Here is a 57,671-nt window from a genome sequence, read left to right on the forward strand (position 1 = left end):
TCGTGCCGGCCTTGCGCAAGCCCTGAATGATGTTGCCCGGCAGCGCGCCGATATAGGTGCGACGATGGCCGCGGATCTCGGATTCGTCATGCACGCCGCCCAGGCTTACGCGCACGAACTTGCGGCCGGTCGCGTGCGCGATGCTCTGTCCGAGCGAGGTCTTGCCCACGCCCGGCGGTCCGGCGAAGCACAGGATCGGGCTCTTGCCCTGCGGATTGAGTTTGCGCACCGCGAGGTATTCGAGGATGCGACGCTTGATCTTTTCCAGGCCGTAATGCTCTTCATCGAGGATGCGGCGCGCATCAGCGATATCGATGCGCTCTTCCGTGGATGCCGACCAGGGCAGCTCGGTCAGCCATTCGAGATAAGTGACCAGCATCGAATAATCGGGCGCGGCCTCGGGCATGCGTTTCAGGCGCTTCAGTTCCTTCTGCGCATGCGCCTTCGCCTCTTCCGGCATGCCAGCCCTTTCCACCGCGCCCTCGATCTGGGCCACCTCGCTCGGCGCGTCTTCCTCGTCGCCGAGCTGCTGCTGTATCGTCTTCAGCTGCTCGCGCAACACTGCTTCGCGCTGGCGTTCGGCAAAGCGATTGCGGGTGCGCTCGTCGATGTCCTGGCTGATGCGCAGCACTTCGAGCCGGTGCGACACCAGCGCCAGCGCCCGGTCCATGCGCTGCTGCAGATCCAGGGTCTGCAGCACTTCCTGCTTTTCGGTCGGCTGCAAATCCATCAGGCCAACGACCCAGTCGGTCAGGGTTTCCGGCGAGGTGATGTTCTGCAGCGATGCGGTCAGCTCGGCCGGCGCCTGCGGCAGCAGCGCCAGGATCTCGGCGGTGCGGCCCTTGAGCTGCAGCATGCGCGCTTCAATATCGGCGCTGCTCTCATGCACCGGCGACAGCCTTTGCGCGCGTGCCACGTTGAACGCATAGCCCGACAGCATCTCGGTGACCATGAAGCGGCCCTCGCCCTGGCAGATGATGTGATGCGCGCCGTCCGGCGTGGTCATGTAGCGCAGGATATTGGCCGTGGTGCCGACCCGGTACAGATCGTCGGGACCGGGATTTTCGGCCGAGGCGTCACGCTGCAGCAGCACACCGACCTGGCGTCCGCTGCGCGCGGCCTGCTGCACTGCGGCCACTGTGCTTTCGCGGCCGACCGTGATAGGCAGCACCAGGCCGGGAAACAGCACCAGGTTGCGGGTGGGAATGATGATCAGCGCATCGTCCGGCAATGCCGGGATTGCCTTGGCGGTGTTAGTGTCGGCCGCGTCGGTTTCCTGGTTCGGGAGATCGTTCGCCATGTCGCTCCTTGCGTCATGCATGCTTTTTCAGGGTAAGGAAGAGACAGCCATCGCTGAGCTCGCGGCGCACGATTTCATACATGCCGGGCCGCAAGTCGATGCGTCGTTCGAATCGCCCGTACGGAATCTCGAGGCGGTGCACCGCTGCCGAGCCCGGCGCGGGAATGGCGCGCTGACCCTGTACCGAAATCGTTCCGCCATCGATGACGACCTTGACCGCATCGGCCGGCACGCCCGGCAACGCGATCACCAGCATCAGCTCGCGCGCGGTTTCATACACATCCACCGGTGGCTCCCATGTCGGTCCGCCAGTTCCCTGCCGCCTGAGCTCGAAGCATTGGCGTCGCATGCTTTCGGCCTGTTCCAGAAGGGCCAGACTTTCGGCCCACATCGATCGGGTCGGATCACGAGAACTCATGCTGCTTCCTTATTAGGTTCGTCGGCCATGCCGGCGCCCGGGCTGCGCCGGGCCAGCGCTTTCACGGCGGCAAGCCGCCGCATGCATGCGCGACGTGGTGCGCAGGATAGAGGCGCGCCGCGCAAAGGAAGTTCCATGTCCGCTGGCATGGCGAAGGAGCGCGCAGGCGCGGCCGCATCACGCGCGTCGGCTCAACCCTGCGTCGATACGCCGCTGCCACTGCGGCGCGTGCGACAGCAGAAGCGCATCGGCGTGGCGCGCGGCAATGAAGGAGAGCGCGACCGGCTTGCCGTCGACCGTGCCGGCTGGAAGCGTCAGCTGCGGCAGGCCTGCATGGCCTGCGATCGCGTTGATGGCCAGCGCCGCCTGATAGAAGGCGGCTCTCTCCTCGCCTGATGCGTTTCTTGGCAGCGCAGTGCGCGGCGTCGTCGGCACGAGTAGCACTGCGCCGGGCGGCAACAGCGCATCGAGTCCGGCGCGCAGCAGCGCGCGCACCGTGGCTTCGCGCTCGATATCGGCTTGCGCAATGTCATCGAGTCCGGCAAAGCGCGGCGCAATCGCGGGGCCGAAACGTGGATGCACGGCATGAATCCATGGCCCAAGCGATTGCCGGATCTCGCCGCCCTGGCATACCGCGTAGCAACGCAGCCAGCGTTCCAGGCCGCCATCGAAGATGTCGACAGGCGCCGCATCGAAATCGCCCGTCAGCCACGCCAGGTGCCGTCGCAGCGGCCCGTCCGCCAGCGCGAAGGCGTCGCGCGCCAGCAAGTAGCGCGGGATCGGCGCCGATGAAGCGGGCCGCGGCAGCAGCGCGGCGGCGACCCGGCCCAATACCGGGACCGACTGCGCGAAGATGCCGATCGTGTCATAACTCGGCGCGAAAGGGAGCACGCCGTCGAGAGAGATGGCGCCATGCGTCGGCCGCAGCGCGGGAACGCCGCAGAACGCGGCCGGCACGCGCACCGAGCCGCCGGTATCGGTGCCGAGCGCGAAGTCGGCCAGGCCGGCGGCGACCGCCACCGCCGAGCCGCTGGAAGATCCGCCCGGCAGGCAATCCGGACAGCGCGGATTGACCGGCGTGCCGTAATGCCAGTTCTCGCCTTCGAGACTGAAGGCCAGTTCATCGGTGATGGTTTTGCCGCACAGCGCGGCACCGGTATCGAGCAGCCGCGCCACCACGTGCGCATGGCGCGCGGCCGGCGCATGGGTGCGCGCCCAGTCGGGATTGCCGCCGCCGGTGACAGAGCCGGCGACATCGATCAGGTCCTTGACCGCAAAGCGCAGTCCGTCCAGCGTTCCGCTGCGCGTCGGCGCGAGATGCATGCGCGGCCCCGGCACGAAGGCACCCCCATCCATGCCGCCGGCATGCTGTGCGCCGCTCGTCATGCGCCGGCGCCATCGAGCGCGGCAAGCACGCGCGCCGAATCGGTAACGAAGCCGAAGCATTTCTTGACGTTCCAGATCGTCGCTTCGGTGCAAAAGGCTGGTGATGTGGTCGCGCAGCAGTCTTCCACGAGCAGGCAGCCGTAGCCGAGGAAATTCGCATCGGTGAGCGAGTGCAGCACGCACTGGTCGGTGTTGACGCCGGCGAACAGGATGGAGCGGATGCCGAGGTTGCGCAGGATGCTGTCGAGCGGCGTATCCCAGAAGCCGCTGATGCGATGCTTGTCCACCAGGATGTCCTGCGGATCGGGACGCAGCTCATCGACGATGGCCGCGGCCCAGGAATCCTTCTGCAGCACTGCGGCGCCGCTGCCTGCAAGCGGATCGCCGAGGCCGATGCCTTCGCCATGCGGCTTGTACAGGTGAATCTGGTTTGGCGGCATGTTGGCCAGGTCGGGACGATTGCCCCAGTTCACCCAGATCACCGGTACGCCCGCCGCACGCAGTGCCGGCAGCAAGCCCTGCAACGGTGCAATCGGCGCACGATCCGGGGTCGGATCGCCACCAATCTGGTGAACCCATCCATCGGTGGTGCAAAAATCGTTCTGCATATCGATGACGACGATGGCGGTCTGGCGCAGGTTCAGCCGCACCGCTTGCGGCTCGCACGCGATGGTGGCGATGCGCGGTGCGGGCGGCGGCACGCTCATGTCCACGGTGTCGCGGTCGGCGCGCCAGCGATTCGCGGGACTGGCGCCCAGCATGCCCTCGCGGCTTTTGAGCAGGGGCGGCGTCGGATAAGTCATGTCGGTTCCTTGTTGTTGTAGGCATGGGCGAAGCGCGGGGAAGGCGGGCGCCGGCCATGCGTGCCGCGGCTCATGATGTGGTCGCATGGCCGATGGCACCGAACTTGCATCGCATGCTGCCGCAACCCGTTTCACCCTCTTCCAATAATGCAAAAGGAGTGCCAGATGCTGAGAACATGGAACCGCCGCCGCGCGGTCAAATCGCTTGCCACCGCTACCGCCGCCTTGGCCACTTGCGCCTTCGCCGCGGCGCCGTTTGCGCATGCCGAAGACCCGCTGAAGGTCGGCATCCTGATCCCGGGATCCAAGTCGGACAAGGGTTGGATGGAATCCGGTTATGACGGCCTGGTCGCCGCCGAGAAGCAGCAGGGCGGCAAGATCAAGGTGCAGATGATCGAGAACATCAACTATGCGGACATGGAGCAGGCGCTGACCAACCTGGCATCGAAGAACAGCCTCGTCATCGGCGTGGGCGGGCAGACGCAGGCGGCGGTGTACAAGATCGCCAAGCGCTTCCCGAAGGTCAAGTTCTCCATCGTCGGCGGCAACCAGGGCGAATCGGCGCCGAACGTTGCGGGCTATGACGTCAAGCAGGCCGAGATCGCCTTTGTCGCCGGCGCGGCCGCGGCCATGCTGTCGAAGAATGGCGCGGTCAGCTATGTCGGCGGCATGGAGATTCCATCGATCGTCAATGCCGGCAAGGAGTTCGGCAACGGCGCGCGCTACATCAATCCCAACATCAAGTACGTCGAGAACTACACCGGCGATTTCGACAACGTCGCCAAGTCCAAGGAAGCCACGCTGGCCGCGATCGCGCAGGGCGCCGATGTGCATTACCACATCCTGAACCTTGGCCTGCGCGGCATGGAGCAGGCCGCCAAGGAAAAGGGCACGCACATCATCGGCAGCTACACCGACCGCTGCGGCAGCGATCCGCTGTACGTGGCCTACAGCATTACCGGCGTGGGCTATCAGGTGCGCTATGCCATTTCGCAGGCGGTGACCGGCGAATGGAAGCCAGGCTACAAGGCCTTCGGCCTGGCCATGGGACCGGAATCCTCGGACATGAAAATCTGCAACGCCACGCCGGACCAGGTGAAAAAGCTCGAGCAGATCAAGAAGGAAATCATGGAGCGCAAGATCAAGGTGCTCGAGGGCTGATGATGACAAGCGCCGCATCCGCCCCGATCGCCGAACCTGCACAGGCTGCGCAGCATGCGATCGGCGAACCCTGGCTCGCGCTGGCCGGCGTCGGCAAGCGCTTCGGCGCGATGCAGGCGCTTGCCAACGTCGACCTGACGATACGCGCCGGCGAAATCCAGTGCCTGCTCGGTGAGAACGGCGCCGGCAAATCCACGCTGTGCAATGTGATCTTCGGCGTGCATGCGCCCAGCGAAGGCCGGATGACGCTCGATGGCGCGCCGTACCGGCCACAGGGGCCAGCCGATGCGCTGGGCAGCGGCATCGCGATGGTGCACCAGCATTTCAGCCTGGTGCCGGACATGACGGCGCTGGACAACCTGCTGCTGGGCCAGGCGCGCGGCATGCTGCGCCGGCGCGAGCAAGCCGAACGCATCACGCAACTGTCGCAGCGCTATGGCTTGTCGGTCGACCTCCATGCGCGCATCGATGCGCTTTCGGTCGGCGAGCGGCAGCGCGTGGAAATCATCAAGTGCCTGATGCGCGCGCCGCGCCTCCTGGTGCTCGACGAGCCGACCGCGGTGCTCCTGCCCGACGAGATCGCGGCCTTGCTCGCGGTGTGCCGCGAGGTGGCGCGCCAGGGATGCAGCGTGCTGCTGGTGACGCACAAGCTGGCCGAGATCCGGCAGGTCGCCGATCGCGTCACGGTGCTGCGCGGCGGCATGGTGGTGGCGCAATCGCAGCAGCCCGCCAGCGACATGGAGCGCCTGGTGCGGGCGATGGTGTGGCGTGAAGGCGCCGATACAGCCGTAGTTGGGACAGCCGCGCCGGCAAAGGCGCCACCGCTGGCGCGACCGCGTCGCGCCAGCGAGGAAGTGCTGCAGATAGACGGGCTGTCCGTCATCGATGCGCAGGGCGTCACGCGCCTGGACAACTTCACGCATACGCTGTACCGCGGCGAGATCGTTGGCGTTGCCGGCGTCGAGGGCAATGGTCAAAGCGAGCTTGCCGCCGCGCTGTCCGGCATGACACGCCCGACGGCAGGCCGCTTCTTTGTGCGCGGCCAGGCAATGCAGGGGCGGCCGCCGCGCGAGATCACGCGCGCCGGCGTCGGCATCGTGCCCGAGGACCGGCATGCGCATGGCTGCATCAACGGCCTGTCGGTCGCGGAAAACCTGTTCCTGAATCGCTTCGAGCAATTCACCCGCTGGGGACGCGTCGACCGGCGCGCGATGGCTGCGCGTGCGCGCGAGCTGATGGCGCGCTACGACGTGCGCGCCGCCAGCGAGGCGGTCGCCTTCGGCGGCCTGTCCGGCGGCAACCAGCAGAAGGCGGTGATGGCGCGCGAGCTGACGCTGCCCGGCCTGGTGGCGCTGATTGCGGCGCAGCCTACGCGCGGCCTGGATGTCGGCGCGGTCGAAGCGGTGTATGGCCATATCCGGCGCGCGCGCGACGAAGGCGTCGGCGTGCTCTTGATCTCTTCCGAACTCGACGAATTGCTGAGCGTCGCCGATCGCATCCTGGTGCTGTACCGCGGGCGCATCGTCGGCGTATGCCCGTCCGGATTCGAACAACGCGAGCGCATCGGCGCACTGATGGCAGGACAACAGGCATGAATCTTCGCTTTTCCCCCAAACTCGTTTTGCCCGCGCCGCCGCTGGCCGCCGCGCCGATTCTGCTGCCCTGCGCGGCGGCCGCGATCGCGCTGGCGATTGGCATCGCGCTCATTGCCGCCACCGGCGCGAACGTGAGCGAAGCGCTGGCGGCCTTCGCTGACGGCGCCTGGGGCTCGCCGTATGCGATCGCCGCTTCGATCAACCGTGCGCTGGTGTTCGCGCTGATCGGGCTCGGCTTCGTGCTGGCCGACCGCGCCCGGCTGACCAATGTCGGCGGCGAAGGCCAGATCGCCGTCGGCGGCATCGTCGCCACCGCGGTCTGCCTGTATGGCCATGTCGCGGCCCTGCCCTTCGGCCTGTCTTTCCTGCTGCCGCTGGCCGCAGCCAGCGCCGCCGGCGCGCTGTGGGGCGCGCTGCCGGGCCTGCTGAAAGCCAGGGCCGGCACCAATGAAGTGATCAGCACGCTGATGCTGTCCTTCATCGGCATCTGGCTCCTGTACTGGAGCGTGCAGTCCGAGGCGCTGCTGCGCCAGCCGATGACCAATTCCGGCACCCTGCCCGAATCGCTGGAAATACCGGCGTCGACGAAGCTGCCCTTCTTCTTCGGCGACGATGCCATGCCGCTGCACATCGGCCTGCCGATAGGCATCGTGCTGGCGATCGCCATCGCCTGGCTGCTCTCGCGCAGCCTGTTCGGTATCCATCTGCGCTCGGTCGGCCTGAATCCGCAGGCCGCGGCCCAGGCCGGCATGCCGATCACGCGCAGCATCGTGCTGGCGATGACGCTGGCCGGCGCGCTCGGCGGCCTGGCCGGCGGCATCATGCTGCAGGGCGACCAGACCGTGCTCAAGGCCGGCTTTTCATCGGGCTACGGCTTCGATGGCCTGGTGGTAGGCCTGCTGGCGCGCGGCTCGGTGCCCGGCGTGCTCGCGGGCGCCCTGCTGTTCGGCTTCCTGCGCTCGGGCGGCATCAACATGGAGATGGTCGCATCGGTGCCTTCGGCGCTGGTGCTGGTGGTCCAGGGCATCATCATTCTCACGCTGGCCGGCATGCATCTCCGGTCACGCGGCACGACGGGAGCCAAGGCATGACAGCGGAAATGGTCGCAGTATTCATCGGTTCGTCGATCCGCTTTGCCGCGCCGCTTCTGCTCGGCGCCACCGGCGAACTGGTCAGCCAGCGCGCGGGCGTGTTGAACATGAGCCTGGAAGGCATGATGCTGACCGGCGCCTTCGCCGGCGCGGTCGGCTCGTGGGCCAGCGGCAATCCGCTTCTCGGGCTGCTGTGCGGCGTGCTCGCGGTGATTCCGCTCGCCTTGCTGCAGGCGTTTCTCAGCATCCGGCTGCGGGCGAACCAGATCGTCACCGGCATCGGCATCAATATCCTGGCGCTGGGCGCAACCACGCTGGCTTACCGTGAGCTCTTCGGCAGCCGCTCGGACGCGGCGATCCCGGGGCTGTCCAAGTGGGCGCCGCCGCTGCTGCGCGACATCCCGTTGGTGGGGACGATGGTGTTCGAGCAGGTCTGGCTGCTTTACGCGGGCCTGGCCGTTATCGGGCTCACCGCCTTCGTGCTGCAGCGCACCGCGCTCGGACTCGCCCTGCATGCGAGCGGCGCGCAGCCGCGCGCGGCAGACAGCTGCGGCCTGTCCGTCACCGCGCTGCGCTATGGCGCGGTCGTGTTCGCGGGTGTGATGGCCGCCGTCGCCGGCTGCTTCATCTCGATCGGCGACATCCACACCTTCACCGAAGGCATGACCAACGGCGCCGGCTACCTGGCGATCGCCGCCATCATCTTCGGCAACTGGAAGCTCGGCCGCATGCTCGGCGCCTGCCTGCTGTTCGGCGCGGCGACGGCGCTGCAGTTCTTCCTGCCCAGCGTCGGCGTGAACGTGCCGAGCGCACTCCTGATCATGCTGCCCTACGTGCTGGCGCTGCTCGCGGTGGCCGGGCTGATGGGCCGGCAAACCGCGCCGGCGGCGCTGGCCCAGCCTTACAGCCGGGCATGAGATCCCAATTTTTCAACAAGGAAGCGAGGCGAAACGATGACTTGGGAAGACCACGCCAGGGAGAGGGAGGCGTATGTCGGCGCGGCGCTGGCGCTGCACGGCTATGCCGCCGATGAAGCGCTGCGCCAGCGCGTGACGGCGCAGTTTGCGCGCATCGCGGACATCGCCGCCAGCTTTCTCGACGCCGATCTGCCGCTGGACGCGGAACCGGCCGCGCTGTTTCAGCCATGATGCGCGCCAGTGACATTGCGCGGGCCGTCGCCGACGGCAGCCTGTTGGCGGTCGATGCGCTGCGCGCGAGCATGGAGCGCATCGAGCGGCTCGATCCGGCGTTGAACTGCTTCACCTCCCTGACGGAGGAGCGCGCCTGGCGCGAAGCGGCCGAGATCGATGCGCGGCGCGCGCGCGGCGAAGCCTTGCCGCCTTTGGCCGGCGTGCCCTACGCGGTGAAGAATCTGTTCGACATCGAAGGGGAAGTCACGCTCGCCGGCGGCGCGGTCAACCGCGGCAATGCGCCGGCCGCGCGCGACGCGGTGCTCGTCGAGCGCATGCGCGCAGCCGGGGCGGTGCTGGTCGGCGCGCTGAACATGGATGAGCATGCCTACGGCTTCACCACCGAGAACAGCCATTTCGGTCCGACCCGCAATCCGCGCGATACCACGCGCAGCGCCGGCGGTTCTTCAGGCGGCTCGGCCGCGGCGGTGGCGGCCGGGATGGTGCCGATCAGCCTTGGGTCGGATACGAACGGCTCGATCCGCGTGCCCGCATCGCTGTGTGGCATCTTCGGCCTGAAACCCACCTTCGGCCGACTGCCGCGCGCCGGCAGCTTTCCCTTCGTGCACAGCCTCGATCACCTCGGACCCTTCGCTGCGAATGCGCAGGATCTGTCGCTCGCGTATGACGCACTGCTCGATGCGCCGCGCTCTTCCCGCATCGAACAGGGCATCGCGCACGGACTGCGCGTGGCTGTGCTCGGCGGCTGGTTCGAAGAGTGGGCATCGGGCGCTGCATGCGAGGCGGTCGCGCAAGTGAGTCACGCGCTCGGCGCCACACGCAAGCTCAGGCTCGCCGGCGCCGAGAAGGCGCGTGCCGCAGCCTTCGTCATCACCGGGGCGGAGGGCGGCGCGCTGCATCGTCGCCGGCTGATCGAGCGCTACGACGAATACGAGCCGCTGTCGCGCGACCGCCTGATTGCCGGCAGCCTGATCCCGGCCGGCTGGGTCGCCCAGGCGCAGCGGGTGCGGCGCATGGTCTACGAAGAAGCGCTGGATCTGTTCGAGGACATCGATCTCCTGATCGCGCCGGCCACGCCCGTGCCGGCCACGCCGCTGGGCAGCGAGGAGATGGAAATCAATGGCAGGCGTGTGCCGACGCGCGCCAGCATGGGTTTGCTCACGCAGCCGATTTCCTGCATCGGCCTGCCGGTGTGCGCAGTGCCGGTATGGCCCGCACAGGCGGGCGGCCTGCCGGTCGGCGTGCAATTGATCGCCCCGCCATGGCGCGAGGATGTCTGCCTGGCCGCTGCCCGCGTGCTGGAAGCGGCGGGCTTGTGCGCCGCGCCGCCACACCCCAACCCGCATCGCCAAACTGACGAACCCTTTCCACTTTCCCACCATGCCTGAGATCAACCGCCCTGATGTGCTGGCCGAGGTAAGGTCGGCCTTCGAGCGCTATGAAACCGCCCTTGTCTCCAACGATGTCGCGGTGCTGGACGAATTGTTCTGGAATTCGCCGCACACCCTGCGCTACGGCGCCACCGAGAACCTGTACGGCTATGACGCGATCCGCGCCTTCCGCGCGAACCGTCCCGCTGCCGGCCTCGAGCGCACGATACGGCGCGTGGTCATCACCAGCTATGGCGATGCGATGGCGACAGCGAACATGGAATTCGTGCGCGGTGGCAGCCAACGCATCGGGCGCCAGAGCCAGACCTGGATGAAGACGGACGCCGGCTGGCGCGTGGTTGCCGCGCATGTGAGCCTGCTCGATGCGGGCGCGAAATGAGCCGCTGAGGAAGGGAAAGCCGATGAAGAATCTCTTGCGCGTGCAGGCCCAGCCCTATGCGTATGCACTGCGGCCGGAAACGGCTGCGCTGGTGATGATCGACATGCAGCGCGACTTCATCGAGCCCGGCGGTTTCGGCGAAGCGCTGGGCAACGATGTATCGACGCTGGCGGCTATCGTGCCGGCCGCGGCGGCGCTGCTCGACATCGCGCGTGCCCTGGGCATGCTGATCGTGCACACCCGGGAATCGCATCTTCCCGACTTGTCCGACTGTCCGCCGTCCAAGCGCGCGCGCGGCAATCCAGGGCTGCGCATCGGTGATCCAGGGCCAATGGGCCGGATCCTGGTGCGCGGCGAATACGGCAACGCGATCATCCCGGCGCTTGCGCCGCTGCCTGGGGAAATCCTGATCGACAAGCCCGGCAAGGGCGCGTTCCATGCGACGCCGCTGCAGCAGGAGCTGCAACGGCGCGGAGTGACGCATTTGATTTTCGCTGGCGTGACCACCGAAGTCTGCGTGCAGACCTCGATGCGCGAGGCCAATGACAGGGGTTACGAATGCCTGCTGATCGAGGATGCAACGGCAAGCTACTTCCCCGAGTTCAAGGAGGCCACGCTGGCGATGATCCGCGCGCAGGGCGGCATTGTTGGATGGACTGCGACGCTGGAGGCGCTGCGCGAGGCGGCGGGATCGCGAGCAGTCTGACCGGGTCCACTCCGCCCGGCTCCGCGCCCTGCCCCGGCCAGGTCAGCGCATGGGGATCGGCTTCAAGCCTCATGTGCGCCGGTTTGCGGCTTGCCGCGCAGTTTTCCTCTTAGCCTGGTGATGCCCGCTCCAGTCTTTTCCACGCCCTTGCGTACCCCTTTTTCGGTAGCGGCGGCGGCGCGCTCGATGCCGCGACCGACATGACGAACGCCTCGTTCAACGCCTTCGCCCGTCTTTTCCGCGCCATGGCGTATGCCTTCGCCGGTCTTGCGGGCCAGTCGCCCCACCTTTCCTTCGGTATCGGCCGCCATGCCGGCCGGCGCGTGCACGACGAGCAGCAAGACGATGCCGGCTGCTAGCGCCTTCGCCGGCGCATTGCGATGTGACTTCATGGAGTGCGGGTTGGAGAGCAGTGGAAAGGCGCATTGTAGTCGAGCCTTGCAGAGGGAAACGGCACAGCGATACCTCGGGAATACCCCGAGCCGCGCACCCGCAGAGATAGCGGTTTCCTTGCGCATTGCCGTCATGGCGCGCACTGAAGGTCGATATCGTTTGCCCGGTGTGCGGCCTATCGAGGAGAAAGACTGTGAAAGCATGGAAGAAGACTTTACTCGGCAGCATTCTGCTGTGCGCCTCGCTGGCGGTGTGCGGCGGGGCCGCGGCGCAGACGGTCGCCGCGCCGCCGGCCGGCACGGCTAGCGCCACGCCGGACAATGCGGTGCTACTGACGGTGTTCCTGAAGCATGACCAGTCGCGCCCGCTGGGCGAGCTCAATGCGCAGTTGAAGCGCCAGGGCTTTTACCAGGCGTTTCCGCCGCAGGGCATGGAGGTCGTCAGCTGGTATGTGGCGATGGGCATTGGACAGGTCGTCACGCTACGTTTGCCGGCCACTCGCGTGCGCGAGGTCAATCGGGTGCTGGAAGATACGGCCTGGGGCGTATATCAGACCGAATTCTTCCTGAGCTATGACTACAAGACCGTCGGCCTGGCCGAACACGAGAAGGCGAAATGAAGCGCGGCTGAGCCGATTTCACGTCAGCGCACGAAGAACTCCTGTTTCAGGAAATCTTCGAGGCCGGCATTGTCTTCCCTGCGCGCCGACAGCATCACCACGCGGCCAAGACGATGTGAGTCCCAGCTGAAGTCGCCGGATTCATGCTTGCGAATGATCTCGATCATCTTGCGCACGATGGCCGTTTCCACGTCGCCGTTGGCTCCGGCGTCGACTTCGACCAGCTCGCGCGCGGCGGCGCGGCTGTCGTTGTCCCAGCCGCGGAACAGGAACTCGGCGTTGCGCACGCCCATGCGCGTGATATGAAAAATCCCGCCGTCGGATTTGCGGCCGCGCGCCTGGGCGACGCTGAAGGCAACGTTCGCGCGCGCCACGTCGTCTCCCTGCGGCTTGCTGTCCGTGGCGTTCGACGACGCACCCGGCGACGGTATGCCGGCGGCGCGGCGGCGCTCGCGCGCCGCAGCGACCATTTCCGACATGTCAGCGGGCGGGGCTGAACCTGGGGCCGCTGGCGCAGCGGGTGCACTCGGTGCCGCCATCGACGGCGCAGTCGATGGCGCACGGCGCGGCTCGGCGCGCCTGGCCAGGGGGACGCGCGGCGGCGCGGCGCGTTCCGGCGGCGTGGGCGTGCGCGGCGCGACGCGCTTCTTCGCGGCTGGCGGAGAGGGCCGTGCCTCAGGCTCACGCGTTGCAAGGGGCGGCACCGGGCTCGCTGCAGGCGGCGCAGTCTTTGGTCCCAGCGGCTGCCGGTTCAGCTGCACGACCAGCGGCCCATGACTCTCGGTGCCCGCACTTTGCGGTTGCGGCGTCATGTGCGATCGGAAGAATAGAAACAGCAGCACATGCAGCAGCAGCGACATGCCGATGCCGGCGGCAATGCGGATGCGAATACGGGTGCGATGTTGTTGGGAAGGACTGGACTGCTTCATCGAAAAAGGCGTTGGCGGGCTGCAAGCCATGAAAAGGCCGGTGCAGTATGACATGGTCGGCTTGCCCGCGTTCCGGCGGCGACGCAAGTGTAACGTCCGCCCTCCCATTGCAGCCATTTCCCTGCGCGCATGTCCTTGGGCTTGCGCCGTTTCGTGTACCTGCACAGCGCGGCCCGCTATGCTTTGCGCTCGCCGGCGCACCCGCAGCAAGCCACACGTCCAGCGAAAAGGAAGGGAGAAAGCAAGAGCAATGCATATCCATGTCGGCACCAGCGGCTACCTGTACCGCCACTGGAACAATGGCGTGTTTTATCCGCGCGGCGTGAAGGACAGGCTGGCCTATGCGATGCAGCGCATGAGCGCGATCGAAATCAATTCCAGCTTCTACCGCATTCCGCCGCCGGATACGGTCGCTGCCTGGACCGACAGCGTTCCGGCGGGGCACCGCATCGTGCTCAAGGCGCCGCAGTCGGTGTCGCACCGGCGCCGCCTGAAGCTGCACAGCGAAGGCGGCGTGCGGCAGGGAGCGGATCTGTTGAACTACTTCATCGAAGGCGTATTGCGCATCCCGGCCGACAAGCGCGGCCCGGTGCTGCTGCAACTGCCTGGCGCAATGAGCATCGACCTGGCGCGCCTGGAGCCAGTGCTGGCAATGTTCAACGCGCATGACGTACGGGTGGCGCTGGAAATCCGGCATCCTTCCTGGTTCGTCGCGGCCACGCTGTCGCTACTGGAGCGCCATGGCGCCGCGCTGGTGGCATCCGACTGGCCCGAGTTCAGCACGCCGCTGGTGGCGACCTGCGATTTCCTTTACCTGCGTCGCCACGGACCCGGCGCGCTGTATGCCAGCAACTACGACGATGAGGCGCTGCTGGCCGACCTCGCGCTGCTGCGTGGTCAGTCCGCTCGCGACGCCTATGTCTTCTTCAACAACGATATCCACGCTTATGCGCCGCGCAATGCGATGCGCATGATCGAACTGGCGACCAGTTCATGACAGGCCAGCTTCCGCAGGCGCGGCAGCACCATGCCTGCGCGCGAGACGTTTCGGAACACGGGCAAAAGTAAGCGTTTGCAACATTTCTCTTCGGCAACTAAATCACTCGCTACACTCCCCGGGCTTTTTACAGGACGTTCAACGGCACGCGTCACAGCGCGCATCGCCGAGCGCAACACAAACCAATTGCAAAAGGGAGACACCTCATGAAACCCACATATCTCGCAGCCTTGCTGGGCGCCATCGCGTCGGCTGCCCTGCTTGCGGCTTGCGGCGGCGGCGGTGGCGGGGATTCGACGGGCAGCACGAGCGGCAACGGTACGCTCGGTGTATCGCTGACGGACGCGCCTTCCTGCGGCTATGACGCCGTCAATGTCACGGTGACGAAGGTGCGCGTGCACCAGAGCGCAAGTGCCTCCGACACCGATGCCGGCTGGACCGATATCACCCTGAACCCGGCACGCAAGATCAACCTGCTGAGCCTGTCCAACGGCGTGTTGTCGGCGCTCGGCGAGACGCCGCTGGCGCCGGGCCACTACACGCAGTTGCGCCTGGTGCTGGGTGCAAATTCGAACAATGTCATGGCCAACAGCGTGATCAGGACCGGCAGCACGACCGAGATCGCGCTGGACACGCCTAGCGCAGTGCAAAGCGGCATCAAGCTGGGCCATGCCTTCGATGTGGTCGCCGGTCAGCGCGTGGACCTGGTGCTGGACTTCGATGCGTGCACATCGATCGTCGCGCGCGGCAACAAGACGCTGGCGCTGAAGCCCGTCGTCAAGGTCGTGCCGACCGCAGTGAACGGCATCGACGGTTTCGTCAATCCCGCCCTGGCCGGCAGCCATGTGGAAGTGTCGGCGCAACAGAACGGGCAGATCGTTGCCAGCACCGCGCCGGACGCGAGCACCGGCGAATTCTTCCTGTCGCGCCTGGCGCCGGGCAGCTATGACGTGGTGATCACGGCCGATGGCAAGGCAGCGACGGTGATCGCCTCGGTGCCTGTAGCGAGCACGACCGCCACCGTCGCAGTATCGACGAAGGCAGCGCCGATCGATCCCGCGAGCGCCGCGACGCCGGCGCGTGACATCGGCGGCACCGTGACGCTGTCGCCGGCGGGAGCATCGGACACCGCGTACGTGGCCGCGCAGCAGACGCTGGCTTCGGGCATGCCGGTCACGATCCGCTATCGCTCGACCGACCTGGCGCCCGCCACCTATGCATTGACGGGCTTGCCGACGGTGCCGCCGCAAGTGGCGCAATACAGCGCGACACTGCCGCTGTCCTTCGCCGCGCAGCCTACGGTGTCGCCCGGCGTTGGCAAATACGCGGTGCAGGCCTCGGCTTCCGGCTATACCGCGAAAAGCGTCGGGCCGGTGGATCTGACAAGCGCCAGCCAGTCCGGCGTGAACCTCACCCTCTTGCCCTGAGCATGCGCATCGCAGGCATCAGCGCATGAACGAAGGGCCGCTTTGCGGCCCTTTTCCATTACCCGGCGTTGCGACAGCGCCGCATCACATCCACGAGTACCGCGTTCCCACCCACACCGCGCGTGGCACGCCATAGCCGCGGAATTGCTCGGCCAGCGGATTGTCCGGATCGAAGCTTCTACCCGGACCGGTGAATACGTTCTGCCCCAGCACGCCGAAGTTCGCGTACTGCCGGTTGAACAGGTTCGACACGCGGGCGAATACGTCCCAGCCCTTCTTCACGGTGTAGCGGGTGTCGAGGTTGATCACCGCATAGCCCGGCAGCTTGCCGCGGCTGTCGGCATTGTTCTCATCGCCGCGCGCATGGATGCCCGACACGGCCACGATGTTGGCGCCGGCTTCCCATTGCGGCGTGATGTCGTAGTCCAGCCGCAGCTTGAAGCTGTGCTGCGGTATGCCTGGAATGCGGTTGCCGCTGTTGACCTGGATCTCGCCGTTCGTGTCAGCGCTGCTGTTGGACGGGCTGCTTTCGGCGAACGAGGTCTGGTAGGTCGCATCGATGAAGCTGTAGTGCGCAGTGATGCCGAGCGGACCGAACTTGCGGCCGGCCGACAGTTCCAGGCCCTGGCGGCGAGTCTTGCCGACATTCTGGAAGTAGCCGGCGTTGCTGCTGACGCCGCCGCTGCTGACGAAGGCGATGTCGTCATCGAGCTCGGTGCGGTAGATTGCGGCGCTCCATGCGAAGCCGTCATTGCCCTTGCCGCGCGCGCCAAGTTCGATCGTGCGCGCGATCACCTTGTTGAGCGGCGGATCGGACAGGAAGCTGTTGGGCAGCTTGCATGGCGCAGTCGGATCGGCGCAGGTGAGTTCGATGGCGGTCGGCGCGCGCATGCCTTCGTTGTAGGTGGCATAGGCGGTCAAGGCCTTGCTCGGGTTCCAGTTCACGCCGACGGCTGGCGAAAAGCGCGAGAAGCTATGGTCGCCATTGAGCTCGGGCGCTTCGCCGCTGCGGTCGCGGATATGGATCTTGGCGACGTTGTAGCGGCCGGACAGCGTCAGTGCCCATTGCGGTGTAAGCGACAAGGTGTTCGTGGCGAACAGTCCGTAATAGCGGCTGCCGGTTCTGGCGTTGGTGATGCTGGCGAAGTCGCCCAGCGCTTCGGTGCCGCGGTCGGCGGTGAACGCGGCCGGCTGGCTGTTCTGGGTGTAGCGGGCATTGCCGAGATCGGCGCTGCCGCCGATGACGAACTGATTCTTGCGGCCGGCAATGTCGCCCAGCAGCGTCAGTTGCAGGCCCAGGCCAGCGCTGTCCTGGTCGATCGACGAAGCGTCGTTGAAGGCTTGCGGGCCGCCGTCGTCGGCATGGTCATTGACGTTGCTGGCGAAGCTGTTGTTGCGGTAGTGGCGGTAGTAGACGTTCCCGCCTAGCAGCACCTGGTCGTTCAGGAAGTGGCTGCCCTTGGCCGACAGGAACATCAGCTTGTTGTCATTGCGGTCCGGGTAGGTATAGGCCTGGCGGATGTTGTCGGAGAACGATGCCGGCAGCGCCTGCGTGCCCTGCAGCCGGTTGTCCGCGGCGGTGAGGCTGACATCAAAGTCGGTGTCGGCGGTCTGGTAACCCACCTTGCCGAAGAACTGCTGGATGCGGCTCGGATTGTGATCCGCCCAGCCGTGGTCGTCGGCGAAATTCCCGGTGAGGAAGTAGTCGAGATTGCCGGACTTGCCGCCCTTTTCGAATTCGACTGCTTTACGGCCGAAGGAGCCGCCGGAGAGTTGCACCGAGCCGCCCGGATAGGCGCTGCCGCTCTTGGTATAGACCGCGAGCGCGCCACCCAGGGTATTGAGACCATACGCGGGATTCGATCCCGGGATCAATTGCATGCTGGCGATGGCGGACTGCGGCAGCAGGTCCCAGTTCACGGTGTCGCCGAAAGGCTCGTTGATGCGCACGCCATCCTGGAATACCGACAGGCCCTGTGGCACGCCCAGGAGCGGCGAGGCGGTGAAGCCACGGAAATTGACGTCCGGCTGATACGGATTTCCCTGCGCCGCATTGACCGTGACGCTGTTGGCGTTTGTCTCCAGATGCTCGGCCACGCTGTTGTGATGCTGGCGCTCGAGCTTGTCGCTGGTGATGATCTGCACGTTGGCCGGCACATCCTGTATCGGCGTACCCAGGCCGGGCAGCAGCGTGGTGCCGATGACTTCCACCGTTGGCAGCTCCAGCGCTTCGGCGGGATTGACGGTCTGGGCTTGCGCCGTGCCGAAGCAGGCAAATGCGCTGGCCAGTGCGGCTCGCAATGCATGGCGTCGATGCGCACGCGCGATCGGCTGACTCATGTGTCTCCTCTTTTCCTCGTCGGGATGTTTTCGGGAAAGCGCATCTTACCGCAGCGCCATCGTTCTAAAAGTTGGTATTTTCCTACAGGAAACCAGGCTTATGAAAAAATATAACGATCGGATGGAATAATGGCTCGCGCTGCGCGTTTACCGTGTGCGCTTCCCGCGTGCAGTACCCACCACCATGAAAGGAAAGACCATGCGTATCGCCGCCCTCTCCACCCTCGCTTCCTTCGCCCTTGCCGCCGCCCTCGCCGGTTGCGCTGCGTCATCGGGCATGATGTCGTCGGCGCCGGCCAGGATGGAAAACAATGCTCTCGTCGGTCCGAAAGGCATGACGCTCTACACCTTCGACAAGGATGCCAACGGCAAGAGCATGTGCAATGGCAAGTGCGCCGAGAACTGGCCGCCGCTCATGGCGACCGGCCCGGTTTCTGGCGATTACAGCGTCATCACCCGCGATGACGGCGGCAAGCAGGTCGCCTACAAGGGCAAGCCGCTCTACTACTGGGCCAAGGACCAGAAGCCGGGCGACATGACCGGCGACGGCTTCAACAATGTCTGGCGCGTGGCGCGGTAAGCGCGTCGAGCAGCGATGAGCCCGCGCGCCGCCTTGTCCGGCTGCCTTCGATGAACGAGATCCTCGAGCATCTGCCGCGGCTGCGGCGCTATGCCCGCGCGCTGACCGGCGATCGCGCCGCGGCCGACGACCTGGTGCAGGACACCGTCGAGCGGGCGTTGTCGCGCTGGATGCTGTTTCGGCGCGGCTCGCATCTCGATGCCTGGCTGATGACAGTGATGCACAACCTGTACATGAGCCAGATGCGCCGGGCAGCGGCGCGCGGCGCCATGCCGCTGCAGGACCTCGACTTCGAGCCGGCCGCGCCGGCCAGCGGCGAATCCGCGCTCGATCTGCGCGACCTGGAACGCGCGCTCGCGCTGCTGCCGCTGGAGCAGCGTGAAACTCTGCTCCTGGTCAGCCTCGAAGAGTTTTCCTATGAACAGACCGCGGCGATTCTCGGCGTGCCGGTGGGCACCGTGATGTCGCGGCTCGCCCGCGCGCGAGCGCGGCTGCGCGCATTGCTGCGTGGCGAGCCTGCGCAGGGGCCTGCGCTGAAGGTGGTGAAATGACGCGTCCGCTCGAATCCGAACTGCACGCCCTGATCGATAACCAGTTGACTGACGCGCGCGCAACGCAGGTGCGTGCATGGCTGGATGCGCATCCGGAAGAGGCGCAGCGCTTGCGCGACTGGCAGGCCCAGCGCGAAGCCTTGCATGCCCTGTTCGATGCGACATTGGAAGAGACGCCGCCGATACGGTTGCAGCGCAGCGCCATGGCAAAACCATGGTGGCGGCAGCGGCTGCCGCGCATTGCGGCGGCCGTGCTCTGGCTGGCTCTGGGCGGGGTCGCCGGTTTCATGGCGCGCGGCCCGCTTTCCGCGGCGAGCGCGCCCGATGTCGCCGCGACGCTGCCGCGCCAGGCCGCGATCGCGCATGTGGTCTATGCGCCGGAAGTGCGCCATCCGGTGGAAGTCGGCGCGGATCAGGAAGCGCATCTGGTGCAATGGTTGTCCAAGCGGCTCGGCGCCAAGCTGGCGATACCGGACTTGAGCCGCGAAGGTTTTGCCCTCGTGGGCGGGCGGCTTCTGGCGGCGGATGATGGTCCGGCGGCGCAATTCATGTACCAGGATGCGCAAGGCAACCGGCTCACGCTGTATGTGCGCCACGATGGCGCGGATGCCGGCACCGCATTCCGCTATGCCGTGGAAGATGGCGTCGGCGTGTTTTACTGGGTCGACGGCGCCTTCGGCTATGCGCTGTCGGGCAAGATCCCGCGCGAGCGCATGCTGGCGGCGGCGCAGGCGTCGTATCGGCAGCTTGCCGGGCATTGAAGTCATGCTCCGCATGTCCGGTCCGTTCTACAGCAGGTCTTCGATCGGCAGCACCGACAGCAGGCGGATCCAGGTGCGCCGCAGCCAGCCCGTCTCCGGCTCGTTATGCCAGATGCGTTCGCCGTCGCCGCTGCGCTCGATCCACTCCAGGCCGCCGTCGCTTGCCAGACGCACTTCATAGGCATCGTCGGGCACGCGCTCATCGAAGATGCCCGACAGTCTGGCGGCGAGCACAGGGCTTTCCAGCACCACGCCCATCTCGGTGTTGAGCCGGGCCGAGCGCGGGTCGAAGTTGAAGGAGCCGACAAAGACGCGCAGGCGATCCAGCGCGAACGTCTTCGCATGCAACGAGGAGGCCGAGCTGCCGCCGGATCCGTAAGGGTGCCCTTCTCCCCTCTCCTCTTTCTCCGCCCTTTCCTGCCTTCGCGCCGGCTTGGTCAGGACCGGCTTTAACTCGTACAGCGTCACGCCGCCGGCAAGCAGGGCCTTGCGATATTTGCGATACCCCGCATGCACCGCGGCCACATCGGTTGCGGCCAGCGCATTCGTCAGGATCCTCACGCGCACGCCGGCGGCCGACAGCGCCGTCAGCGAGCGCGTGCCCTCTTCGCCCGGCACGAAATACGGCGACACCAGGTCGAGCTCGTGCCGCGGCTTGCCCATTGCCTCCAGCAATTGCGGCAGCAAATGGCCATCGGCGCGGTCTTCCCGCGCCACGACCTTGGACGGATCGTCGTAGAAGATGCGCGCCGTGGTCCATTCCAGCGGCAGGCTGTGCGACAAGAGTTGCCGCATCAGTGTCGTCTCACGCACTTCGCGCAGATACTGCTGCGCCGGCGCTTCGTGCGCGAGCGCAGCCCAGGCCTGCAGCATCTGCGCGGCTTGCGTCGCATCGGCCGGCGCAATGAAGCGCTCGGCCGGATAGGCTGACTCGCAGTTCCAGTACAGGTCGAATTCGCCCGAGGTCTGGCGCACGGCGGGACCGGCGAGCGCAACGTCGAGGTCGACGAATTCGGTGCCCGGGCCGGCACTGAAATATTCGTTGCCGATGTTGCGACCGCCGACGATGGCGACCTGGTTGTCGGCGATGAAGGCCTTGTTGTGCATGCGCCGGTTGATGCGGGTGAAATCGCCGGCAATGTCGGCAATGCGCAGGCCACGGTTCGCATACGGATTGAACAGCCTGACCTGGATGTTCGGATGCGATTGAAGCGCGGCCAGTGCGGCGTCAAGCCCGCCCGTCACATTGTCGTCGAGCAGCAGCCGCACCCGCACGCCGCGCTCGGCGGCTTTCCACAGCGCTTCAAACATCAGTTGGCCGGCAGTGTCCGGTCGCCAGATGTAGTACTGCAAGTCCAGGCTTTTCTGCGCGGCCTCGATCAAGGCCATGCGCAGCGCGAAGGCTTCGCGTCCGTCCGAGAGCGCATAAACGCCATCCTGCCCCGGATGGGCTTCGGCACGCTGGGCGATGGCTTGCCCGAGCCGGGTCGCCGCGGTGTCTTCGAGCGCGTGCGACGGCGTGCGCGCGTTATTGGGCGGCAGGCCCGCACAGCCTGCGAGCAGCGCAAACAGGGCGATGCCGGCAAAAAGCCGTCTCGCTGCGTTGACCATGCCTGCCGGCATGGGCCATGAAGCTTCCTGGTGCATGTGGGCGCCTGGATCAATGGATTGCCGAGAGTATTCCAGACACGGCTGCAGCATGCATGGTGAATATCGAATCGGCGCAGACGCTTCCCTTGATCCGGCTCAGTCGCCATCCATTGCCGGCGCATGGCACGCGGCCTAGGCTGGAAGCGTCATTCGGTTGCGATTTCGATTCGGAGGATGCAATGGCTTACAAGACTATCCTGGTCCATGCCGACGTGCCGCATGCGGCGCAGCGTCTGCGCATTGCGGCCGAACTGGCAGCGCGGCACGAAGCCCATCTGATCGGCGTCGCAGTCACCGGCCTGCCGCGGCATGTACATGGCGGTGATATCGCCAGTCTGGAAGACATGGTGCTGATGAATCAGCTTGACGAGATGCGCGCCGATGCCCAGGCCGCCATCGTCGCCTTCGAGGAAGCGGCGCAGCACGCAGGCGTGGTTTCCCGGGAAGCGCTGCTCATCGACGATGATGCGGCCGGGGGCATTGGCGTCCTGGCGCCGTATGCGGATCTGGTGGTGCTGGGTCAGCCGGATCCGGATGCGCAACGCGGCGATCTGCAGCGCGGACTGCCCGAACATCTGCTTCTCGGTACCGGGCGCGCGGTGATGTTCATTCCGTATGCCGCCGAGGCGGCCACGGTTGGTCGCCAGCCTCTGATTGCGTGGGATGGAAGCGCTGGCGCCAGTCGCGCCGTTACCGGAGCGCTACCGATGCTACGGCAGGCTGGCGCGGCCAGGATCGTGCGTTTCAATGCACCGCGGCATGGCGACAGCGACAGCCAGAATGCTTTGGCACAGCTTGCGCGCTATCTGTCGCGCCACGGGGTGCGCTGCGAAATCCTTGTGGAAAGCACCGAACTGGACATGGGCAGCGCGCTGCTGGCACTGGCTTCGGATGTCTTCGCTGATCTGCTGGTCATGGGCGCGTACGGCCATACGCGGCTGCACGATATGTTCATGGGTAGCGCATCGCACACGGTGCTGCGCGATATGACGCTGCCGGTGGTGATGGCGCATTGACTGGCTGGTGCGGCCTGTTCGCCCCGACTTGCTACACGATGCCCGAACTGGCATGCCCGACACGAAAGCATCAAGCTTCCGTTCGCCGGGAATCATATTGCGCACCGCTTTTGCTTTGTTTCAGCGCATAGCTTCTCTGATTGCGGTAACACCTTCCGTTTCACAGTCATCGCATGGAAGAGGAAGCCGCATGGAGATGTTGTTGCATCGTGTGAATAAAGCGGGACCGGGCCGGTCCTTCGGCAGGTTGACTGGGGCGTGCCTGGCCTTGGCGCTTGCGGCATGCGGCGGTGGAGGCGGTGGTGGAGAGAGCGCCGCGGGCGGCGGCAATGGCTCTTCGGTGTCCACCTCGCCCCCATCCACGGCAAGCGGGACGGCGTCCCCGGCGCCGGTGGCGGCGCAATTGCTTTTCCATGCGGCATGGACCGCCTCCCCCGTCGACGCGCTGTCCAGCACTTCGGGATTTTCACCGCCGCAGGCATTGACCCTTTCGAATCAGACACTGCGTCAGACAGTACGGGTAGCCATAGGCGGCACCAGTTTCCGGCTGCGCCTGTCGAACCTGTACGGCACTGTGCCGCTCGTCATTTCCAACGTGCATATCGCGCGTAGTACCGGGGATACGGCCGTCGATGTCGCTACCGACAGCGTGGTGGGCTTCAGTGGCCAGGCGGCGGTTACCATCGCCCCGGGAAGCGAAGTGCTCAGCGATCCAGTAAGCGTTTTCGCCCCGGCACTGTCGCAGCTCGCGGTCAGCATGGCGTTTGCTGCGCCGGTGTCGATCACCACCGCGCACGGCTTTGCGCGCGATAAGGTCTATGTCGCCAGCGGCGACCAAAGCAGCGCGCAAGTCTTGCCCGCCGGCGCACAAGCCCTGACCGCAAATTATGTATTGAATGCGGTGGAGGCCGTCGATACGCAAGCCAAGCGCGTTGTCGTCGCCTTCGGCGACTCAATTACCGAAGGCGTTCATGCCACGTCGAACGGCGCCAGGAGCTATCCCGACCAGTTGAACGACAGGCTTCAGGCGGCCGGTTTGGCGTACGTCGGCGTGATCAATGCCGGTATCGCTGGCAACCGCTGGCTTGCCGATGGTATTGGCCCGAGCGGGACGAAGCGTTTCCAGCGCGATGCATTGAATGCGGCCGGCGCAAGCCATGTCATTCTGCTTCTCGGCATCAACGACATCCTGTTTTCAGGCGCATCGGGCACGCCCGAAGAGGTAAGCGTCGCTCGGCTCATCGCAGCGATAAGCGAGGCGGCGAACGAAGCACGCACTCGCGGGTTGAAGGTAATCGGCGGCACGCTTGCGCCTTGCGCGCTGCCGGGCACGTCCGAGGCGAAGCGGCAGGCGCTCAATGCCTGGGTACGTTCAAGCGGCGCTTTTGACGGCGTTGTCGACTTTGATGCTGCGCTGCGCGCGCCAGGCAATCCCGGCCTGCTGAATCCACTCTATGACAGCGGCGACGGCCTGCATCCGAATGACGCCGGCTACGGCGCAATGGCGACGGCGGTGAACCTGGCGCTTTTCCAATAGGATGATTTGCCGTTCGAGATTACAGTGCGAATGCCCCGCCTAGGCCTGGCTGCGAACTTCTCGCATTCGGGGTCGCACAGCATAGGCAGTTGCGTTTTGTTGCCTTGTACGATAAACGATGTCAGTCGGCCATCGGTACGATGCGTCGTTTAACTCTGTAACTCATTGGTCGCCACATGGGCTACTTTGCTTTGTCTTTGTAGATTCGGTTTGCAGGTCGTGATAGCATCGCGATTATTTCTTCTACGCAATATTTTCGCGGATTTCCATCCGCGCGATCGCGCCCTGCCATGCTTAGCACCAAAGAAATTTTCCTCATCGCCTCATTGCTGTGCTTCGTGTCCTACCTGATCCTTTTTTCGTTCCGAGAAGACGGGGTCAAGGGGATACGGCAATTGCTTCTGGCCAGCGTGCTCGGAATGGCCGGCAATATCCTGTATGCCTATGGGCGCGAACTGTCGCCACTGTTCGCGTTTGAAATTGCAAACACTGTCTACGCTTCGGCTCCGCTTGCGGTCTTTGTCGGCTATCGCCACCTATTCGGCCGCCGCACCCCCTCCCGCCCCTTGTTTTTGCTGCTGGCGCTGTTCTGTGCCGGAATTTCCTTTTTTCATTACGTTGTCGATTCATTCTCAGCACGCACCATGCTCGCGTCTATGTTTCAGGCAGGGGTCGCGCTTGCGATTGGGCATACGGTGTTATCGCGTCGCGCTGCATGGCACAAGCCGCTTTATCCCAAGGTCTTCATTCTGAGCATGTGTGCTCTTGTGGCAGGTGGACATCTGTTTCGTGCGCTCTGGCAGTTGTATGGTACGCGGCAGCCTGTTTCGTTGCTGGAGCCGTCGGGCTGGAATGTGATCTTGCTGGCGGCCGGCGGGTTCGCTCTGCCTGTGCTGATTTTTGGCGCGCTGCTGATTGCCCATCGGCGCATCGTGCTGATGGCGGAATATGCGGCAAACCACGATTTCCTTACCGGTGTGTGGTCCCGCCGCGCCTTCTTTGAAATGGGTGAACATGAGTTAGCCCGGGCGGGAAGGACAGGTCTTCCGATGTCCCTGCTTCTTGTCGATCTGGACAACTTCAAAGCGGTTAATGACACGCAGGGTCATGACAGGGGAGACCAGGTACTCATGGAATTCGTCAGTCATGTGCGTCATGAGTTGCGGGTCGTCGATTCGCTTTGCCGCCTTGGTGGAGATGAGTTCGCGGTGCTGATGCCGGACACAGACCTTCCTGGCGCGGCAGCGCTTGCTGCCCGGCTGCGCGCCAAGGTCGATATGGCGCGTGAACGCATGGCAGGCGTGACACTAAGCATCGGGGTCGCGACACTGCGCGATCGGGATATCGATCTCAAGGCGCTGATCAAGCGCGCCGACATTGCCCTTTACGCCGCAAAAGAACGCGGTCGCAACCGTGTGTTTCTTGAACAGGAAGGCACATTGCCTCTTGTCGTCAAGCATGCGGCTTGAGTTGCTGCTCAAAGTAAAGACTCTTAAGGGATGCTGCACGAGTCACTGCGGACCTGATAAGACGACAAACAAATCGGTTCACTGCTGTCGGCATTCATGGGGCTAGGCGCTGGCAAGCATCGGTCTTGATAGCGCTGCATTAAGGCAAGCAATCAGAATTGGCAGGGCGAGCTTTGGGACGGCACCCGCATGTGCTTAAGGCCGCGTCAGACTCGCCTGCCTAAACGTCCACCAACCGTGCGGGTGCTCACCCTGTTTTCTGGGTCAGCAGGCGTTTAGCATTCAGATGAAGCTATCGTCATCGGACCCCGGGTCAGAAGAGAAGTCGCTGCTGCCGTCGGAGACCACATTGTTTTGATCGGACGAATAGCTGTCCCGATCATCTCGGCTATTGGCCATACTGTTGTCGTCGAGGTAGTAGTTGTTGACCGTTGTGTTCTCGATCGGCTCGTTAAACGAGCCTGCACCGGCTGGATTCATGAAGCCTGAGCCGCCATGATGTCCGAGCATATTCTCAATTCCCTGGAACAGGAATGCGCCGCCAGCCACACCCGCAGCGGTTGCTGCCGCGCTGCCAAGAAAGCTTCCCGCCCGCCCCCCAAAAAATCCCTGCGACGCTGGCGGCGCCGGCTGCGTGTATTGCTGGGGTGGGGGATATGCACCAGGTGCTTGATATTGCCCAGCGGTGGGGTAGGCAGGTGCGGGAACGGAAGACGGGCGTGATGTCGACGGTGCAGGATGATTGCCCCAGGAGTTCGCCGAATCCAGGAAACCTCGATTGGGCGGCTGCGAGGACTGCAATTGATTTTGCAGGGTGGAGATTTGAGCCTTCGCAGCATCGAGGGCCTGTTCCATCAGCATCGCTCTTTGCACCAACAGATATGCAGCGTCCGGCTGGCGACTGATGGCATTGGAGATCATTGCATTTGCTTCCGGATCCTTCTGCACATTGGTGGCTTGCACCAGCTGATTGAGGAACGTTTGCAGCATCTGCGCTTCTTGAGGACTCATACGGTTCTCCTGGTTTGAAAGGTTGATACCCTTGCAAAATAGGATTGCCTAGCGGTTTTACAAGTGCCCTGTGCAGGCGTATGGAAATTTCGCAAGTACACTCTTCGAAGCAGGAGCCGAATAGAGTCTACTGGGCAAGCAGACCGGTCTTGATCATCTGCGGGCGAACCAGCGAGGTGTCATAGAACGTCGTCATTTTCCTGATATGTCGCTTGTCCGGGGTGAATTCGAAGACTGACATGCCGCCGAAATGGATGAGTTGGTCGTCATGCATCAGCCATTCGTAGTCGGATTGCACGGCAATCGAAATATCACCATTCAGTGCCTGGAATACATTCTTCACCTTTACCGTTGACTTCTTCACGGTTTTGAACAGCCAGAGGTGGTAGGACTTCACATCGCATGTACCCTTTAACGGTGTGATGATTTCGGCGTCCGGCGTAAAGATCGCAAGCACCTTATCGAAATCACGATCGCGCACAGCGATACGGTATTGCAGGCTTAAGTCGAAAGCGTACATGGCTGTGAAATGCTTGGGAAAGGTGTAGCAGTCTACGTTTTGGCTACGCTACTGTCTATGAATGCGTTTCGTGAAGAGATTGGAAATTGGGTGGGCACGATCGCTGGTTTCAAATGGGGGTAGTTTTGTCCGAGCTTCCCAGGGGCATTAGGACGGCTATCCCTGGGCAGGATAGGACGGCGATTATTACTGCCTCCGTTTCACCCAAAGGCCTCGGGTTTTTCAGCGGCCGTTATGTATGGTCGCCTCTGCTTCGGCGTTTGAGGCTTGCCCTTTGCCGCAATCAAGCTCCGCTAAGTGTTTGAATTTATGCACATACGAAGTTCGTACGATGCAATATTTGCTGGTCGGCTCACCTTCTTAATCTGGACTTAAAATCGCCAATGCTATCGCGCCTGATGCTGACCCACCATAACCTATTGTTTTTAAAGGAAACCGAAGTTCGTACATCTCTTCTATCAGCAAATTGATATTCGCCGTTGCAAAGGATGTCTGTGCTGAGCAGCAAGGACGGCACATGACAGATAGGTAAAAGTCTTAGTTGTTCAAATATGGCCGTGTGTCTTCACTTAGAGCTGCGAGCATGTCCGAACACCAAATCTGGAAGCAATAAGCCTTATCCGCTCGCCGGTAACACAACCTACTCCCACAAGCTATAACGATCCCTGGTAACGATCGCCTCAACCCGAATAAACAACGCAGATATCTACGGCCGAAAAAAGCGGCTGAATCTCGTCACAATCTGATCGCAACACGCTGCGTCTCCGCTTCTACCCGGAAGGATTCATCCCATCGACATTCTTGCCATCTCATCAGCCGACCTGAAAGCGATATCCCCTTGAAGCAAGGCATTAGCAAACGAGAGGTTCACTGGCAGACTGCCACGCCGCCCGACCACTGCATGGGTGCCCGCATCCGACGCTTCGAATATCCCACAGACCGTGCCGTCCCGGGCAAGTACCTCGAGACCATGGTGACGTCGCCCAAGACTCGCGAGCATTTCGCTGGCACGTCGAAGTGCTCCATGGCGGGTCGCTTTCTCGTGGCGTTGCTGCGCAATCCAGGCAAAGTCCAACGGCTTCGCCATCACCGCACGCAAATATGCCACCACGCTACGTCCTCGCAGAGTACTGATGCGATGCCAAACGGCCGCAACCACATCCCCAAGCCGCTTGCCTGCCAGCTTGGCATGAAGCATCAGCCAGCAAATCGTTCCCTTGCTAATGTCAAGCGTACGCAATCGCAGAAGCTCGATTGGCAACCCAGTGGAAGGATCGATGTCATTGACTTCCCCAGCGTGTTCTGGCTTTGGAACTGCCGACCGAACAGATGGCTGGGCTGTATTCTGAAAAGACTGTTCGTCTTTGGTATGTTCTTTCTTTATATATCCGTCTCTCACTTTGAGAGACCGCTCCCTGTGAATAACCTGATTTAATCCGAGCATGGTCAGTGCCTTCGTAGTGAGCGAGATGGGCGATAGATGAAATTCACCGAAGCTCCTGCGAGTCTGTTCACGAGTAATGTATCCCTTATCGACGAGTTGCTTTAACCCCCGATACAGGGTCGCTTCAGAGTTGAGCAGAGCCTCTGCACGCAGCAGATCGCGCCTTGGAAAAATCGCTTTTCTGGCGTTCCGGAGATTGAGGAAGGTAAGTATGCCGAACAGTACGCGCCTGGATGTCGCATTGAGATCCAGGCAGAGAAGAGGATTGAATACAGCCGCACGCGCTTCAATAAGGGAAGAGGGGAGGGGGCGTGCAACCGCCACCGCCCGATCTGCCGCTGGAGGAAGATAGGTCATGACACTCCTTTTTGTCTGGAAAAAGGAGCCCCATAGGCTTGACACGACCTTGAAGTGCGATAGAATCGGGACTGTCTGAGTAGGTCCACGAGCCGACGCCAATCGGTTCCATCGCAAATTCAAGCGGTCTTCCTACTATTCAACAGCCCGAGCGCCAACTCGGGCTGTTGTCTATGTGGGACTCGCTAAAAAGCGTTTTCAGGCTTACATAGCATTTCTCTCTTTAAAGAATTGATAGGGTAGGACGCTATGATTAGCCGCCCTTAATCTTTCCCCGCACGTACTGTTCGAATTCTTTTGCCCAATCTGCGGCCTCCTCTTCACCAACGCTCGATGCGAAGTCGATAACAACACGGTTTCCGCGGGTTTGAATCTTGCAAAAGGTCTGCTTGCCGGTTTTTACGATGCGCGGCTGCAAGCGTGAAACCGTCGACTGTGCTTTCGAGCGGGACGCATGGGCGACTGCCTGCGCTTGCGTGTATCTACTGTCCTTTGCAAGCATCTGCACTGCTTCGATGACAAGCTCTCCATTGCCGCTTTCCGCCGCCTGTGCCAGCTTGGTCGCTGCCTTGCTTCCGAGAATATGTGGTTTTGCTTCGAGATGGGCCAAGGCTTCCGCCGGAAGCCGGTCGAAACTGAACAGATCCGACACGGTGGTCGCTGGTACACCCGCCTCAGATGCCAAGTCCGCCTGAGATTTTCCCGTTTGAAGCTGTCTTCGTTTAAAACCCAAGTATTTCTCATAGTCAGGCAAGGAGGGCTGGAGCAGGTTAGCGTAAAAGGCGCTTAGTTCAACCAGATCATCGTTCGTCTCAAGCCCCACTGCCGTAATGGTAGATCGGCCGAGAATACGGTAAGCCTCAACCCGATTGTGGCCAGAGATGATTTCAAACCCGCCTTCGACACGCGGCCGAACGGTAATCGCTTGCACTAGAGGATTGTTGCGCAGGTTTTCCACCAGTTCAGAAAACTGTTCCTCGCTCAGCTTGCGCCGACGACCAGGCACCGTATGCAATTCCTCAAGGGGGATCTCAAGGCTGCGACCCTGCGCCAACAGGGTTTCAAGCTCCTTGATCCTATCTTTCGCCGTTGCGTACTTTCCCTGCAGATCCATGAGCTGCCCAGGCGCAGTGCGTGGCACACGTACCTGCACTGGCCCCGTTCCTTGATCATCATCGAGGGTAATGGACCTGGCCTTCTCAGCCTGGCGCGACGTTAATGACATGATTATTCATTCCTCAAATTAGCGACGGTTGCTTTTCCGTTTCCCAAAGCGCACAAGTCTTGTTATCGATGAGGTCGACCAATCGATCAAAAGGCTCGGCAATTCTCCGGTACGCATCCGTGCTGCCGTCATAAGACGGCATGTCATATACAGTGGAGAACTCGGCAGATGTGTTCATCGCCAGCGGTGTCTCCGGAATCTCTACCGGGAGCACGTGATCGCGGTAAGTCTTGATAATCCAGTCCTTCACCAGCTCGGCGGTGGGCTTCTTTGGAATGCGGGTGATCAGAATGTCGATGTAATCGAAAACCTTGGAATCCTCAGTGTGCTTATTCGATTGCAACCCGCCGATCAGGTCTGAAAACAGTGACCAGAATTGCACCATCGATGCAAAGGACAAGGCATCCGGAACGACCGGGACAATGATCGAATCACCGGCGAACAGAGCATTGATCGTCAAATAGGAAAGGGTAGGGGCCGTATCGATGATGATGTAATCGTATTCATCGAGCAATGGCTCCAATCCCCGGCGAAGCACTTTCCAGAACTGAAAGGTTTCATCGCCCTGGTGCACCTTGGCCGGCAACATGAACTCGGCATTGAAGAGATCGGTCGAACTCGGAATCAGATCGAGGTTGTCCCAATAGGTCTTCATCGGAGCATGGCGAAGATCTTCTACACTGCCATCGACCAGCGGTAATATGGTCTGCTCGGCATCGATCTCCGCATGGGGATTAATGCCGAAAAATGTGGTCGTGGAGCCTTGCGGATCGAGATCGAGGATCAAGACTTTACGACACCGACGTAGCGTCAGACCCTGTGCCAGCATCATTGAAGTCGTGGTCTTGGTCACACCACCCTTGAAATTGCCGACCGTGATGATTTTCCCTTTTTGCCCCGGTGCCCGTTCTGGAATATCAACGGTTTTCTTCACCCACTGCATCGTCTCGGCGAGAGTGAAATAGCGCATTCTTCCCGGCGCTTCCTGCTTACCGGTTGGCAGTTCGCCGCGCTTGAGCAGGTAATTCATCTTTGTTTTATCAATGCTACAAAGGGCTTGCACCTTGTTGCTCGGATAAATAGGAGCCTGTTTGCGCGGGAAAGGCTGCAGCATCGAATCCCGAATTTTCTGCAGCATCTTGCCGGACCGATCCGACAAGGCAAGCAGCTCATCGGCGTCGACGCCACGTGGGACGGGTGCCAGATCCAACTTCATTCAGTAACTCCAGGATAAAAAATGCGCGGCAAAATGCGCAACACGGCTTCGGAATATCCTTATCGCATCCGTGTTGTCTACGTTTCCAGAATAATACAACCGAATTCACGGTTTTGGCTAGAATCGGTATGAATCTTCGCTGCGGTATGAATTGCCGCAAAGGGTGTGGTGTCGCGTCCGACGCGGCGTCGGCGTGAAAAAATCGCGATTTCCGTATGCCGGGCATTGATTCACAACGGATTGAATAGGCGTCTTGCGTGGCATTATCGTGCGGCTGTAAGACTGGAACGAATTTGGAAGCCGGATGCAAGACGATGGACACGCGTCCTGAATAACACAATATTTCCAATAAGAAATGTCGCGGATGCATCGACTCCCGGATCGACTACCACAGTTCCGAATCCGGGGTGCGAATACTCCGACGCAATTCACAGCTTAATAAAGCAGGAGAAGAAAACGCGCGCAAATCAAAACGCGGCCAAGTCTCCGAATTTTTCCACCTCGCGGCTGCGTTTATCCTTCTCGGTAGTCACATAAACCGAGGTCGTGCTGAGCGAGCTATGCCCAAGCAGATCGCGTATGGTTTCCAGGGCAATACCATTATGAATGCCATGCGTGGCAAATGTATGCCGCAGCCAGTGGGTGGACGCCTTGCGCAGCTTTGTCGCCATGTCCAGATCGCCGGCAAGCAATGAGTTGGCGACCTCTTCGAAAAAGGATTTGAGTACCCTGTACAAGCGCACCGCCGAGAGCGGCTCTTCGGGTGCAAGCGCCGCATTCGCCGCCGGGATCGCAGCAATCAACGGCACGTCTTCCACCACCTCCCTCAGGCTCGCGTAACCGCGATGCTGAAAATACATCCGGATTTCATTCACCACATTTGGATTCAGTTGCACAGTTCTGAATTTCCCACCCTTTCCGCGCACTCCGATTTCCCACTGCAATTCCTCCTCGCCCCGGCGAGTGAAGGACTTCAGATCGCGACGCCGCAGCGCAACGAGTTCGGAAAGCCGACAACCGCTGCTATAGGCAATCGCGAGGATGAACCGCAGACGGTGATAGCGCGCGTCACGGGGCATGCACGCAAGATACTCCTTGACGATTTTCCACTCGGCAATCGTCAGCGAGCGCGACACTTCAATGCCGACCGTCACCGGTTTGGCCAAGTGGGGAAGGGCGCGCAGAGGGTTGTGCAACAGATAACGCTGGTCGACAAGCCACTGCATCAGATTCTGCACAATGCCTAGCGCATGCTTCTGCGAACGTTCCGACAGCGGCCCTTCAAAGGGGCGCCATAGCGACGACAGTCTCTCGATGCCGCGCGGCCCCATCCAGCGTTTTTGCGGAATACGGTAATACTGCGCCCACACCTCATCGCTCTGGCGCCCGAGATACCAAAGGAAATTTCTGTAGGAAATGCAATCTTCCACGGTGAGTGAGCTCAGCGCCTTGCCGGCCTCAAGTATGGACCAGAGAAGAAAGCGCTCGGCTTCCTTCCGATATGCGCGCTGCGTATGTCCGCCCTTCGGATAGCGTGCAAGCCACGCATGTATCGCTTCGAGATCGTTGCGGGCGGAAATGCCGGCGCGGTCGCCGCGATTCGTTCCATAGGCGCCGTTGAGCTCATGGGGAACCAGAAAGCTTTCCAAAGGCGCGATGTCCGTACGAGCCGGTGGCGGGGCCAGCATGGTCGTGGTCCATTCCCTGCGCGGCTTGATCCCGCGCGCCGACAGTTTCATCCCCAGCGATGCCTCGGTTTCGGGCAGCATCAGCCAGTCCATGATCTGCCGGGCTGCCTTTTCACCGACACGCGGCACCTTGGTGTACCAGCGGTAGCCGCGTGAATTGATTGCATTCACAAGCTGCTCGATCGTATGCAGGCCGGCAGCGGTAAGACGCTTCGCGATGACGGGGTCGATCCATCCCCCCACGCCGTCGGATGGGCGCGGGTCCGCGCCCGTCAATTCCTCGACCTGCCGCAACACGGCCAGTTGCCTGCTGCGCAGACGGTTGTTCCGCACGCTGCGGCGATCCAATCCAGGCGTCGCGCCGCCATATTCTTCCTGGAACAGCTCGATCAGTTCCTGCTCGGTATAGGTTTCATACGGGTCGCGCTCTTCCCGAAACTCGTCGAGCGTGGGCACATGCGCGCCGTATTTCACCCGCAAGGCTTCCGGCTCCAGGCGTATCAGTCGGCTGCCAGAACCATTCCCGGTGCGGCGGGCGGCCACCATCAACTGTTCCCGCACCCACTTCAACATGGACTTCGCGACACGCAGGTCCATATCCGTTCCTTCCGAATCTGGGTCTTCGACGGTTTCCAGGTAGCGCCGAGCCAGCGTGCGCAAATCCAGTCCGTCCAGGTAGCCACGGTAGAAGGCGAAATGATGACGTCCCAGTTGAATCAGGACCGTGCCACGTGCAGTCCAGGCAGAGGGCATAGGAGCGAAAGAGTGGAATGAGTGGTTAAGGCTGCGGTCGGGACATTACCCGCGAGATTCCGCAGGGGAACAATGAAACGCGCGCAGCGATTTTAGCAGCAAACATTTCCTAAATGGATAATGGGACTTATCAATGCATAAGTTATGGCGAGAATGAACCTGGACATTGCCGGGCTGGAATTTTCGTCTGACGCTAGACGTGTCGCCTGGATTATCGGAGTTCCTTTCAGGGCAGACGGCACAGGAAGCAGGGACGCATGCCAGATACCAGCGCCATGCCCTGGCGCGGTGCCTCAACGTTCGGTGCGCCGCAAATGAAGCTGTAAGAAGAATGAGCATTGCAGTGGAGGCGAAGCGGCAAGGTCAGCGATTTCTACTGTATCGCGCAGGCAAATGGACTTACCAAGCGCGCCGCCTTTACGCGTGCGCAATTTCCGATGAGTTACATCTGTTGCGCTCTTCAATGTAACGATCGTGACATTCTTCCCTCCTAGTATCACGCCCGCAGCACGAGTCGAACCCGTTGCTCGTGGCTGCACACTGGCGCCCTCTCATAGAGAGCCGGGCGCGCAGTCACTTTCCTATTGATGCAAGAGGATACGCATGAAGCACAAGCGCATTTCCAAAGTCGTTCTATCGTATGTGATCGGTACGACCGTCCTGTCCAGCACTGTTCCGCTCACCGTGCATGCGGCCCCAGCCACTTCACCGGTTTCAGCAGCAACACCAATTGAGCATGTGATCGTCATCATCGGCGAGAACCATACGTTCGATAACTTGTTCGCGACCTACCAAGCCAAGCATGGACAGCAAATCTCCAATCTGCTGTCCAAGGGCATCATCAAGCCCGATGGCACACCAGGCCCGATGTTCGGCAAATCCGCGCAACAGCAAGCCGACAACCGACAGATTTACAAGATCGACCCAACGCACACTGACCCCTATGCGACGCTGCCGCAACCGCAGACCACGTATGCCACTGGCTTGCCGCCGGGCGTGCCCGATGCGCGCTTTCCGGCTAACCTGCCGAACGGGCCGTTCCAGATCACACGCTATGTCCGCTATGACGCGCACACCGGCGATCCGCAGCATCGTTTCTTCCAGATGTGGCAGCAATACGATGAAGGCCGCCTCGACCTGTTCCCCTGGGTCGCGACAACCATCGGCACAGGCGGCCAGAATGCCGCGCCCGCACCGACTCCGGCCAACACCTTCCAGGGTTCGGAAGCCATGGGCTTCTACAACATGCAAAGCGGGGACGCGCCGATTTTCCGAGAGCTTGCGGACCACTACGCAATCAGTGACAACTACCATCAGCCCATCATGGGCGGCACCGGCGCGAACTTCCTGGCGATCGTGACCGGAGATTTGGCCTACCACAATCAGAATGGCCAGCCCGATACGCCGCCGGCGAACCAGATTGAGAATCCGGATCCGCAGGGCGGCACCAACAACTTTTATCAGCAGGACGGCTATGCGGGCGGCTCCTACGTCAACTGCGCGGACCAGAACCAGCCCGGCGTGCCAGCCATTTCCCGCTACCTGTCCAGCCTGCCGTACCAGAGCCATAACAATGGCAATTGCGCCGCCAATACCTACTACCTGGTCAACAACTATGGTCTCGGCTACAAGGCCGACGGTACGCCGCAGCCGCTGGGGCCGACGCATTTCACGTTGCCGCCACAGCACATCCCGACGATCGCCGATGCGCTCAGCACCAAAGGCGTGTCCTGGAAGTGGTATAGCGGCGGTCGTAATGCGGATGGCACCACGAGCAGCGAGTATTGCGGCATCTGCGATCCGCTGACCGGCTTCACATCGATCATGACTTCCTCGCTGAAGAACAACCTGGTCGGCATGGATGCGCTGGACCATGACATGGCCGATGAGAAGCGTATGCCCGCAGTTGCCTTCGTGCGTCCGCCGGAAAGCCAGGCAGGCCATCCGGCGAATGCGACCGTACCGGACTATGAGAAGTTCGTTGCGTCGTTGATTGCCAAGGTGAAGAACAACCGGGAGCTGTGGAAGAAGACGGCAATTCTGGTAACGACGGATGAGGGCGGTGGATACTACGACTCCGGCTATATTCAGCCGGTCGACTTCTTCGGCGATGGCACCCGCATCCCGCTGATGGTGGTCTCTCCGTATGCCAGGAAGGGCTATGTTGACCACACCTATTACGATCATGTGTCGATCCTCAAATTCATCGAGGCGAACTGGGGACTGCAGCCCTTGTCTGCGCGCAGCCGTGACAACCTGCCCAATCCAATCATCGATACGCGTAATGACCCGTATGTGCCGATGAACCGTCCAGCCATCGGCGACCTGATGAACATGTTCGACTTTCAGCATCACCGCAACGACAGGGACCAGGACGACAGGCGCGACAACCTGCGGTAAAGCTGACTGTTTATGGGCCTGAACATCGGCAGAGGGGCGAACCGCCATCGCAGCGATGCGGTTCGCCCCATTTTGTTTTGCATGAGCGCTGCGCGAAGCTCAATCGTCAAGCGATCGGACAGCACCTATGGCGTGTCATCAAGTGGACCTGCGGAGGATTGCCCGGTCATTGGCGCGTTAATGGTAATGAGCGCGGCGCGTGACGCTGAGATTGCCACCCGTTACGACAAGACCGTCCAAAACTTCCTCGGCGCAATCCATCTCGCTACCACTGTTATCCAGCGCAATTGATGAAGCGCCCAAGTTGTCAGATGGTTGTCAGACGGAAATATTAGGATGGTGTCGTCTTGCGTTGGCGAGACCTCCAGAAAACCTTCCCCGCGATCGTCACGGTCGCGGGTTTTTTCAACGACGCCGCAGGTACGCAACTGTGGTGTCATCACGAAGGAGTGCACGACCGTCTGATGCCGAGCTGAACACAAGAATCACCGGGATGTCGCATCCGGTCGTGCCAGGTCCAACGGCGTCTGGAGGACCTGTCGAGAAAGTATGCGCATTCTGCAAAGGGCAAACCTCGCGAAAGCGGGGGACGCAAAGTCACCGGTCTACCGGATCAGCAAGCAGTTGATCCCATGACGGCAGGACTGCCAGAAAGCGCATGCCAGCAGCAGCCATTTCTTTTCTGTAGCAGGCGCGCGTTTCTGCAGTTCTGTTTAAGCCAATTAAACAGAACAGAAATGAACAACACCAACCAGCAAAAAGACCACTTCGTGGCGCGACGCGCCATTCCCCGCAAGCTCACGCTTGCCTTGCTTCTCAGTCTGCTCGGCTGTGGCGCCGTCATCAGCGCCAGCGCCGCCCCTGCTGCTTCGGAACAGTGGGCAAAGGGCCGCATCCTCGTGATGCCGCGCGCCGGCCTGCCGGAACAGGCGCTTGCCGCCATCGCCGGCACTGTTGGCGGCCATGCCCGCAAGGTCGGCCAAAGCGACCTGCATATCGTGGACCTGCCCGCCGGCGCGTCCGAGACGGCCGCGGTGCAGCACCTCTCGCAAAACCCGCACATCCAGTTCGCCGAACTGGACCGCAAGGTGTCGGCCAAGTTCACGCCGAACGATCCGTACTTCGGCAGCGAATGGCACCTGGCCAAGGTCAACGCGCCGAGCGCTTGGGACACCACCCAGGGCGCTGGCGTAACGATCGCCATTCTCGACTCCGGCGTTGACGGCTCCCACCCGGACCTCGTTCCGAACCTGGTGGCGGGCTACAACTTCTACGACAACAACACGAATACCGCGGATGCATGCGGCCACGGCACCGCGGTGGCCGGCACCGCAGCAGCAGTCAGCAACAATGGCGCGGGCGTGGCTGGCGTTGCAGGCCAGGCCAGGATCATGCCGATCCGTGTGGCCTATTTCGACACCACCTACAACGAGTGCTATGCCTACTACAGCACCATTTCCAATGGCCTGACATGGGCCGCTGATCACGGTGCAAAGATCGCCAATGTAAGCTATGGCGGCGTCGCCGCGAGTTCGTCCATCATCAGCGCCGCGCAGTACATGCAGAGCAAGGGCGGCCTGGTATTCGTCTCGGCAGGCAACAACGGCACACAGGACAACACCACGCCGACGTCTTCGATGATCGTGGTCTCCGCGACGGATCAGAATGACAACCTGTTCAGCTGGTCGACCTACGGCAGCTTCGTGACCCTGTCCGCGCCGGGCGACGTGTGGACCACGTCGAACGGCAGCGGCTACCAGGAATGGATGGGCACCTCCTTCTCCAGCCCGTTGACCGCCGCGGTCGGCGCGCTGGTCATGGCGGCCAATCCGAGCCTGACCGGAGCATCGGTGCAGAACATCCTGCAGTCCACCGCAGTGGACCTCGGCGCGGCAGGCAAGGACATCTACTACGGCTATGGCAGGGTGAACGCCGCCGCGGCGGTGCAGGCCGCGCTCACGAGCCCTGTAGCCGATACCACGGCGCCGACGGCTTCCATCACGTCACCCGGAGCGGGCAGCAGCGTCTCGGGCGTCGTGCCTGTCAGCGTCTCGGCAGCCGACAACGTCGGCGTGACCAGCGTGCAGCTCAGCGTCAACGGCACGGCCGTTGCTACCTCGACGAGCGCACCGTTCTCGTTCAGCTGGGATTCGACCGGCGTGGCAAACGGCTCCGCGACCCTCGTTGCATATGCCTATGACGCCGCCGGCAACAAGGGCGCTTCCTCGATCGTGACGGTCAACGTGGCGAATGCCACCACGATGGTCGCCAAGGATACGACGCCGCCTGTTGTCTCCATCGTCAACCCGGTCCCCGGCATGGTCTCCGGCACGGTGTCGGTCAACACGAACGCCAGCGACAACAATGGCTCCGCAGGTATCAGCCAGTGGATCTATGTCGACGGCGCGCTCAAGGCCCAGGGCACCGGTGCCACCCTTAGCTATAGCTGGAACACGCGTAAACTCGCCTCCGGCACGCACACCATCCAGGTAGTGGCCAAGGATGCGGCAGGCAATCAGTCGTCGACCTCGGTTCAGGTCACCCACTAACACTGCTTCTCCGGCCGGCGACTGCGCCGGCCGCGCGGGACTATCCCGATAGGGCAATTCAGGGAGATACACATCATGAAACAACGCAACACAATCGGACTTCTGAGCGCACTTGTCTCGGCCGCCTTGCTTGCTGCATGCGGCGGCAGTGGTGGCAGCGACACCAGCACCGCATCGGCCGGCTCGAACGGTTCGACCGGCACTAACACGACTAGCACGACCACCACAACGCTGGCCAGCAGCGGCACAGTTGGCGTGTCGCTGACCGACGCGCCGTCCTGCGGCTACGATGCGGTCAACGTCACCGTGACCAGGGTCCGACTCAATCAAAGCGCCACCGCATCCGACACCGACGCCGGCTGGACCGACATCACGCTCAACCCGGCGCGCAAGATCAACCTGCTCGACCTGTCCAATGGCGTGCTGACCGCGCTGGGCGACAGCCAACTGGCCCCAGGCCATTACACCCAGATCCGTCTCCTGCTCGATCCGAATACCGGCAACACGCTGGCGAATTCGGTGATCAGGTCAGGTACCACGACTGAGGTTTCGCTGTCGACGCCGAGCGCGATTCAGACCGGCATCAAGCTCGTGACTGACTTCGATGTGACGGCGGGACAGCGTACCGACCTGGTTCTCGACTTTGACGCTTGCAATTCCATAGTCACGCGCGGCAATGGCACGGTGATGCTCAAGCCGGTCGTGAAAGTCCTGCCCACAGCGCTGAACGGCATCGACGGCTTCGTCGGCGCCGGCCTGGCCGCGAACCATGTCGAAGTGTCGGCGCAGCAGAACGGCCAGATCGTCGCCAGCACCGCGCCGGATGCCGTCACCGGCGAATTCAAAATGCCGCGCCTGGCCGCGGGCAATTACGACGTCGTCATTACCGGCGACGGCCGCGCCGTCACCGTCATCACCGGCGTTCCCGTGACGAGCACGAGCGGCGAGGTAGTGGTGTCCACCAGCGCCGCACCGATCGTGCCGGCAGTTGCCTCGAGCGCCGCGCAGAGCATCAGCGGCACCATCACGCTGAATCCGGTAAGCACCTCAGTCGGCGCCTATGTGGCGGCACAGCAGACTCTGGCGTCGGGCACGCCTGTGACGATCCGCTATCGCGCGGCCAACCTGGACACGGGCGACTACACGCTGGCGAGCCTGCCGACGGTGGCTCCTTCGGTCGCGCAGTACAGCGCAAGCTTGCCGTTGACTTTTGCGACGCAAGCCACGATTACCCCCGGCATTGGCCAGTATGCGGTGCAGGCTTCGGCAACGGGCTACACAGCGCAATCGGTCAGCCCCATCACCATTACTGGCGCAGACCAGACAGGCGTGAATCTGACGCTGAGGCCGTAACAGCGGCTTTGCTGCAATCATTTGCCGTCGACGCGTAGCGAAACCCCCGAAGCCGGTCGTTGCATTGCAGTGGCCGGCTTTTTTAGCAGTTCGTCACGGCAGAGCCGCATTCAGAGTTAAACGTCAAGATTCAAGATCCGTTTGTCTGTGGTGACGCACGTCTGCTTCGTCCTGCGTTCCGGATATTTTGCTCAGCGCATCGAACCAGCTCTTTCCCCGATAACACCAGAAGACCATACTGAGTCCGATACATTTCCTGCAAATCGGCGAAGAACAAAAAAGCCGCCTGTACAGGCGGCTTGAGAAGCGGGGTCGCGGACTCGTAATCAGTAGTTGACCAGCGCCGGGACCAGGCTGCCAGCGTTCGGCGATCCCAGTCCAGTGACATAGTCATAGCTGCCAGCGGCTTGGCAGACCGCGCCGCAAGATCCATTGCTGCCGGAAGTCACGTCCCTGTAATTGGCATAGCTGCTTTTGCCAACTGTGTAGAGAGCGTTGTAGGCAGATGCCAGGCGAGCTTTGCCGGCAGCGGTACGCTGCGCGTTGACGATAGCGAATAGCGCGGCCCACTGCGGTGCTGCGGCGCTGGTGCCACCCATTTGAAACCACCCGGTCTGGCCGTTGTAGGGCACGCTTGTATAGACCGGCACGCCGCTGGCCGGATCGGCATTGTAAGAAACGTCCGGCACGCCGCGATGGCTGGCGTAAGGCAGTGGCCAATAAGTCTGCCCGGAAGGTTCGGAGGAATAGGAAGAGACGCCGCCGCCGGAACCATTCCATGCGGCTTCGCTGATGTAATTGCCGTAGGCGTCAGCATTCAGCGTGGTACCGCCAGCGGAAACCGTCATGCGCGAGGCCGCCGGATAATCGACGCCATGGCCCGAGTCTCCCGAAGCGGCGACGAAGGTAACGCCGGTCGCGCTGAAATGGGAATCGTAGTAGGACTGGCCGGAAAACTCGGGACCGCCAAAGCTCATCGATACTACCGATGCGCCATTTTTGACGGCGACATCGACGGCTGCCATGAGGTCCGTCATCGACGAGGACTTTGCCTCCACCAGCAGGATGCGTGCTTGCGGTGCGATTGCATGCGCCCATTGCACATCAAGCGCGATTTCCAGCGACCAGCCGCCGTCCACTGCCGGCTGTGAGCCGGCCGCATAGAGCTTCGTGAAGCAGCCGGTCGAGGAGACACAAGAGGGCAGACCATAAGCCTGAGAAAAGCTGTTCAGGTCGGACTCGATGTTCGGATCGTCGTAGGCGTCCACAATCGCGATCGTCTGACCCGCGCCCTGATTGGCGATTTTGTCAAAGCCATACGTGTGGCGCACGTTCGCCGGCGTGCGGCTTGTATTGGGCGCTGTCACCGCTTGCGGTGTCGCAGAGATCGGGGCGATAGGGCCGTTGCCGTGGATGCGAAACGGCGGGCGAGCATGTCCTGGAGGCGCTGTCATGCCTTCACGGGCATGGCCCACCGGATCGTTGGCTTGCTCATCTGCGGCCTGCTGTGCGACCGAGGAGGCCTGCTGAGGCAACGCGTAAGCCGAATTGAGTGAAATGATGCTGGCTGTAAGAGCGAAGGCAACTGTCGAAGATTGCAGAAAGCGCATGCGTGATGTTCCGTTTTGATCGGGGGAGAAACGCGGAAAGTACGTGTTTCGAGAGGGCGCAGGGGAATGCCTGCCGGAGAGAGACTGAAACGAAACAGCGTTATAGCGGCAAGCTGTCTTCGGCGCAAGCTGTCAAACCGGCAACGACAGCAGTTGTCACTCGCGCGGCTGGCCCAAACAGATATTGAAATGACTAAAACGCTTATCGGCAGTCTCACGAAAATGTAGTGCCGGAGCTGTATGTACGGCTGACATCCCGGTAACACTCGTCAAGTGGCAGCAATGGTGCGTTCTGCGGCATTGCCAGAAAGTGTCAATGTCGGGTACGCCAGCGGAAAGGCCTTGCTTGCCTTCTCTTGGCGCACACCAGGCAGCAATAGGGAAGGTGAGATTCGACGGGTAAATCGGCGATGTCGGTCTAATTTTCCATCGCACTCGATATGGCGAAAGCGACCGCCGGCCGGCGTGGATTCAGAATCTCAGGTTGGGTGAGTAGCGCCGCGTACCTGGTTGCGCCCGCTTTCCTTGGCGACATAGAGCGCCTTGTCGGTCGCCTGGATCAACGATTCCGCAGATGAAGAGTCGAGACCTGGAACGCATGCGGAGGCGCCGACGCTTACGGTCACTATCCCGACCGGACTGCCTGCGTGAAGTAACTCCAGCGAATGTATGGCAATTCGGAACCGTTCACCCATTGCGATCGCGCCAGCCTCATCCGTTTCAGGAAGCAGCACGGCGAGTTCTTCACCGCCATAACGGACTGCCACATCCCCTGGCCGGCTGCCCGTTCGCATCAATGTCTCGCCGATCTGGCGCAGGCAAACATCCCCGGCCAGATGGCCATAGTGGTCGTTGTAGCGTTTGAAGTAGTCGACGTCGATCAGCAGCAGCGCCAGCGGCGTACCGCCGCGCACGGCACGCGCAAATTCTTCGGCCAGTGCCGTATCGAACAGGCGTCGGTTGCCAAGGCCGGTCAGGCTGTCCTGCAGCGAGAGGCGTTCCAGCGATTTGTTCATCACCTCGAGCGCACCCTTGGCTTGTCTCAGTTCTTCCTGTGCTTGTTCGCGCTCATCGATGAGTCGGATAAGCCGATAGCCCACCACACACAGCACCGCAAGCACGACCGCCTCGATCGCAGTGGTGCGCTGCTTATCTTCTCGCCAGTGCGCCAGGACATCGTCAACGGCCAGGGCACTGGAAACGATGACTGGATAGTCCGGTAGCCGCTGGTAGCTGTACATCCGCTTTTTTCCGTCCACCACACCGGTAAGCACGGCGCTTCCCCGTTCGCCATTACCGAGGAAAGCACGGTACACCACCCCCTTGCTGAGGTCCGCTCCGATCAGCGCCGGGTCGTAAGGACGACGCACGATGACCGTGCCGTTATCCATCATCAGGAGGATGGCGCCGTTCCAGCCAATGTCGAAGCTGTTCTGGTACTGCGCGAAATAGTCGACGTCAATCGTCGCTACCGCGATACCGGCGAAGGAGCCATCAGGGCGGTTAATGCGGCGAGACACCGGCAAAATCCACTTCCCCGAAGTCACGCTGCGCACAGGCGCGCCGACGTGGGCGGTCGTTTCCCTATGGGTGACGTGATAGCGGAAATACTCCCGGTCAGGTATCGCGAATCTGCCAGTGATGACTGTGCGCGATGTCGCTATGCCTTGCCCCTGGCTGTCATAGATCGACACACTATTCAATGCCGGAAAGCGTATGGCGGTGCGCTGCAGCAGTATCTTGAAGTTCGGCTTGGCGGCGGCATCCATGCCGTCGTTTTCGAGTACATCAACCACGCCTACCAGAGCGATATCGGCGGCCTGGATGGTGTCGTTGGCTTGCTGGACCAAGGCGCGCGTCATATTCATCGTGGTAAGACGGGCATTGTCCAGTCGGTCTTCGCGCGCCTGCCATACGCTCCAGCCTTCTGCACCGACGAAAGAGAGGATGACTAAGCCAACGAAAGCAAATGCGAAAGCCCGGATGGTCCTGGGACGGAGTTGATAGCTGCGGCGGAACACCTTTCGCAGGCGAGGCAAATGACCATGCATGTTGGAAAGAACTGTTGGGGCAGGCACAACATAATGCAAACTCGTTGCCGATCACGGCTGCTTCACATTGGCAATTGCGCGAAATCAGACTTCGCGATCGAATGCCGCGAAAGGTGAGACTTCTGCCAGGTACGTGAGAACCACGTGAAGAAGATGATGAGATTTTTCCTGCGCCGCACAAAACGGCTGCGTATTTTAAAACAGCATCGGTTCCGTCGTCTCGGCCGTATCGCTGGAAGGAATGCCGACTTGTCCCTGGCGAATCGCTTCGGCGCGCTGCGCTATGGCATCGCGTTCAGCAGGGCTTAGCCGTGCCACGTTTTTCACTTGTAACGCGGTGCGCGCGTTCGTGCTCAGCAGCTTTTCGTGGCGCATCAGGAAATCCCAGTACAGCGTGGTGTACGGACAGGCGCGATCGCCGGTACGCCGCGCCGGATCGTAGCGGCAACTGGAGCACGGGCCGCCCATACGCTCTATGTATTTGCCGGTGGCGATATACGGTTTGCTGGCCATCAGGCCGCCATCGCCGTACTGGCTCATGCCCAGCGTATTGGGCAGCTCGACCCATTCGACAGCGTCGACATACACCGCCAGATACCACGCATGCACCTGCTGCGGTCGCACGCCCATCAGCAGCGTGAACAATCCGGTGACCATCAGACGCTGGATATGGTGAGCATAGCCGTGCTGCAGCGTCTGCGAGAGCGCCTCGCGCAGGCAGGCCATGTCGGTATCGCCGGTCCAGTACCAGGCGGGCAGATCGAAAACCGCATCGAGGGCGTTGCGGTCGGCATAGCCGGGCATCTGCGTCCAGTAGATGCCACGCACATATTCGCGCCAACCCAGGATTTGCCGGATGAAACCTTCAGCGCTTGGCAAGGGCACGCGTCCGGCGTGATAGGCAAGCTCGGCCGCATGCACGACCTCGCGCGCGCTCAGCAGTTTCAGGTTCAGCGCCGCGGACAGATGCGAGTGGTACAGCCACGGCTCGCCGGGCCACATTGCGTCTTCATAGCGGCCGAACAGCGGAAGTCTCTCTTCGACAAAGCGTTCCAGTGCCTCCAATGCCTGCTCGCGCGTGACGGGCCAGGCGAAGCTGGCAAGCGTGCCGGGGTGCCGGGCGAAGCGGCTTTCGACCAGCGCAATGACCTCGCGCGTGATCGCATCGGGCGGGAAGGCAGCGCGCGCCGGCACGGTGCCCGGTCCTTCGGGACCAAAGGTCTCGCGGTTGTCGGCGTCGAAGTTCCACCGGCCGCCGATCGGCGCGCCATCCTGCATCAACACCTTGTGGCGCTGGCGCAGTTCTCGGTAGAAGTACTCCAGCCGCAGCGACTTGCGGCCTTTTGCGTGGGCGGCAAACTCGCGCACGGTGGTGAAGAAGTGACGGTCTTCGCGTACTTCCAGCGTCAGCCCGGCGTTTTCCACCACCGCCTTCAACGATTGCCACACGCGCCAGTCTCCCGGCGCCGTCATCACCACCCGCTGTGGCGTGAGCGTCGACAGGTACGCCCGCAGCTCGGCAGCCAGCGTGCCGCGGTTGCCAGCGTCGTCCAGCCGCGTGTAAGTCAGCGGCATGCCCGCGTCGCGCAACGTCTGCGCAAAGTGGCGCATTGCCGCCAGAAAGATCGCAATGCGCTGCTTGCTTGACCAGACGTGGGTCGATTCCTCCGCGGCTTCGGCCATCCATACGGCATCCTGAGCGCGGTCGAAGCCGTCGAAAGCGGTCGCTTCCATGTCGAGCTGGTCGCCCAGCACGAGGACGAGGGTGCGCACGTGCGTGAGCGTCGAGTGCCTAGCCATTTAGCGCCTGCCTCGCCAGAGCGGCCGGATCCGGAGGAAGGCTCGGTAGATGCCTTCCAGCAGCCACAGTCCTGGCCGTGTATCCATCAGTCGACCGAGCCAGGCCCAGCGCGGTAGCGATTGCCACAACAGCGTGAACGCGGCGGCACCGCTGACTAAAGTGCCGTCGGGCCGGCGCAGGTGCAGCCGCGCCATCGCAGACTCGCGGCTCAGATCCGCGCCGAGCTCGGTCGTGTCGCAGCGTGCGATGTCGATCCAGTGCACGCCTTCCGCTCCGGCTTGCCTGCGGTACATCGCGATCTCGCGCGAACACACCGGGCAGGCACCGTCGAAGTACAGCGTGGGTTTGGACTGGTCCATGTTTGGCCTCCGGAATAAGACGGGCCATTATAAGAAAAATGAACTCATACTGAACTCATACACTTTAAAATGCGTCGAATATCCAGTAGCAGCCAACGCAAAAGCAACTCGTTCAGATCATGAAGCGTCAACATTCGCAACCAGCGCCAGCAGCGCCCGATCCGTCCTTTCGCAGCGGGGCAGTCGCGCATATGGCAAATATCCCGGTGGCGACTCTGCGTATCTGGGAGCAGCGCTACGGCGCAGTACAGCCGGCCACGGCGGCGTCGGGACATCGGCTGTATTCGCTGGCCGATGTGCAGCGCGTGCTGTTGCTGCGGCGGTTGACTGAACAGGGACACGCGATCGGAACGATTGCGGCGCTTGACTCGACGCAGTTGCAGGAAATGGCCGGCATGCCCGCCGGCGTTGCAGCTGGCGCCAACCACAAATTCGTCCGTCCGGCAGCCGGCTTGCGGATGGTCGTAGTGGGACTGCCGCTAGCGGCGCGGCTGCAGCGTCCGGCAGTGGTGCAACATCTGTCGCAGCCGCTGAGGCGCATGGCGGTGTTCGAGTCGCTGGACGAGGCGGTGCAGGCATCATCAGGCATGCCAGCTGACTTGCTGCTCTGGCACGCGCCGGAACTGCTTACCGGCGTGCCACCGGCCTTGCCGGCGGCGCAGCAATCATGCGGGGCCCGTCAGGCAGCGGTGGTGTATCGCTTTGCAGGAGCGAGCGCGACAAAGGCGTTTGCGGATACGGGTGCGGTGGTGATCCGCGAGCCGATTGACGACGACGCCCTGGGCAGCTGGCTCGCCTCGATGGAGGCAACCCTGCGCTCGCCGCAGGACTCGTCGTCCGCGCGGGAAGCCGCTCCGGCATCCCCGGCACTGGCGAACAGCGCCGTGGCGCCGCGCCGCTTTGACGACGCCACGCTGACAGCGATCGCGGGACTGCCGCCCCAGTTGTTCTGCGAATGCCCGCGCCACGTTGCCGAATTGCTGATGCAGTTGGCGAGCTTCGAAGCCTACAGCGCCGGTTGCAGCAGTGTCAGCGCGGCCGATGCGCAAGTGCATGCCTACCTGCAGCAGGTGGCCGGCACCGCCCGCGCGCTGTTCGAGTCGGCGCTTGAGCGCGTGGCCCGCCACGCCGGTCTGCCGCTTCGCTAACCAGGAGGTACCTGTCATGCCCGAGCTGAACCTGAAATTGCCTGCCCATGTCGCCTTGCTCGGTTACGGCGGCCTCGTGCCATTCGTGGGCCTGGTGATCCTATCCGGCGTGGACCCCGCTCGCGCAGCGGTGTGGGGCCGCGCGCTGGTGGGATATGGTGCGGTCATTCTCAGTTTTGTCGGGGCGCTGCATTGGGGCTTCGCGATGACAGCCGCAGGTATCGGTTTGGCACAGCGCCGACGCGCGTTCGTCTGGAGCGTGGTGCCGGCCTTGCTGGCGTGGCCCGCTACCTTGATGACCACACCCGCCGCGGCATTGCTCCTGGTGCTGGGATTTGCGCTGCACTTTGCGGAAGACCGCCGGCTTGCCGGCGTCGCCGCATTGCCTTCATGGTACCTGCCGCTGCGCTGGCGTCTTACCGTGGTCGCCAGCGTGTGCCTGCTCGCGTACGTGTGGCGTGGAGCGGGGCAGGGATGAGACAGTGCGTGCGGCAAATTGGCGAGCCGACGTTGTCCCGGTATAACCCGCGGTTCGCGCCTTGGTTCATGCGCCGCAATGAGATCTGGCTCGCCCTGGAAACCGCCGATCCGGGCGCTGCTGCGCGCTGAGCCAGCGCCGTGGCGAAAAAAATCAGGATGAGAGAACGCCTCGAATAGAAGCCGGAAGTGCAGCCAGAGCCGACCATCATGGGCCAAGAGCGGACCGACGCAAGGGAGTTCATCGATGTATGCCTTCTTCCTCGCATGGAACAGGCATGAATTCCTTCAGGAAGGGAGCGGTGCGGCTGGCTTTGTCATGCACGATCTCCGCAGGCGTACCTGACGCAACAATCCTGCCTCCTTCATCACCTGCGCCCGGCCCGATATCGATTACCCAGTCGCTTGCTGCCAGCATGCGCATGTCATGTTCGACGACGATAACGGTATTGCCTGATTGAACCAGCTTGTCGAGCTGAAAGATCAGCTTGTCGACATCCGACGGATGCAGCCCGGTCGTCGGCTCATCCAGGATGTAGAGTGTATTGCCTCGCGTGGTACGTTGCAGTTCAGTTGCCAGCTTGATGCGTTGCGCTTCGCCTCCGGAAAGTTCGGTCGCGGGTTGACCCAGCCGCAGGTAACCGAGACCGACTTCACGCAGCACGCCCAGAGAACGTTGTATCGCGGGCTCATCGACAAAGAAATCATGAGCGGCATCGACCGTCATGGACAATACATCTGCAATGTTCTTGTTCTTGTATCTAATCTCCAGGGTCTCGGCATTGAAGCGTGTTCCCTGGCAGACCGGGCACGGCGCATAGACGCTCGGAAGAAACAGCAATTCAACCATGACAAAGCCTTCGCCCTCGCAGTTGCCACAGCGCCCCTTGGCGACATTGAATGAAAACCGCCCGGCGTCGTAGTGGCGTGTCCTGGCTGCCTGCGTGGAAGCGAAAAGCTTGCGGACATGGTCGAACAGGCCGGTGTAGGTGGCAAGGTTCGAGCGTGGCGTGCGCCCGATGGGCTTCTGATCCACCGTAACCAGACGCCCGATGCTGGCCATGCCAGCCGTGATGCGGCCACCCAGCGTGGCGGGCATGTCATGCTCTATCGATTCGCCCTGGTCTGCTTCCGCAACAAGCTCCTGGCCCAATTCCCGCGATACCAGCTCGACCAGCACCTGGCTCACCAGGCTGGATTTCCCCGAGCCCGAAACGCCGCTGACGCTGGTCAGAACGCCTAAAGGAAACGCTGCATCGACGTTGGCGAGATTGTTACGCGTGACGCCTTCCACTTGCAGCCAGCCGCGCGGGGAACGTATCGAACGCCCGGCAAGCCCGTTGTCCGTGAATAGATAACGTCGGGTATGCGAGTCCGTGACATGCGACAGGCCCGGCGGCGGCCCGCTATACAGAACGCGTCCGCCATGCTCTCCGGCTTCGGGGCCGACATCGACAATCCAATCGGCATGACGGATCACTCCCAGCGCATGTTCGACGACAAACATGGAATTTCCCGCCTGCTTCAAGCGGTCCAGCGCTTCCAGCAGCGCCTGGGTATCCGCGGGATGCAATCCGGCCGAAGGCTCGTCAAGCACATACACCACGCCAAAGAGATTGGAGTGAACCTGCGTTGCAAGCCGCAGCCGCTGCAATTCGCCGGGGGACAAGGTCGGTGTGCTGCGCTCGAGCGTCAGGTACCCCAGCCCCAGTGACAGCAGTACCGACAGCCGATCAGAGAGGTCGGCCGCAATGCGCTGGGTGACGATAGCCTTTTCGGGATGCGTTGCTGCCATTTGATCCCAGCCTGGCGCGCTTTCCCGGGCATAGGGATGCAGCAGGGTTGCCAGCTGCTTCAACGGTAGTCTGGAGAGCTCGGCGATATCGTATCCGGCAAAGCTGATGGCAAGCGATTCGGGGCGAAGTCGCTTGCCCATGCATAGCGGGCACTCCTTCCCTACCATGTACTGGGAAACCCGCTTTTTCATGGACGCGCTTTCCGTATTGGCAAAGGTGTCCAGCACATATTTGCGGGCGCTGGTGAAGGTGCCCTGATAGCTGGGCGTGTCCTTTCGCTTCAACGCCTGCTGCACTTCCTTTGGGCTCAGTCCGGCATAGACCGGAACCACCGGCTGTTCCTCGGTGAACAGGATCCAGTTGCGGTCCTTCTTTGGCAATTTGCGCCAGGGTATGTCGATGTCGTAGCCAAGGGTCGTCAGGATATCGCGCAGATTCTGTCCATGCCATGCGGGCGGCCACGCGGCGATCGCGCGTTCCCTGATCGTCAGACGATCGTCCGGCACCATGGATTGCTCCGTCACTTCATACACCCGTCCCAACCCATGGCAGGTGGGGCAGGCGCCTTCCGGCGTATTCGGAGAAAAGGATTCCGCATACAGGATCTCCTGGCCTTCAGGGTAATTGCCGGCGCGCGAGTACAGCATGCGTAGCGAATTGGACAGCGTAGTGACGCTGCCGACCGATGAGCGGGTAGTCGGCGCCCCCCGCTGCTGTTGCAGGGCGATGGCGGGAGGAAGCCCTTCGATGCTGTCCACTTCCGGCACGGGCATTTGATGGAACAGGCGGCGTGCATAGGGAGAAACCGACTCGAGATAACGTCTTTGCGCTTCCGCGTAGAGCGTGCCGAAAGCCAGCGAAGATTTGCCGGACCCGGATATGCCGGTAAAGACCACGAGTGCATTACGGGGAATCTCAAGGTGCACGTCTTTCAGATTGTGTTCGCGTGCACCACGAATCTGCACAAAGCCGTCTTTTTTGCTCATCTAGTTTTCCTGTTGGATCGCCTGTACGCAGTGTTCGAAGTGGATAGGTGCCCCATGTTCAGCCATTGGCCTTTGTCGGACGTTCTTTACCCATTAATAAAATGTCCACTAATGTGACCGTGAGAAACACGAAATAGTTCGATATGCCGTGTGGTGCAGCGCACGTAAGGTGTTTCAGTCGTTCCTGCCAGCGGAGAGAGAATCTCGTCCTGCTGCCGGATGGAACGCGGGCAGGGGAACATTTCAGAGCTCTGTTTCGAGCGGATAGACAGGAACCTTCCCAAGGAAGAAGGTCGAAAACATCATCGTTCGCTTCTATCCGACAAACCGCACTCAGCAATAAGGAAAAGAGCATGGTCGCTGCAGTCCCGCAATTGTTTGCCGACGAACCGGTCGGTGCATTAGAGACCGTCGCACTCTTCGATGGCGCGATGCCTACCGGCGTAACGGTTTCCCGGCAAGGTCGCATCTTCATCAACTTTCCCAAGTGGGGCGACGATGTGCAATTCACGGTCGCTGAACTGCGCGAAGGCAAGCCGGTAGCCTATCCGGATGCGGCATTCAACCGTACAGACCCGAACGACCCTGCCGCGGCACTGGTCTCGGTGCAGAGCGTAGTGATCGATCCGGCCGACCGGCTCTGGATCCTCGATACCGGCAGCCCCATGTTCCAGCCGACGCAATACGGGGGCCCCAAACTTGTCTGTGTCGACCTTGCTGCCGATAAGGTAGTGCGCAAGATCCTGCTGCCGCCGGACGTCGCTCTGCCCACCACCTACCTTAACGATGTGCGCTTCAATCTGCGGCAAGGCAACGAAGGCATGGCCTTCATCACCGACTCCTCGGCCAAGGGACCCACCGGCATCATCGTCGTCGATCTTGCCTCGGGCGATAGCTGGCGCCGGCTGCATGACCATCCGTCCACCAAGCCGCTGGAGATACACGAGTTCCTGCCGGTGGTCGAGGGACGGCCGTTCCTGCAGCAACAGCCGGACGGCACGGTCAAGCCCGGCCCGGCGATGGGCACCGACGGCGTTGCCATCAGCGCCGATGGGACGCGCCTCTTCTATTGCCCGCTGGGCAGCCGCAACTTGTATAGCGTGTCGACCGAAGCGCTGATAGACCGCTCGAAGAGCGATGCCGACGTGGCGACAACGGTGGTCGACGAGGGCAACAAGGGCGGCGGCTCGGACGGCCTGGAATCGGATGCCGCAGGCTGCATTTACGCGACTGACTATGAACACAACGCGGTGCTGCGCCGCAGGCCGGACGGCAGGTGGGAAACCGTAGTGCACGATCCGCGCCTGCTCTGGCCGGACACGATGTCGGTCGCGGCAGACGGCTATCTGTACGTGACCGCGAATCAGTTGCATCGCCAGGCGCGTTATCACGGTGGGCAGGATCTGCGGCACAAGCCGTATGTGCTGTTCCGTACCCGCATCGATGCGCGGCCAGTCGAGTTGGGCTGATCCTGCTTCTCAATCGCATGCTCGGCATCGAGTTCATCGACTTGGGCTGGAAGGATAACCGCTACATGCACGCCTTCGGCAGCCTGCCGGGCGATATACTGCTCGCCAGCTTCGAGCAGGCTTGGCAGAAGATGCGCCAGCATGGCCATCCGCATGCGCCGGGTGCCCATTCGATCACGCAGGCGGCAGTCTAAGCCGGCAACTTCGCGTGGCCGAGCGAGGCCCTTCCGCTGCTCGCAAACCTGGCGTATGCCTTCATTTCGATGCGAGCCTCCAACAAGCAGCCTGGTGCGAAAGGTACGGCGAAGAATGGTTTTTCCGGGTTTGCAATATGCATGGGCGAAGCGCCAGATGGACAACAAACAGCTTATCGGGCTGTGTTTCGTATTCTTGTGGTTCTTCATCGGCGGCATCATGCACTTCGTCGCGACCGATCTCGAGGTCAGTATCGTTCCACCGTGGATCCCATGGCCGCGCGCGGCTGTACTGGTCAGCGGAGTGCTTGAGCTGGCTGGTGCGCTCGGAATCATCATTCCTTCGACACGAAAGGCCGCCGGTGCCGGCCTGTTCATGCTTACGCTAGCAGTGACACCGGCGAACATCTACATGCTGCAGCGGCCGGAGTTGTTCGGGATATCGATGTGGTTGCTATGGATGCGCCTACCGCTGCAGGTAGCGCTGTTGTGGCTCATCCTATGGAGCACTCGCCGTTTGCATCGGCGTCGCTGAGTGATCTGATCTGGAGACTAATCTACCAAGAGCCGTGCAAGAGTTGCGCGACCTGCTCAGTAGCGCAGACGCGATTCTTATAGCCAGTCCCGAATATGCGCATGGCATAAACGGAACGATGAAAAACACTTTGGATTGGCTGCTAAGCCATCCTGGCTTTGCTTACAAGCCCGTTTCGGTATTCAATCCTTCATATCAGTGTCATCACGCGCATAAAGCGCTGAAGGAGACTTTACGTACCATGGCAGCGGACCTTATTCCTGGTGCCTGAATCCGCATACCAGTAATCGGATCGGGAATTGACCAGAGCGAAATTGCGCAGAAACCGACATTTCGTGCAGCGATAAGCGGAGCGCTTGAATGCGTCGTACATCATTTACAACCGAAATCAGCCAACGGACGAAGCTTAATTGTTGGAAATACAAGGAGTTGAACAACCGTTTGCTGAAATCAACGGCTATGGTGCACATGATATTGACCCGGAACTTGGTTAGCCTGTGGTCTTGCTCAATCAAGTTATTCACGCATTTGGAGAATCAAAGTTTCGGGTCGCAAACTCCGTCGAACCGGCTTTGCAACAATAGACAGTACCTGCTATATTTCCGTGTGACAACAGTTCTCTCTTGCCGCGTCTGAATTGTCGTCCCAAATTTCCTGTTTTCTTCGAGACGATTGCACCGAGAATAACGAAAACCCGAAGAAAATTTGTTATGAGCGAGCGCCAACGCTATGCCGTGCTTAATTTGCCGGCAGTTCCTGAAGTCAGCGCTATAAAAATCGTTTTCAACCGTCGCAGCGCAATCATTATTACGTTCACGACGCCAGAAAAAGAGCACATTCAAGGTTAAAGCATGGAATTGGAAACGGAACTTTTATCACTTCTGGAAAGCTTGGAGCATTTTGAGCACACAAGCAGTCTTTCCAGCCAGTTCAATATATTCGAAGCGGTTAACATGGCGAGGCAAGAAATACGGCACTCGAGGTTTCTCGCATATTTGTTGGACCCGTCTCAGCCTCATGGTCTGGATGACCGCTTTTTAAAAGCAGTCATCTTCGCCGCAGCGGAAAATCACACGTTATTGCCTATACCAAAACTGCAACTTGCAATCGCAGATTATTCCGAAGCGCGCGTATATTGCGAGCGCGACCATTTCGATATTTCCGTCGAGATACCCGATTTAAAACTTCTGTTCGTCATCGAAAACAAGATTGGTGCCGGGGAGCGGGAAGGCCAACTCATCGATTATCGTAAGAACGCACAAAAGCTCTACCCTGAGTACAAATTTTTCGGATGCTTTTTGACCGCTGACGGATATGTTGGCGAGGATATGGAATGGGCGTCACTGAGCTATTCCGCAATCACCAGCAGCCTGAGGAAACTTGAGCAGACGGGGATGTTGTCTCCCGCCGTGCAAATGGCAATCGACCACTATGTGAAACTGATAGAGAAAAGAGTTATGGCCTCAAAAGAGCTAATAGAAGCCTGCAAACGAATCTACCGGCAGCATCGGACCGCCTTGGACTTAATCTACGAACACGGCAGCGAGTCATTACTCGGACAAGCCTATATCGAGTTTCAGGAGAAACACCCATCGTTGGGTAGCGCGTTGGAACTAAGAAAGGAATTTCTCTCCTTTGTCCCCAAAAGTTGGGCCAATATGGAAAATTTTGATGTCGCGGATCTGAGCAAATGGAAAACGTCTTGTCCGATAAAATTTTGGTTAACGACTGATGCGGAACATCTTCATTTAAAGCTTGAGGTCGGGCCTGTCGATGGCAAAAAGAATTTTAGTCGCGAATCCTTCGTTGCAAAACTGCGTAAAGCATTCAAGTCGAGAGAGAACAGAAGGACAGGCGATGTATTTACACGGATCCTGAGCAGGAAGGTGAAATTGGATGAAGATGCCGGGGTCGAACATTTCGCCGCTTCGCTGGAGAAGTTATGGCAGCAAATCGACGGTGACGATGTGATTCAGAAAGTGGAAACTGCGGCGAAAGAGTGCCTGCAGTGTCCTGCTTCCCAGGATCGTTAAGTCAATAACACAGAGCCTGCTTCTCGGAAGGCAGCCCTGAATTACGGGAAGGCTGTTCGTCTCGACCAGCCTTTAACACACGTAGCCATGCCGAACGCGCCGTTCTTTGCTGGCCTCGTACGACAGGCATCAGCTTACTGTTCGCATACACGACTGCCCCGAGTCCACCACGGGAGTGAAGACTTCCTTGACGCCAAAATGCCGCTGGATCTTCGCCAAGGGCATGCTATTTGAACCTTTCCGGCCACAAAAAACTCGGTAGAGACTGGCGTATTTCCTCATCGGTCTGATCGGGGACATCGCGCAGGTCCAATATCCATCTGCGCGTCACCAAACCATCTTCAATTTCAAGAAATATCTCGTCATTGAAAAACTTTCGCGCCGTTGGTCCGGTGCGGCGATGCTCTCCGCGGTAACAGCGCAACACGCCGCTATACCAGCTTGCCAGTACAGAGCTACTCGCTGTCGCAAACAGCGTGTTCAATGGCAGTTCTCCCCCGCTCGATAGCTTTACGAGAAACAGGCTATCCCGGAATATTTCCCACTCCGCGACATAGCCATTGCTACAGTTCGGCCAGCACGGCGTGAAAGGGCGCTTGTCCATAAGCGCGAGGTATGGTTCCAATGGATACTGGTCCAGAAGATAGCTATCCCCTTCGTAGATCAAGCGCTCTTGAATATCAAACGTCATGGCTGTGTACTTTTCGCTTTGAGCACTGTCCCGGCGGAGTGATATCGGTAACCCGACCCACTGGCCGCAATGCGGCGCTGAGCGTTTGCGCGGTAAAGCTGCCGATTCCGGGGGCGGCAGATTCCCGCTTGCCAGCAATACAATATTCAGTTTGGTGACGCGGTTGCGGAAAAGGAAGTGGACAACCGATGTCGGCAGTATCCCGGGATGCACATGCAGCCCGGCTTTCCCATGCTTATCCGCAAATACGGCAGTACGCCTGGAGCCGCCATCCAGAATGGGATCCAAGGTGAACACCAGCGTGGCGTCGCTGTCGCGCACATTCCATTCAGTACGCTGAAGGTAGGAGCGCGACGGCGTCTCGACCAGGCAATATCTTGCGGCGATTGGACCATCTTCGGACCTGCGCCCCTGTGGACACCATCCGCCGTGCGGTATGCCATGCGCTATCGCCCAATCGAGCCCGGCCCGATCAGCGCCTGTCTGGCCGCCGGACATGAGCAGGAAACCGCTGTCGACCTTGAACAAATCATCCAATCGGACTCTCCGATCCATCAAGTTGCGTCGGTGTCGCCAAACGCCGCGGTGGCCAGCCGGTCAAGCGCCTGCGCCTCCTGCGGGGAAAGGTCGGCATCGGCCAGCAATGCCTGTATCAGCTCGCGGGCATCAGGCGCCTGACGCAACGCCTTTGCCACTTCCATAGCGTCCGGGGATGCACCCCTTCGCAGCAACACCGCGATCATGCCGGCGCGCTGGTGGATGAAGTCGGTATCACTGTCATACAGGTCGTCCGGGCAGGCGCTCAATGCGGTGCGCAGCGGCAGTTCGTCCCCGGCGTGTATATCGGCGCCGGCCGCGAGCAGCAGCTCCACCATGGTTTCATCGAGCGAGCCGACCGCGGCGAGCAGGGCGGCGTCGCCGCCGGCATGCACGTCCGCTCCCTGCGCCAGCAGCCACTCGACCGCGTCGACTGCCATGGTGGTCGCGCCAGCAGTGAGGGCTGCATCGTCGTCGGCATGCAGGTCGGCGCCTTGTGCGATCAGGAACGCCAGCATGTCCGTGTTGTTGACGGCAGCGGCGCTACGCAGCGCTATGACTTCAATATCGCTGATCTGCACGCCTGCATCGAGCAGGAGCGTCAGGATCGCCATGTGGTCGGCGTTGCGCGAGGTGCCGGTGAAGTAGTACGGGGTGCGCAAGCCATACGCATGGACGCCTTCGCTTAGCACCGCGATCGCCGCACAAGCATCACTGCGGGGATCAGCGCCATGACGCAGGGCGAGTTCCACGCCATCGCGGTCGGCCCAGCGGCAGGACATTTGCAGGAACTTGTTCCAGAAGACTGCACGCCAGTCGTCGATTCCGATGCCGTCGTGCCGTAGCGTATCGCGCAAACCCTGCAGCCGCCCCGCGACGAATCCCGCAAGCCACGGGTCGGCAGTCGATACGGGAATGGCTGGGCCGGTTGGCGCTGCCACGTCCTCGACTGACAACGGCCATGGAACGGTCGACTCTTCGAGCGGCTCAGCCAGCGCACCCAGCGCAATGCGTACATCGAAATCAAAGCCGTTCACTCCGGTAAGCACTGCAGCAAGCTTCAACGCCGGCGTCAGCGTCGAACGGCCCAGGAAGGACAGGACAGCATCTTCGTAGGCATTTTCTTCGCCCGAGCTGATCGGGTATTCCTGAAACAGGATGCGCCAATGGGCGCGCAGTTCATCCAGCGTTTTGCAGGATTCCAGCGGCAGGTGCCAGCCAATGAGGTTCATGATTGTCCTATCAGGAAGGTGGGTGAGGGAGCTAGGACTGCATGCTTTCGAGCGCGGCATCGATTGCACCAAGCGCATCAAGGGCACCCATGGCCAGGCCAACGTCGCGTGGATCCGCGACCTGTGGCTCGCGCGGATTGATGCGCACCAGCCGGCCATTGTGCTGACGCACGATGCGATGCGCGAAATGCCGCACGGTGGCAATTGCAGTACCGGCGCCCAGTTCGATGACGACCGGCTGGCGAACCTGCGCCAGCCAACGCTGCTGACGCGTCTCCTGCAGGTCCTGGCGCTTGCTGATCCACGACCAGTCGCCGAACATCAGGATGTTCGGGCGCGCGATCCCGCCGCAGTGCGGGCACCGCGGCAGAGGACTGGTCAGCTCGCATCGGGCTTCATCAACGACGGGATCAACGCCGTCGGCCGGCCACACCGCTTCGGTGCACGGCTGCAGGCACTGCAGATGGTGTATCGATCCGTGGCATTCATGGAGCCGCATGGGATCGAAGCCCGCGACCTCGAACTGTCCGTCGACATTGCTCGTAAAAACGGAATAGCCATGCCGCTTCATGCCGCCCCATTTGCG

The 57,671-nt window shown here is 61.6% G+C and carries 51 protein-coding genes and 1 riboswitch (2 of these 52 cut by a window edge); of the genes, 29 read left to right on the forward strand and 22 right to left on the reverse strand.

What is annotated here, in order from left to right; genetic code table 11:
* The 4 genes from lon to JJB74_RS11245 all read right to left on the reverse strand — a co-directional run.
* Positions 1-1,300, reverse strand: the 5' portion of a protein-coding gene (lon, locus tag JJB74_RS11230; RefSeq protein WP_200591965.1) for an endopeptidase La. It extends 1,094 nt beyond the left edge of the window; 1,300 of the gene's 2,394 nt are visible here — the first part of the coding sequence; the start codon lies at positions 1,298-1,300; the stop codon falls past the left edge of the window.
* A 13-nt stretch (positions 1,301-1,313) separates the two neighbouring features.
* A complete protein-coding gene (locus JJB74_RS11235; RefSeq protein ID WP_200591966.1) occupies positions 1,314-1,718 on the reverse strand; it encodes an Hsp20/alpha crystallin family protein in 405 nt (134 codons plus the stop codon).
* A 177-nt stretch (positions 1,719-1,895) separates the two neighbouring features.
* Positions 1,896-3,104 carry an amidase gene (locus JJB74_RS11240; protein WP_234484111.1) on the reverse strand — a complete coding sequence of 403 codons (1,209 nt, stop codon included), beginning with the start codon at positions 3,102-3,104 and terminating at the stop codon, positions 1,896-1,898.
* Complete coding sequence (locus JJB74_RS11245) at positions 3,101-3,907, reverse strand: cysteine hydrolase family protein (RefSeq protein ID WP_200591967.1); 807 nt, start codon at positions 3,905-3,907, stop codon at positions 3,101-3,103. Before JJB74_RS11245 ends, JJB74_RS11240 begins: the two co-directional genes overlap by 4 nt.
* A 165-nt stretch (positions 3,908-4,072) precedes the next feature.
* Here JJB74_RS11245 and JJB74_RS11250 point away from each other — a divergent pair, with 165 nt between their 5' ends.
* Genes JJB74_RS11250 through JJB74_RS11285 form a run of 8 tightly spaced genes read left to right on the forward strand, consistent with a single transcriptional unit; the run spans position 4,073 to position 11,381 of the window.
* Positions 4,073-5,068 carry a BMP family protein gene (locus tag JJB74_RS11250; protein ID WP_200591968.1) on the forward strand — a complete coding sequence of 332 codons (996 nt, stop codon included), beginning with the start codon at positions 4,073-4,075 and terminating at the stop codon, positions 5,066-5,068.
* On the forward strand, positions 5,068-6,663 hold the full coding sequence (locus tag JJB74_RS11255) for an ABC transporter ATP-binding protein (protein WP_200591969.1): 1,596 nt from the start codon (positions 5,068-5,070) through the stop codon (positions 6,661-6,663). Before JJB74_RS11250 ends, JJB74_RS11255 begins: the two co-directional genes overlap by 1 nt.
* Positions 6,660-7,754, forward strand: a complete 1,095-nt coding sequence (locus JJB74_RS11260; RefSeq protein WP_200591970.1) for an ABC transporter permease — start codon at positions 6,660-6,662, stop codon at positions 7,752-7,754. The genes JJB74_RS11255 and JJB74_RS11260 overlap by 4 nt, the downstream gene beginning before the upstream one ends.
* A complete protein-coding gene (locus JJB74_RS11265) occupies positions 7,751-8,671 on the forward strand; it encodes an ABC transporter permease (RefSeq protein ID WP_200591971.1) in 921 nt (306 codons plus the stop codon). Before JJB74_RS11260 ends, JJB74_RS11265 begins: the two co-directional genes overlap by 4 nt.
* A gap of 36 nt (positions 8,672-8,707) precedes the next feature.
* Positions 8,708-8,902: an AtzG-like protein gene (locus tag JJB74_RS11270; protein ID WP_200591972.1), complete on the forward strand. Its 195-nt coding sequence runs from the start codon at positions 8,708-8,710 to the stop codon at positions 8,900-8,902.
* Positions 8,899-10,293: an AtzE family amidohydrolase gene (locus tag JJB74_RS11275; RefSeq protein WP_200591973.1), complete on the forward strand. Its 1,395-nt coding sequence runs from the start codon at positions 8,899-8,901 to the stop codon at positions 10,291-10,293. The genes JJB74_RS11270 and JJB74_RS11275 overlap by 4 nt, the downstream gene beginning before the upstream one ends.
* A complete protein-coding gene (gene hpxZ, locus JJB74_RS11280) occupies positions 10,286-10,675 on the forward strand; it encodes an oxalurate catabolism protein HpxZ (RefSeq protein WP_200591974.1) in 390 nt (129 codons plus the stop codon). The genes JJB74_RS11275 and hpxZ overlap by 8 nt, the downstream gene beginning before the upstream one ends.
* 22 nt (positions 10,676-10,697) lie before the next feature.
* Complete coding sequence (locus JJB74_RS11285; protein WP_200591975.1) at positions 10,698-11,381, forward strand: cysteine hydrolase family protein; 684 nt, start codon at positions 10,698-10,700, stop codon at positions 11,379-11,381.
* Positions 11,382-11,443: 62 nt separating this feature from the next.
* On the opposite strand, the gene JJB74_RS11290 is transcribed toward JJB74_RS11285, so the two are convergent.
* On the reverse strand, positions 11,444-11,773 hold the full coding sequence (locus JJB74_RS11290; RefSeq protein WP_200591976.1) for a hypothetical protein: 330 nt from the start codon (positions 11,771-11,773) through the stop codon (positions 11,444-11,446).
* A 230-nt stretch (positions 11,774-12,003) separates the two neighbouring features.
* On the opposite strand from JJB74_RS11290, the gene JJB74_RS11295 reads away from it, so the two are divergent.
* Positions 12,004-12,393, forward strand: a complete 390-nt coding sequence (locus JJB74_RS11295) for a hypothetical protein (RefSeq protein ID WP_407672338.1) — start codon at positions 12,004-12,006, stop codon at positions 12,391-12,393.
* A gap of 23 nt (positions 12,394-12,416) precedes the next feature.
* On the opposite strand, the gene JJB74_RS11300 is transcribed toward JJB74_RS11295, so the two are convergent.
* Positions 12,417-13,322 carry a hypothetical protein gene (locus tag JJB74_RS11300; RefSeq protein WP_234484112.1) on the reverse strand — a complete coding sequence of 302 codons (906 nt, stop codon included), beginning with the start codon at positions 13,320-13,322 and terminating at the stop codon, positions 12,417-12,419.
* Between the two features lie 250 nt (positions 13,323-13,572).
* Here JJB74_RS11300 and JJB74_RS11305 point away from each other — a divergent pair, with 250 nt between their 5' ends.
* Complete coding sequence (locus JJB74_RS11305; protein WP_200591978.1) at positions 13,573-14,319, forward strand: DUF72 domain-containing protein; 747 nt, start codon at positions 13,573-13,575, stop codon at positions 14,317-14,319.
* A 206-nt stretch (positions 14,320-14,525) separates the two neighbouring features.
* Positions 14,526-15,746, forward strand: coding sequence for a DUF4382 domain-containing protein (locus tag JJB74_RS11310; protein WP_200591979.1), 1,221 nt, complete (start codon positions 14,526-14,528; stop codon positions 15,744-15,746).
* 84 nt (positions 15,747-15,830) lie between these two features.
* Here the strand turns inward: JJB74_RS11310 and JJB74_RS11315 are convergent, their stop codons facing one another.
* Positions 15,831-18,086 carry a TonB-dependent receptor gene (locus tag JJB74_RS11315; RefSeq protein ID WP_200591980.1) on the reverse strand — a complete coding sequence of 752 codons (2,256 nt, stop codon included), beginning with the start codon at positions 18,084-18,086 and terminating at the stop codon, positions 15,831-15,833.
* Positions 18,087-18,285: 199 nt separating this feature from the next.
* Here JJB74_RS11315 and JJB74_RS11320 point away from each other — a divergent pair, with 199 nt between their 5' ends.
* From JJB74_RS11320 to JJB74_RS11330, 3 genes are read left to right on the forward strand one after another with little or no spacing between them, the layout of a single operon-like run.
* On the forward strand, positions 18,286-18,666 hold the full coding sequence (locus JJB74_RS11320; RefSeq protein ID WP_200591981.1) for a COG4315 family predicted lipoprotein: 381 nt from the start codon (positions 18,286-18,288) through the stop codon (positions 18,664-18,666).
* Between the two features lie 50 nt (positions 18,667-18,716).
* Entirely contained in the window at positions 18,717-19,217 is a 501-nt protein-coding gene (locus tag JJB74_RS11325; RefSeq protein WP_200591982.1) for a sigma-70 family RNA polymerase sigma factor, read from the forward strand.
* Entirely contained in the window at positions 19,214-19,978 is a 765-nt protein-coding gene (locus tag JJB74_RS11330; protein ID WP_200591983.1) for an anti-sigma factor family protein, read from the forward strand. Before JJB74_RS11325 ends, JJB74_RS11330 begins: the two co-directional genes overlap by 4 nt.
* A 27-nt stretch (positions 19,979-20,005) precedes the next feature.
* Here the strand turns inward: JJB74_RS11330 and JJB74_RS11335 are convergent, their stop codons facing one another.
* Positions 20,006-21,625 (reverse strand): phospholipase D family protein, encoded by a 1,620-nt coding sequence (locus JJB74_RS11335; protein WP_234484113.1) that lies wholly within the window; start codon positions 21,623-21,625, stop codon positions 20,006-20,008.
* A 182-nt stretch (positions 21,626-21,807) separates the two neighbouring features.
* Between JJB74_RS11335 and JJB74_RS11340 the strand changes: the two genes are divergently transcribed.
* From JJB74_RS11340 to JJB74_RS11350, 3 genes are all read left to right on the forward strand, one after another.
* Positions 21,808-22,644 (forward strand): universal stress protein, encoded by an 837-nt coding sequence (locus tag JJB74_RS11340; protein WP_200591984.1) that lies wholly within the window; start codon positions 21,808-21,810, stop codon positions 22,642-22,644.
* Between the two features lie 190 nt (positions 22,645-22,834).
* Positions 22,835-24,181 carry an SGNH/GDSL hydrolase family protein gene (locus JJB74_RS11345; RefSeq protein WP_200591985.1) on the forward strand — a complete coding sequence of 449 codons (1,347 nt, stop codon included), beginning with the start codon at positions 22,835-22,837 and terminating at the stop codon, positions 24,179-24,181.
* A 290-nt stretch (positions 24,182-24,471) separates the two neighbouring features.
* Complete coding sequence (locus JJB74_RS11350) at positions 24,472-25,650, forward strand: GGDEF domain-containing protein (protein WP_200591986.1); 1,179 nt, start codon at positions 24,472-24,474, stop codon at positions 25,648-25,650.
* A 282-nt stretch (positions 25,651-25,932) separates the two neighbouring features.
* Here JJB74_RS11350 and JJB74_RS11355 read toward each other — a convergent pair whose 3' ends face one another.
* The 6 genes from JJB74_RS11355 to JJB74_RS11380 form a co-directional block, all read right to left on the reverse strand.
* Entirely contained in the window at positions 25,933-26,661 is a 729-nt protein-coding gene (locus tag JJB74_RS11355) for a DUF2076 domain-containing protein (protein ID WP_200591987.1), read from the reverse strand.
* Positions 26,662-26,788: 127 nt separating this feature from the next.
* Positions 26,789-27,181, reverse strand: coding sequence for a nuclear transport factor 2-like protein (locus JJB74_RS11360; RefSeq protein ID WP_200591988.1), 393 nt, complete (start codon positions 27,179-27,181; stop codon positions 26,789-26,791).
* Between the two features lie 784 nt (positions 27,182-27,965).
* Positions 27,966-28,982, reverse strand: a complete 1,017-nt coding sequence (locus JJB74_RS11365; protein ID WP_200591989.1) for a hypothetical protein — start codon at positions 28,980-28,982, stop codon at positions 27,966-27,968.
* A 253-nt stretch (positions 28,983-29,235) separates the two neighbouring features.
* Positions 29,236-30,207, reverse strand: coding sequence for a ParB/RepB/Spo0J family partition protein (locus tag JJB74_RS11370; RefSeq protein WP_200591990.1), 972 nt, complete (start codon positions 30,205-30,207; stop codon positions 29,236-29,238).
* A 13-nt stretch (positions 30,208-30,220) separates the two neighbouring features.
* Positions 30,221-31,423, reverse strand: coding sequence for a ParA family protein (locus JJB74_RS11375; RefSeq protein WP_200591991.1), 1,203 nt, complete (start codon positions 31,421-31,423; stop codon positions 30,221-30,223).
* Between the two features lie 467 nt (positions 31,424-31,890).
* Complete coding sequence (locus JJB74_RS11380) at positions 31,891-33,864, reverse strand: phage integrase family protein (RefSeq protein WP_200591992.1); 1,974 nt, start codon at positions 33,862-33,864, stop codon at positions 31,891-31,893.
* A gap of 603 nt (positions 33,865-34,467) precedes the next feature.
* Between JJB74_RS11380 and JJB74_RS11385 the strand changes: the two genes are divergently transcribed.
* From JJB74_RS11385 to JJB74_RS11400, 4 genes are all read left to right on the forward strand, one after another.
* A complete protein-coding gene (locus JJB74_RS11385) occupies positions 34,468-36,264 on the forward strand; it encodes an alkaline phosphatase family protein (RefSeq protein ID WP_234484114.1) in 1,797 nt (598 codons plus the stop codon).
* 12 nt (positions 36,265-36,276) lie between these two features.
* Positions 36,277-36,555 carry a hypothetical protein gene (locus tag JJB74_RS11390; protein ID WP_200591993.1) on the forward strand — a complete coding sequence of 93 codons (279 nt, stop codon included), beginning with the start codon at positions 36,277-36,279 and terminating at the stop codon, positions 36,553-36,555.
* A gap of 265 nt (positions 36,556-36,820) precedes the next feature.
* Positions 36,821-36,916, forward strand: a riboswitch (cyclic di-GMP riboswitch).
* 85 nt (positions 36,917-37,001) lie between these two features.
* Positions 37,002-38,813, forward strand: a complete 1,812-nt coding sequence (locus tag JJB74_RS11395) for a S8 family serine peptidase (protein WP_200591994.1) — start codon at positions 37,002-37,004, stop codon at positions 38,811-38,813.
* 75 nt (positions 38,814-38,888) lie between these two features.
* A complete protein-coding gene (locus JJB74_RS11400) occupies positions 38,889-40,166 on the forward strand; it encodes a DUF4382 domain-containing protein (RefSeq protein WP_200591995.1) in 1,278 nt (425 codons plus the stop codon).
* A gap of 326 nt (positions 40,167-40,492) precedes the next feature.
* Here JJB74_RS11400 and JJB74_RS11405 read toward each other — a convergent pair whose 3' ends face one another.
* From JJB74_RS11405 to JJB74_RS11420, 4 genes are all read right to left on the reverse strand, one after another.
* The gene (locus JJB74_RS11405) at positions 40,493-41,776 is read right to left on the reverse strand and encodes a S53 family peptidase (protein WP_234484115.1); all 1,284 of its coding nucleotides are present in this window, start codon (positions 41,774-41,776) and stop codon (positions 40,493-40,495) included.
* A 479-nt stretch (positions 41,777-42,255) separates the two neighbouring features.
* The gene (locus JJB74_RS11410) at positions 42,256-43,866 is read right to left on the reverse strand and encodes a sensor domain-containing diguanylate cyclase (RefSeq protein ID WP_200591996.1); all 1,611 of its coding nucleotides are present in this window, start codon (positions 43,864-43,866) and stop codon (positions 42,256-42,258) included.
* A gap of 156 nt (positions 43,867-44,022) precedes the next feature.
* Entirely contained in the window at positions 44,023-45,627 is a 1,605-nt protein-coding gene (locus tag JJB74_RS11415; RefSeq protein ID WP_200591997.1) for a cryptochrome/photolyase family protein, read from the reverse strand.
* Positions 45,628-45,987 (reverse strand): thiol-disulfide oxidoreductase DCC family protein, encoded by a 360-nt coding sequence (locus tag JJB74_RS11420; RefSeq protein WP_200591998.1) that lies wholly within the window; start codon positions 45,985-45,987, stop codon positions 45,628-45,630.
* Positions 45,988-46,106: 119 nt separating this feature from the next.
* Here JJB74_RS11420 and JJB74_RS11425 point away from each other — a divergent pair, with 119 nt between their 5' ends.
* Positions 46,107-47,135, forward strand: a complete 1,029-nt coding sequence (locus JJB74_RS11425; protein ID WP_267913151.1) for a MerR family transcriptional regulator — start codon at positions 46,107-46,109, stop codon at positions 47,133-47,135.
* 16 nt (positions 47,136-47,151) lie between these two features.
* Entirely contained in the window at positions 47,152-47,613 is a 462-nt protein-coding gene (locus tag JJB74_RS11430) for a DUF3429 domain-containing protein (RefSeq protein ID WP_200592000.1), read from the forward strand.
* Positions 47,614-47,853: 240 nt separating this feature from the next.
* Here the strand turns inward: JJB74_RS11430 and JJB74_RS11435 are convergent, their stop codons facing one another.
* A complete protein-coding gene (locus JJB74_RS11435) occupies positions 47,854-50,394 on the reverse strand; it encodes an excinuclease ABC subunit UvrA (protein WP_200592001.1) in 2,541 nt (846 codons plus the stop codon).
* A 353-nt stretch (positions 50,395-50,747) separates the two neighbouring features.
* On the opposite strand from JJB74_RS11435, the gene JJB74_RS11440 reads away from it, so the two are divergent.
* The 6 genes from JJB74_RS11440 to JJB74_RS11465 all read left to right on the forward strand — a co-directional run bounded on the left by JJB74_RS11440 (position 50,748) and on the right by JJB74_RS11465 (position 54,625).
* Positions 50,748-51,863 (forward strand): L-dopachrome tautomerase-related protein, encoded by a 1,116-nt coding sequence (locus tag JJB74_RS11440; RefSeq protein WP_200592002.1) that lies wholly within the window; start codon positions 50,748-50,750, stop codon positions 51,861-51,863.
* A gap of 17 nt (positions 51,864-51,880) precedes the next feature.
* Positions 51,881-52,057: a tryptophan 7-halogenase gene (locus JJB74_RS11445; protein ID WP_200592003.1), complete on the forward strand. Its 177-nt coding sequence runs from the start codon at positions 51,881-51,883 to the stop codon at positions 52,055-52,057.
* A 157-nt stretch (positions 52,058-52,214) separates the two neighbouring features.
* A complete protein-coding gene (locus JJB74_RS11450) occupies positions 52,215-52,592 on the forward strand; it encodes a DoxX family protein (protein WP_200592004.1) in 378 nt (125 codons plus the stop codon).
* Between the two features lie 10 nt (positions 52,593-52,602).
* Positions 52,603-52,863, forward strand: coding sequence for an NADPH-dependent FMN reductase (locus JJB74_RS34170; protein WP_407672339.1), 261 nt, complete (start codon positions 52,603-52,605; stop codon positions 52,861-52,863).
* A 439-nt stretch (positions 52,864-53,302) separates the two neighbouring features.
* Positions 53,303-53,440: a hypothetical protein gene (locus JJB74_RS11460; protein WP_200592006.1), complete on the forward strand. Its 138-nt coding sequence runs from the start codon at positions 53,303-53,305 to the stop codon at positions 53,438-53,440.
* 3 nt (positions 53,441-53,443) lie between these two features.
* Entirely contained in the window at positions 53,444-54,625 is a 1,182-nt protein-coding gene (locus tag JJB74_RS11465) for a PDDEXK-like family protein (protein WP_200592007.1), read from the forward strand.
* A gap of 226 nt (positions 54,626-54,851) precedes the next feature.
* On the opposite strand, the gene JJB74_RS11470 is transcribed toward JJB74_RS11465, so the two are convergent.
* The 3 genes in view from JJB74_RS11470 to JJB74_RS11480 are tightly spaced (at most 31 nt apart) and all read right to left on the reverse strand, a layout consistent with a single transcriptional unit that may run on beyond the window.
* Positions 54,852-55,853, reverse strand: a complete 1,002-nt coding sequence (locus JJB74_RS11470; protein WP_234484116.1) for a putative molybdenum carrier protein — start codon at positions 55,851-55,853, stop codon at positions 54,852-54,854.
* 17 nt (positions 55,854-55,870) lie between these two features.
* Complete coding sequence (locus JJB74_RS11475) at positions 55,871-57,085, reverse strand: ankyrin repeat domain-containing protein (protein WP_200592009.1); 1,215 nt, start codon at positions 57,083-57,085, stop codon at positions 55,871-55,873.
* 31 nt (positions 57,086-57,116) lie between these two features.
* Positions 57,117-57,671, reverse strand: partial view of an SIR2 family NAD-dependent protein deacylase gene (locus tag JJB74_RS11480; RefSeq protein WP_200592010.1) — the 3' portion only. 297 nt of this gene lie beyond the right edge of the window; 555 of the gene's 852 nt are visible here — the last part of the coding sequence; its start codon lies off the right edge, out of view — the gene reads right to left on this strand; the stop codon is at positions 57,117-57,119.

Origin of the sequence: Noviherbaspirillum pedocola (assembly GCF_016632335.1) — a bacterium.
Taxonomy (GTDB): Bacteria; Pseudomonadota; Gammaproteobacteria; order Burkholderiales; family Burkholderiaceae_D; genus Noviherbaspirillum_A; species Noviherbaspirillum_A pedocola.

Bases quoted from the DNA above. Each gene is read 5' to 3' on its own strand.
- JJB74_RS11440 (WP_200592002.1), top strand. From the start codon at position 50,748: ATGGTCGCTGCAGTCCCGCAATTGTTTGCCGACGAACCGGTCGGTGCA.
- JJB74_RS11265 (WP_200591971.1), top strand. From the start codon at position 7,751: ATGACAGCGGAAATGGTCGCAGTATTCATCGGTTCGTCGATCCGCTTT.
- JJB74_RS11275 (WP_200591973.1), top strand. From the start codon at position 8,899: ATGATGCGCGCCAGTGACATTGCGCGGGCCGTCGCCGACGGCAGCCTG.
- JJB74_RS11325 (WP_200591982.1), top strand. From the start codon at position 18,717: ATGAACGAGATCCTCGAGCATCTGCCGCGGCTGCGGCGCTATGCCCGC.
- JJB74_RS11400 (WP_200591995.1), top strand. From the start codon at position 38,889: ATGAAACAACGCAACACAATCGGACTTCTGAGCGCACTTGTCTCGGCC.
- JJB74_RS11465 (WP_200592007.1), top strand. From the start codon at position 53,444: ATGGAATTGGAAACGGAACTTTTATCACTTCTGGAAAGCTTGGAGCAT.
- JJB74_RS11445 (WP_200592003.1), top strand. From the start codon at position 51,881: ATGCTCGGCATCGAGTTCATCGACTTGGGCTGGAAGGATAACCGCTAC.
- JJB74_RS11255 (WP_200591969.1), top strand. From the start codon at position 5,068: ATGATGACAAGCGCCGCATCCGCCCCGATCGCCGAACCTGCACAGGCT.
- JJB74_RS11340 (WP_200591984.1), top strand. From the start codon at position 21,808: ATGGCTTACAAGACTATCCTGGTCCATGCCGACGTGCCGCATGCGGCG.
- JJB74_RS11430 (WP_200592000.1), top strand. From the start codon at position 47,152: ATGCCCGAGCTGAACCTGAAATTGCCTGCCCATGTCGCCTTGCTCGGT.
- JJB74_RS11435 (WP_200592001.1), bottom strand. From the start codon at position 50,394: ATGAGCAAAAAAGACGGCTTTGTGCAGATTCGTGGTGCACGCGAACAC.
- JJB74_RS11375 (WP_200591991.1), bottom strand. From the start codon at position 31,423: ATGAAGTTGGATCTGGCACCCGTCCCACGTGGCGTCGACGCCGATGAG.
- JJB74_RS11345 (WP_200591985.1), top strand. From the start codon at position 22,835: ATGGAGATGTTGTTGCATCGTGTGAATAAAGCGGGACCGGGCCGGTCC.
- JJB74_RS11270 (WP_200591972.1), top strand. From the start codon at position 8,708: ATGACTTGGGAAGACCACGCCAGGGAGAGGGAGGCGTATGTCGGCGCG.
- JJB74_RS11235 (WP_200591966.1), bottom strand. From the start codon at position 1,718: ATGAGTTCTCGTGATCCGACCCGATCGATGTGGGCCGAAAGTCTGGCC.
- JJB74_RS11365 (WP_200591989.1), bottom strand. From the start codon at position 28,982: ATGACCTATCTTCCTCCAGCGGCAGATCGGGCGGTGGCGGTTGCACGC.
- JJB74_RS11350 (WP_200591986.1), top strand. From the start codon at position 24,472: ATGCTTAGCACCAAAGAAATTTTCCTCATCGCCTCATTGCTGTGCTTC.
- JJB74_RS11355 (WP_200591987.1), bottom strand. From the start codon at position 26,661: ATGAGTCCTCAAGAAGCGCAGATGCTGCAAACGTTCCTCAATCAGCTG.
- JJB74_RS11460 (WP_200592006.1), top strand. From the start codon at position 53,303: ATGAGCGAGCGCCAACGCTATGCCGTGCTTAATTTGCCGGCAGTTCCT.
- JJB74_RS11310 (WP_200591979.1), top strand. From the start codon at position 14,526: ATGAAACCCACATATCTCGCAGCCTTGCTGGGCGCCATCGCGTCGGCT.
- JJB74_RS11415 (WP_200591997.1), bottom strand. From the start codon at position 45,627: ATGGCTAGGCACTCGACGCTCACGCACGTGCGCACCCTCGTCCTCGTG.
- JJB74_RS11425 (WP_267913151.1), top strand. From the start codon at position 46,107: ATGAAGCGTCAACATTCGCAACCAGCGCCAGCAGCGCCCGATCCGTCC.
- JJB74_RS11330 (WP_200591983.1), top strand. From the start codon at position 19,214: ATGACGCGTCCGCTCGAATCCGAACTGCACGCCCTGATCGATAACCAG.
- JJB74_RS11475 (WP_200592009.1), bottom strand. From the start codon at position 57,085: ATGAACCTCATTGGCTGGCACCTGCCGCTGGAATCCTGCAAAACGCTG.
- JJB74_RS11385 (WP_234484114.1), top strand. From the start codon at position 34,468: ATGAAGCACAAGCGCATTTCCAAAGTCGTTCTATCGTATGTGATCGGT.
- JJB74_RS11245 (WP_200591967.1), bottom strand. From the start codon at position 3,907: ATGACTTATCCGACGCCGCCCCTGCTCAAAAGCCGCGAGGGCATGCTG.
- JJB74_RS11250 (WP_200591968.1), top strand. From the start codon at position 4,073: ATGCTGAGAACATGGAACCGCCGCCGCGCGGTCAAATCGCTTGCCACC.
- JJB74_RS11420 (WP_200591998.1), bottom strand. From the start codon at position 45,987: ATGGACCAGTCCAAACCCACGCTGTACTTCGACGGTGCCTGCCCGGTG.
- JJB74_RS11360 (WP_200591988.1), bottom strand. From the start codon at position 27,181: ATGTACGCTTTCGACTTAAGCCTGCAATACCGTATCGCTGTGCGCGAT.
- JJB74_RS11335 (WP_234484113.1), bottom strand. From the start codon at position 21,625: ATGCACCAGGAAGCTTCATGGCCCATGCCGGCAGGCATGGTCAACGCA.
- JJB74_RS11290 (WP_200591976.1), bottom strand. From the start codon at position 11,773: ATGAAGTCACATCGCAATGCGCCGGCGAAGGCGCTAGCAGCCGGCATC.
- JJB74_RS11395 (WP_200591994.1), top strand. From the start codon at position 37,002: ATGAACAACACCAACCAGCAAAAAGACCACTTCGTGGCGCGACGCGCC.
- JJB74_RS11405 (WP_234484115.1), bottom strand. From the start codon at position 41,776: ATGCGCTTTCTGCAATCTTCGACAGTTGCCTTCGCTCTTACAGCCAGC.
- JJB74_RS11390 (WP_200591993.1), top strand. From the start codon at position 36,277: ATGGGCCTGAACATCGGCAGAGGGGCGAACCGCCATCGCAGCGATGCG.
- JJB74_RS11285 (WP_200591975.1), top strand. From the start codon at position 10,698: ATGAAGAATCTCTTGCGCGTGCAGGCCCAGCCCTATGCGTATGCACTG.
- JJB74_RS11320 (WP_200591981.1), top strand. From the start codon at position 18,286: ATGCGTATCGCCGCCCTCTCCACCCTCGCTTCCTTCGCCCTTGCCGCC.
- JJB74_RS11450 (WP_200592004.1), top strand. From the start codon at position 52,215: ATGGACAACAAACAGCTTATCGGGCTGTGTTTCGTATTCTTGTGGTTC.
- JJB74_RS11380 (WP_200591992.1), bottom strand. From the start codon at position 33,864: ATGCCCTCTGCCTGGACTGCACGTGGCACGGTCCTGATTCAACTGGGA.
- JJB74_RS11370 (WP_200591990.1), bottom strand. From the start codon at position 30,207: ATGTCATTAACGTCGCGCCAGGCTGAGAAGGCCAGGTCCATTACCCTC.
- hpxZ (WP_200591974.1), top strand. From the start codon at position 10,286: ATGCCTGAGATCAACCGCCCTGATGTGCTGGCCGAGGTAAGGTCGGCC.
- JJB74_RS11240 (WP_234484111.1), bottom strand. From the start codon at position 3,104: ATGACGAGCGGCGCACAGCATGCCGGCGGCATGGATGGGGGTGCCTTC.
- JJB74_RS11300 (WP_234484112.1), bottom strand. From the start codon at position 13,322: ATGAAGCAGTCCAGTCCTTCCCAACAACATCGCACCCGTATTCGCATC.
- JJB74_RS11315 (WP_200591980.1), bottom strand. From the start codon at position 18,086: ATGAGTCAGCCGATCGCGCGTGCGCATCGACGCCATGCATTGCGAGCC.
- JJB74_RS11305 (WP_200591978.1), top strand. From the start codon at position 13,573: ATGCATATCCATGTCGGCACCAGCGGCTACCTGTACCGCCACTGGAAC.
- JJB74_RS11260 (WP_200591970.1), top strand. From the start codon at position 6,660: ATGAATCTTCGCTTTTCCCCCAAACTCGTTTTGCCCGCGCCGCCGCTG.